Annotated in this window: 53 protein-coding genes and 1 riboswitch (1 of these 54 only partly in view); of the genes, 30 read left to right on the top strand and 23 right to left on the bottom strand. The window is 71.3% G+C overall.

What is annotated here, in order from left to right:
• The 4 genes from ACRWK8_RS06815 to ACRWK8_RS06800 form a co-directional block, all read right to left on the bottom strand.
• Positions 1-77, bottom strand: partial view of a C40 family peptidase gene (locus tag ACRWK8_RS06815; protein ID WP_431869014.1) — the 5' end (the start) only. 967 nt of this gene lie to the left of the window's left edge; 77 of the gene's 1,044 nt are visible here — the first part of the coding sequence; the start codon lies at positions 75-77; its stop codon lies off the left edge, out of view.
• A 349-nt stretch (positions 78-426) separates the two neighbouring features.
• Positions 427-1,422, bottom strand: a complete 996-nt coding sequence (locus tag ACRWK8_RS06810) for a C40 family peptidase (protein ID WP_378742579.1) — start codon at positions 1,420-1,422, stop codon at positions 427-429.
• Between the two features lie 361 nt (positions 1,423-1,783).
• Positions 1,784-3,196 carry an NYN domain-containing protein gene (locus ACRWK8_RS06805; RefSeq protein WP_378742577.1) on the bottom strand — a complete coding sequence of 471 codons (1,413 nt, stop codon included), beginning with the start codon at positions 3,194-3,196 and terminating at the stop codon, positions 1,784-1,786.
• Complete coding sequence (locus ACRWK8_RS06800; protein ID WP_378742575.1) at positions 3,193-3,474, bottom strand: hypothetical protein; 282 nt, start codon at positions 3,472-3,474, stop codon at positions 3,193-3,195. Before ACRWK8_RS06800 ends, ACRWK8_RS06805 begins: the two co-directional genes overlap by 4 nt.
• A 129-nt stretch (positions 3,475-3,603) precedes the next feature.
• On the opposite strand from ACRWK8_RS06800, the gene ACRWK8_RS06795 reads away from it, so the two are divergent.
• From ACRWK8_RS06795 to ACRWK8_RS06785, 3 genes are all read left to right on the top strand, one after another.
• Entirely contained in the window at positions 3,604-5,382 is a 1,779-nt protein-coding gene (locus tag ACRWK8_RS06795; RefSeq protein ID WP_431869011.1) for a DEDD exonuclease domain-containing protein, read from the top strand.
• Positions 5,360-6,124 carry a rhomboid family intramembrane serine protease gene (locus tag ACRWK8_RS06790; RefSeq protein WP_378742571.1) on the top strand — a complete coding sequence of 255 codons (765 nt, stop codon included), beginning with the start codon at positions 5,360-5,362 and terminating at the stop codon, positions 6,122-6,124. Before ACRWK8_RS06795 ends, ACRWK8_RS06790 begins: the two co-directional genes overlap by 23 nt.
• A gap of 120 nt (positions 6,125-6,244) precedes the next feature.
• A complete protein-coding gene (locus tag ACRWK8_RS06785) occupies positions 6,245-6,520 on the top strand; it encodes an Lrp/AsnC family transcriptional regulator (RefSeq protein ID WP_431869008.1) in 276 nt (91 codons plus the stop codon).
• Between the two features lie 51 nt (positions 6,521-6,571).
• On the opposite strand, the gene trpD is transcribed toward ACRWK8_RS06785, so the two are convergent.
• Genes trpD through ACRWK8_RS06770 form a run of 3 tightly spaced genes read right to left on the bottom strand, consistent with a single transcriptional unit; the run spans position 6,572 to position 8,309 of the window.
• Positions 6,572-7,660: an anthranilate phosphoribosyltransferase gene (trpD, locus tag ACRWK8_RS06780; protein ID WP_431869006.1), complete on the bottom strand. Its 1,089-nt coding sequence runs from the start codon at positions 7,658-7,660 to the stop codon at positions 6,572-6,574.
• A gap of 60 nt (positions 7,661-7,720) precedes the next feature.
• The gene (locus ACRWK8_RS06775; RefSeq protein ID WP_378742565.1) at positions 7,721-7,852 is read right to left on the bottom strand and encodes a hypothetical protein; all 132 of its coding nucleotides are present in this window, start codon (positions 7,850-7,852) and stop codon (positions 7,721-7,723) included.
• A 19-nt stretch (positions 7,853-7,871) separates the two neighbouring features.
• On the bottom strand, positions 7,872-8,309 hold the full coding sequence (locus tag ACRWK8_RS06770) for a hypothetical protein (protein ID WP_378742563.1): 438 nt from the start codon (positions 8,307-8,309) through the stop codon (positions 7,872-7,874).
• 484 nt (positions 8,310-8,793) lie between these two features.
• On the opposite strand from ACRWK8_RS06770, the gene ctaE reads away from it, so the two are divergent.
• The 4 genes from ctaE to qcrB are packed head-to-tail and all read left to right on the top strand — an operon-like array spanning position 8,794 to position 13,137.
• Positions 8,794-9,420 carry an aa3-type cytochrome oxidase subunit III gene (gene ctaE, locus ACRWK8_RS06765; RefSeq protein WP_431869003.1) on the top strand — a complete coding sequence of 209 codons (627 nt, stop codon included), beginning with the start codon at positions 8,794-8,796 and terminating at the stop codon, positions 9,418-9,420.
• 17 nt (positions 9,421-9,437) lie between these two features.
• Positions 9,438-10,358, top strand: coding sequence for a cytochrome bc1 complex diheme cytochrome c subunit (gene qcrC / locus ACRWK8_RS06760; protein WP_431869001.1), 921 nt, complete (start codon positions 9,438-9,440; stop codon positions 10,356-10,358).
• The gene (gene qcrA / locus ACRWK8_RS06755) at positions 10,351-11,481 is read left to right on the top strand and encodes a cytochrome bc1 complex Rieske iron-sulfur subunit (protein WP_378742558.1); all 1,131 of its coding nucleotides are present in this window, start codon (positions 10,351-10,353) and stop codon (positions 11,479-11,481) included. Before qcrC ends, qcrA begins: the two co-directional genes overlap by 8 nt.
• 3 nt (positions 11,482-11,484) lie before the next feature.
• Positions 11,485-13,137 carry a cytochrome bc1 complex cytochrome b subunit gene (gene qcrB / locus ACRWK8_RS06750; protein ID WP_378742556.1) on the top strand — a complete coding sequence of 551 codons (1,653 nt, stop codon included), beginning with the start codon at positions 11,485-11,487 and terminating at the stop codon, positions 13,135-13,137.
• A gap of 248 nt (positions 13,138-13,385) precedes the next feature.
• On the opposite strand, the gene ACRWK8_RS06745 is transcribed toward qcrB, so the two are convergent.
• A complete protein-coding gene (locus ACRWK8_RS06745; RefSeq protein ID WP_378742554.1) occupies positions 13,386-15,194 on the bottom strand; it encodes an AMP-dependent synthetase/ligase in 1,809 nt (602 codons plus the stop codon).
• 572 nt (positions 15,195-15,766) lie between these two features.
• Between ACRWK8_RS06745 and ACRWK8_RS06740 the strand changes: the two genes are divergently transcribed.
• Both ACRWK8_RS06740 and ACRWK8_RS06735 read left to right on the top strand, forming a co-directional pair.
• Positions 15,767-16,249 carry a hypothetical protein gene (locus ACRWK8_RS06740; protein ID WP_378742552.1) on the top strand — a complete coding sequence of 161 codons (483 nt, stop codon included), beginning with the start codon at positions 15,767-15,769 and terminating at the stop codon, positions 16,247-16,249.
• 181 nt (positions 16,250-16,430) lie between these two features.
• Positions 16,431-17,378: an ROK family glucokinase gene (locus ACRWK8_RS06735; protein ID WP_378742550.1), complete on the top strand. Its 948-nt coding sequence runs from the start codon at positions 16,431-16,433 to the stop codon at positions 17,376-17,378.
• A gap of 64 nt (positions 17,379-17,442) precedes the next feature.
• Here the strand turns inward: ACRWK8_RS06735 and ACRWK8_RS06730 are convergent, their stop codons facing one another.
• Positions 17,443-18,306, bottom strand: a complete 864-nt coding sequence (locus ACRWK8_RS06730; protein ID WP_378742548.1) for a lysophospholipid acyltransferase family protein — start codon at positions 18,304-18,306, stop codon at positions 17,443-17,445.
• Between the two features lie 415 nt (positions 18,307-18,721).
• On the opposite strand from ACRWK8_RS06730, the gene ACRWK8_RS06725 reads away from it, so the two are divergent.
• From ACRWK8_RS06725 to macS, 3 genes are all read left to right on the top strand, one after another.
• Positions 18,722-19,519, top strand: a complete 798-nt coding sequence (locus ACRWK8_RS06725) for an alpha/beta hydrolase (protein WP_431868997.1) — start codon at positions 18,722-18,724, stop codon at positions 19,517-19,519.
• Positions 19,516-20,433, top strand: a complete 918-nt coding sequence (locus ACRWK8_RS06720; protein WP_378742544.1) for a hypothetical protein — start codon at positions 19,516-19,518, stop codon at positions 20,431-20,433. The genes ACRWK8_RS06725 and ACRWK8_RS06720 overlap by 4 nt, the downstream gene beginning before the upstream one ends.
• Before the next feature lie 69 nt (positions 20,434-20,502).
• Positions 20,503-21,585, top strand: a complete 1,083-nt coding sequence (gene macS / locus ACRWK8_RS06715) for a MacS family sensor histidine kinase (protein WP_431868995.1) — start codon at positions 20,503-20,505, stop codon at positions 21,583-21,585.
• Between the two features lie 36 nt (positions 21,586-21,621).
• Here macS and ACRWK8_RS06710 read toward each other — a convergent pair whose 3' ends face one another.
• Positions 21,622-22,260: a molybdopterin-dependent oxidoreductase gene (locus ACRWK8_RS06710; RefSeq protein WP_378742540.1), complete on the bottom strand. Its 639-nt coding sequence runs from the start codon at positions 22,258-22,260 to the stop codon at positions 21,622-21,624.
• 364 nt (positions 22,261-22,624) lie between these two features.
• Here ACRWK8_RS06710 and aroF point away from each other — a divergent pair, with 364 nt between their 5' ends.
• Positions 22,625-23,671: a 3-deoxy-7-phosphoheptulonate synthase gene (aroF, locus tag ACRWK8_RS06705; protein WP_431868993.1), complete on the top strand. Its 1,047-nt coding sequence runs from the start codon at positions 22,625-22,627 to the stop codon at positions 23,669-23,671.
• A 104-nt stretch (positions 23,672-23,775) separates the two neighbouring features.
• Here the strand turns inward: aroF and thiI are convergent, their stop codons facing one another.
• From thiI to thiO, 7 genes are all read right to left on the bottom strand, one after another.
• The gene (thiI, locus tag ACRWK8_RS06700) at positions 23,776-25,068 is read right to left on the bottom strand and encodes a tRNA uracil 4-sulfurtransferase ThiI (RefSeq protein ID WP_378742536.1); all 1,293 of its coding nucleotides are present in this window, start codon (positions 25,066-25,068) and stop codon (positions 23,776-23,778) included.
• 176 nt (positions 25,069-25,244) lie between these two features.
• The gene (locus tag ACRWK8_RS06695) at positions 25,245-26,270 is read right to left on the bottom strand and encodes a 6-phosphofructokinase (RefSeq protein ID WP_378742534.1); all 1,026 of its coding nucleotides are present in this window, start codon (positions 26,268-26,270) and stop codon (positions 25,245-25,247) included.
• A 143-nt stretch (positions 26,271-26,413) separates the two neighbouring features.
• Positions 26,414-27,079 (bottom strand): response regulator, encoded by a 666-nt coding sequence (locus tag ACRWK8_RS06690; protein WP_378742532.1) that lies wholly within the window; start codon positions 27,077-27,079, stop codon positions 26,414-26,416.
• A 114-nt stretch (positions 27,080-27,193) separates the two neighbouring features.
• On the bottom strand, positions 27,194-29,164 hold the full coding sequence (gene pknB / locus ACRWK8_RS06685; protein WP_378742530.1) for a Stk1 family PASTA domain-containing Ser/Thr kinase: 1,971 nt from the start codon (positions 29,162-29,164) through the stop codon (positions 27,194-27,196).
• A gap of 375 nt (positions 29,165-29,539) precedes the next feature.
• The gene (locus ACRWK8_RS06680) at positions 29,540-30,340 is read right to left on the bottom strand and encodes a thiazole synthase (protein WP_431868989.1); all 801 of its coding nucleotides are present in this window, start codon (positions 30,338-30,340) and stop codon (positions 29,540-29,542) included.
• Between the two features lie 3 nt (positions 30,341-30,343).
• Positions 30,344-30,556 (bottom strand): sulfur carrier protein ThiS, encoded by a 213-nt coding sequence (thiS, locus tag ACRWK8_RS06675; protein ID WP_378742526.1) that lies wholly within the window; start codon positions 30,554-30,556, stop codon positions 30,344-30,346.
• Positions 30,557-30,558: 2 nt separating this feature from the next.
• Positions 30,559-31,752 (bottom strand): glycine oxidase ThiO, encoded by a 1,194-nt coding sequence (gene thiO / locus ACRWK8_RS06670; RefSeq protein ID WP_431868987.1) that lies wholly within the window; start codon positions 31,750-31,752, stop codon positions 30,559-30,561.
• Positions 31,751-31,861, bottom strand: a riboswitch (TPP riboswitch). Its footprint overlaps the gene before it by 2 nt.
• Before the next feature lie 118 nt (positions 31,862-31,979).
• Between thiO and ACRWK8_RS06665 the strand changes: the two genes are divergently transcribed.
• The 3 genes from ACRWK8_RS06665 (at position 31,980) to ACRWK8_RS06655 (ending at position 33,878) form a co-directional block, all read left to right on the top strand.
• Positions 31,980-32,339, top strand: coding sequence for an Rv2175c family DNA-binding protein (locus tag ACRWK8_RS06665; RefSeq protein WP_378742522.1), 360 nt, complete (start codon positions 31,980-31,982; stop codon positions 32,337-32,339).
• A gap of 67 nt (positions 32,340-32,406) precedes the next feature.
• On the top strand, positions 32,407-33,078 hold the full coding sequence (thiE, locus tag ACRWK8_RS06660; protein WP_378742520.1) for a thiamine phosphate synthase: 672 nt from the start codon (positions 32,407-32,409) through the stop codon (positions 33,076-33,078).
• A 53-nt stretch (positions 33,079-33,131) separates the two neighbouring features.
• Positions 33,132-33,878, top strand: coding sequence for a phosphotransferase family protein (locus tag ACRWK8_RS06655; RefSeq protein ID WP_431868984.1), 747 nt, complete (start codon positions 33,132-33,134; stop codon positions 33,876-33,878).
• A gap of 43 nt (positions 33,879-33,921) precedes the next feature.
• Here ACRWK8_RS06655 and ACRWK8_RS06650 read toward each other — a convergent pair whose 3' ends face one another.
• The 4 genes from ACRWK8_RS06650 to ACRWK8_RS06635 form a co-directional block, all read right to left on the bottom strand.
• Positions 33,922-34,893, bottom strand: coding sequence for a zinc-binding dehydrogenase (locus ACRWK8_RS06650; RefSeq protein ID WP_431868982.1), 972 nt, complete (start codon positions 34,891-34,893; stop codon positions 33,922-33,924).
• Between the two features lie 143 nt (positions 34,894-35,036).
• Entirely contained in the window at positions 35,037-35,930 is an 894-nt protein-coding gene (locus tag ACRWK8_RS06645; protein ID WP_431868980.1) for an SDR family oxidoreductase, read from the bottom strand.
• A gap of 68 nt (positions 35,931-35,998) precedes the next feature.
• Entirely contained in the window at positions 35,999-37,285 is a 1,287-nt protein-coding gene (locus tag ACRWK8_RS06640; protein ID WP_431868978.1) for a DUF418 domain-containing protein, read from the bottom strand.
• 171 nt (positions 37,286-37,456) lie between these two features.
• Positions 37,457-38,542, bottom strand: a complete 1,086-nt coding sequence (locus ACRWK8_RS06635) for a polyprenyl synthetase family protein (protein ID WP_431868976.1) — start codon at positions 38,540-38,542, stop codon at positions 37,457-37,459.
• A gap of 256 nt (positions 38,543-38,798) precedes the next feature.
• Between ACRWK8_RS06635 and metF the strand changes: the two genes are divergently transcribed.
• Positions 38,799-39,728, top strand: a complete 930-nt coding sequence (gene metF, locus ACRWK8_RS06630) for a methylenetetrahydrofolate reductase [NAD(P)H] (protein WP_378742834.1) — start codon at positions 38,799-38,801, stop codon at positions 39,726-39,728.
• Here metF and ACRWK8_RS06625 read toward each other — a convergent pair.
• Together ACRWK8_RS06625 and bldD are read right to left on the bottom strand one after the other, a co-directional pair.
• Positions 39,646-40,254, bottom strand: coding sequence for a GNAT family N-acetyltransferase (locus ACRWK8_RS06625; protein ID WP_378742510.1), 609 nt, complete (start codon positions 40,252-40,254; stop codon positions 39,646-39,648). The genes metF and ACRWK8_RS06625 overlap by 83 nt on opposite strands.
• Before the next feature lie 309 nt (positions 40,255-40,563).
• Positions 40,564-41,058, bottom strand: coding sequence for a transcriptional regulator BldD (bldD, locus tag ACRWK8_RS06620; RefSeq protein ID WP_013154123.1), 495 nt, complete (start codon positions 41,056-41,058; stop codon positions 40,564-40,566).
• A 501-nt stretch (positions 41,059-41,559) separates the two neighbouring features.
• Between bldD and pyrR the strand changes: the two genes are divergently transcribed.
• The 13 genes from pyrR (at position 41,560) to metK (ending at position 57,189) form a co-directional block, all read left to right on the top strand.
• A complete protein-coding gene (gene pyrR / locus ACRWK8_RS06615) occupies positions 41,560-42,303 on the top strand; it encodes a bifunctional pyr operon transcriptional regulator/uracil phosphoribosyltransferase PyrR (protein ID WP_431868972.1) in 744 nt (247 codons plus the stop codon).
• On the top strand, positions 42,303-43,211 hold the full coding sequence (locus ACRWK8_RS06610) for an aspartate carbamoyltransferase catalytic subunit (RefSeq protein WP_378742506.1): 909 nt from the start codon (positions 42,303-42,305) through the stop codon (positions 43,209-43,211). Before pyrR ends, ACRWK8_RS06610 begins: the two co-directional genes overlap by 1 nt.
• Before the next feature lie 169 nt (positions 43,212-43,380).
• A complete protein-coding gene (locus ACRWK8_RS06605; RefSeq protein ID WP_378742504.1) occupies positions 43,381-44,682 on the top strand; it encodes a dihydroorotase in 1,302 nt (433 codons plus the stop codon).
• Between the two features lie 56 nt (positions 44,683-44,738).
• A complete protein-coding gene (gene carA / locus ACRWK8_RS06600) occupies positions 44,739-45,881 on the top strand; it encodes a glutamine-hydrolyzing carbamoyl-phosphate synthase small subunit (protein WP_378742502.1) in 1,143 nt (380 codons plus the stop codon).
• A gap of 14 nt (positions 45,882-45,895) precedes the next feature.
• On the top strand, positions 45,896-49,204 hold the full coding sequence (carB, locus tag ACRWK8_RS06595; protein ID WP_431868969.1) for a carbamoyl-phosphate synthase large subunit: 3,309 nt from the start codon (positions 45,896-45,898) through the stop codon (positions 49,202-49,204).
• Between the two features lie 219 nt (positions 49,205-49,423).
• Positions 49,424-50,323 (top strand): dihydroorotate dehydrogenase electron transfer subunit, encoded by a 900-nt coding sequence (locus ACRWK8_RS06590; protein WP_378742498.1) that lies wholly within the window; start codon positions 49,424-49,426, stop codon positions 50,321-50,323.
• Between the two features lie 62 nt (positions 50,324-50,385).
• On the top strand, positions 50,386-51,327 hold the full coding sequence (locus ACRWK8_RS06585; RefSeq protein ID WP_378742496.1) for a dihydroorotate dehydrogenase: 942 nt from the start codon (positions 50,386-50,388) through the stop codon (positions 51,325-51,327).
• A 331-nt stretch (positions 51,328-51,658) separates the two neighbouring features.
• Positions 51,659-52,366 carry an orotidine-5'-phosphate decarboxylase gene (pyrF, locus tag ACRWK8_RS06580; RefSeq protein ID WP_378742494.1) on the top strand — a complete coding sequence of 236 codons (708 nt, stop codon included), beginning with the start codon at positions 51,659-51,661 and terminating at the stop codon, positions 52,364-52,366.
• A gap of 395 nt (positions 52,367-52,761) precedes the next feature.
• Entirely contained in the window at positions 52,762-53,085 is a 324-nt protein-coding gene (gene mihF, locus ACRWK8_RS06575) for an integration host factor, actinobacterial type (protein ID WP_017546565.1), read from the top strand.
• Positions 53,086-53,414: 329 nt separating this feature from the next.
• Complete coding sequence (gmk, locus tag ACRWK8_RS06570; protein WP_378742492.1) at positions 53,415-54,005, top strand: guanylate kinase; 591 nt, start codon at positions 53,415-53,417, stop codon at positions 54,003-54,005.
• Positions 54,006-54,140: 135 nt separating this feature from the next.
• Positions 54,141-54,407, top strand: coding sequence for a DNA-directed RNA polymerase subunit omega (gene rpoZ / locus ACRWK8_RS06565; RefSeq protein ID WP_017576780.1), 267 nt, complete (start codon positions 54,141-54,143; stop codon positions 54,405-54,407).
• 100 nt (positions 54,408-54,507) lie between these two features.
• Entirely contained in the window at positions 54,508-55,728 is a 1,221-nt protein-coding gene (gene coaBC, locus ACRWK8_RS06560) for a bifunctional phosphopantothenoylcysteine decarboxylase/phosphopantothenate--cysteine ligase CoaBC (protein ID WP_488186447.1), read from the top strand.
• A 267-nt stretch (positions 55,729-55,995) separates the two neighbouring features.
• A complete protein-coding gene (gene metK, locus ACRWK8_RS06555) occupies positions 55,996-57,189 on the top strand; it encodes a methionine adenosyltransferase (RefSeq protein ID WP_378742489.1) in 1,194 nt (397 codons plus the stop codon).
• Positions 57,190-57,249: the final 60 nt, after the last annotated feature.

Below are 57,249 nucleotides of genomic sequence, written 5' to 3'. Positions count from 1 at the left end.
GGGAGGAGGAAGGCGCCGACGGCCAGGGAGGCGATGACCGCGGTACGGCGTTGGCGTTCGCCACGGGATGCAGACACTGAAACACCTTTCTCCCCTTGTCCCAGGCGATACGGGGAACAAGGGACTGCACCGGGTGGGGAACCTCGGGCCAGAGAGGGTGGCCGAAACGGTGTGGGGGTGTGCCCGACCCGGGCGCGGCTGTCACCACCGGGGGGTGGTGAATGAGGAGCAACCGCGCTCGGCGTCGAACACTAGTGCATGGCTCGGGGGCTCTCAACTGTTTCGTGACATTCCGCTGGAAGACGAGGAGTGTCCGAAATCAGGGTTCCTGACCCTAAAGGGGGATCAGGGGGGCGAGCGCGACGCGCCGCACGCGTGAGGCCGCCGTCCCGGCGGGGACGGCGGCCTCACGGGGTCACGCGTGGATCAGGGCCGGACGGCGAACTGGAACTGACCGCCCCAGTAGGCGGCCAGACCGACGACCTCCAGGTTGCGGCCGCTGCTCGGGGCGTGGACCATCTGCCCGTTCCCGGCGTACAGGCCGTTGTGGCCCAGGTCGCCGAAGAAGAACAGGATGTCGCCCGGCTGCACGGCGCTCATGTCGTAGATACGGGTGCCCACGTCGGCCTGCCCGTAGGTGGTGCGGGGCAGGTCGACACCGGCCGCGCGCCAGGACGCCTGGACCAGGCCGGAGCAGTCGTACCCGTTGGGGCCGGTGCCGCCCCACACGTAGGGGAGACCCACCTTGGAGTAGGCGAAGTCCAGGGCCGTCGAGGCGTTCCCGCTGCCCCCGTGGCTCTGACCGCCGCTGTCGTCACCGCCCTCGGCCGAGGCGTCGGAGTCGGGGAACTGGGCCAGGATCTCCTGCTGCTCCTCGATCTTCTCCTCGACCTCGTCCTTGGCCTCCTCGGCCTCGTCCTTGGCCTTCTCGGCCTCCTCGAGGGCCTTCTCGGCCTCGTCCTTGAGCGCGAACAGGCGCTCGGCGGACTCCCCGAAGTCGTCCAGCTGGGTCTGCTGGGTGTCCGAGAGGTAGTTGAGGTCCGCGTTCTGCTCCAGCAGGGCCTCGGGGCCGTCGGAGGTCAGGACGTTGGCGGTGGAGTTGAGGTCGCCGCCCTGGTAGGTGGCGCTGGCGAACTGCTGGACCTTCTCCCGTAGCCCGTCGTAGCGCTCCTGCTCGTCACCGACCTGGCCGTCGAGCTCGTCGTAGGCGGCCTTGGCCGCGTCGTAGTCCTCTTCGGCCTGGTTGAAGTTCTCGACCGCTGTGGAGGCTTCCTGGTTCAGCTCCTCGATGCGGTCCTCGACCTCCTCCTGGGTCGGCTCCGCGTGAGCGACTCCGGGGGCGAGGAAGGTACCGGCGGCGACCACGCCGAGACCGGTCGTAGCGATTCGGCGAGCCGTACGCCGACCACCGGGGTTCTTCATGGCGGTCCACGCTCCTTGAGGTTGGGAAGTCCGCATGGGGTGCTGGGTGACGGAAGATCAGGGGTCCCGTGTGTGGGCACGGGCCTCACGGGAGTGTGCGGGTCCCGGCCGGTGTGGGGAGGCGCAAGGGTGGCCTACTGCCCGACGGGGCACTCACGTTCCTGCAAGAACCTAGCGGAAGGGCCTGCGCGCCTCAACCACGGCACCGTGACGATCACGCCGGGGGAGCGGGTCGCCCGGGCCCGGAGGTTGTGGACAGGCCAGGTCGGAGGGGGAGGATCGCGGGCCCGGCGCGCCCACGCGTGGTGAGGCTCTCAGCCGGAACGGGGGCGGCGGAGGCGGCGCACCGGGCCCGGGCCGCTCAGGAGTGGGCCTCCAGGTGGCGCAGGAAGACCACGGAGGGCACGGCACGTGCGCCCGCCCGCCTGACCGCGGTGACGATCTCCTTGTCGGAGGTGACCACCGCGATCGGCCGACCGGGTGGTTCGGCCCGCACCAGCCGTACGATCAGCGCGTCGGCGGTCTCCCCGGGCGCGCTGAAGAGCACGCGCACCCGGCGGCTGGTCGTCACCGGCGGCGCCTCCACGTCGGCTCCGTCGAAGACGCAGGTGATCTCCGCCTTGGTCCTGCTCGCCAGCCCCTCCAGGGAGGTGAGCAGACGCGTGCGCTGGTCGGCCAGCGGCAGGGTCCCGTACCCGGTCTTGGTGACGTTGTAGCCGTCCAGCAGGAGGTGCACCCGAGGGACCGTCAGCAGGTGCTCGAGCAGACCGGGGGCGTCGTCGGGCAGTCCGCCCAGCGACACCCGGCGGTGCTCCTCCTGGGCCTCCGCCACCAGGTCGGCCGGGCTGTCCAGGGACGTGGGCAGCGCCAGTTCACGGCGCAGACCGTGGGAGGCGTCCACCAGCACGTCCAACAGCACCCTCAGACGGGCCTCGTCGGCGTTGCGGCCGGTGCGCACCGCGCGGCGGGCGTTCTCCACCTGGGCCTCGGCGTCCGCGAGCCGCGACCGCAGCCTGCGGTTCTCCACCTCCAGAGCGCTGACCTGGCTCTCGTTCTCGTGGCGCCGGTCGGCGGTCTCCGTCACCGCCCGCTCGGCCTCGGCCACCGCCTTCCGGGCACGCTGGCGCTCGTTGTGCACCTTGCGGCGCAGCTCCGCGATCTCGGTGCGCTGCGCACCGATCTGCCCGCGCAGCCGCTCCAGCTCCGCCTGGTGCCCCTGCTGGGTCTCCTCCAGACGTCGACGGACGTCGTCGAGGGCCTCGGCGGCCTCGTCCACCTCCCGAGCGCTGGTCTGGCGCTCCAGCTCCTCGTGGACGCCCTCGACGATCTCCGGCCACCCCTTCGGGCGCAGCAGGTAGGCGCTGGCCGCCACCGCCACCGGGTCGGCGGCGGGCGGAACCACCCCGGCGCGCATCCCCTCGGCCAGCTCGGGCCAGACCTGCTCGACCCGCGCGGCGACCAGGCCCCGGAACGCGTGGTCGTTCTCCAGCTGGGCGGCGATCTGCGGCCCGGCGAGCCGCGCCCGGCGGCGGGGCTCGAACCTCGCGACCCGGCGCAGCACCGGGGGGAGGTCGGAGGCCCGCATGCCGCCGAGCACGTCGGACCCGTACTCGACGACCCGGGCGCGCACCGGTTCGGGCAGGGGACGGCGCAGCCGTTCCCCGCCCTCCTCCGAAGGCACCGAGGCCTCCCCTTCCTCGCGGCCCGGGGCGTCGGGGGCGCGGTCACGGCCCTGGTCACCGGTGCCGCCGCCCGTGTCCGGGCGGGCGCTCATGCCCGACCCGTCGGGCTCTCCGCCGATGCGTCGGAGACCGACGAGTCGGCGTCGGGGCGGGGGACGATCTCCACGCTGTCGGTGGCGCCGCACCAGCGGCACTTCACCCGCTCGACCGTCTCGGAGAGCACCGTGCGCTCCTCGACCGCGCCGACGCCGGACAGCTCCTGATGCACGAAGTCCTGGGAGCGGACGGTCCGGGTCACGTCGAACCGCGTGAGGTTCCCGCACGCGGTGCATCGCCAACGCTCACTGTCACCCGGCATCGCGATCCCCACGGTTCCTCCTTGCGTCGTGCTTCACGGGACGGCGGCCTCTGCCGTCCCACGGCCCACATCTTTCCATGTCGGGCGGGTCTGACCGTAGCCCGGAGGAGTTTGGTCGTGGGCCCCGACTACCCTGACCGCGTGGTTCGACAGTCAGCGGCGCCCGAGGGCGTCCAAACCAGCATCGGCGACCTGGGCACGCCGCTGGCCGGGGTGTCCTTCGTCGTGGTCGACCTGGAGACCACCGGGACCAGCGCCTCCCGGTCCCGGATCACCGAGATCGGCGCGGTCCGCGTCCGCGACGGGCGGGTGACGGACGAGTTCACCACGCTGGTGGACCCGGGCGTGCTCATCCCCGCCAACATCACCCTGTTGACCGGCATCACCCAGTCGATGGTGGCCACCGCTCCGCCCCTCACCCGGGTGCTGCCGGACCTGCTGGCCTTCCTGGCCGCCGAACCCGACACGGTGCTGGTCGCGCACAACGCCGCCTTCGACACCGGCTTCCTCAAGGCCGCCTGCGAGCGCGAGGGCGTCGAGTGGCCCGGCTACCCGGTCGTGGACACCCTGCGCCTGGCCCGGGCCGTCCTGGTCCGGCCGGAGGTCCACAACCACCGCCTGGGCACCCTGGCCGCCTACTTCGGCGCCCCCACCACGCCCAACCACCGGGCCCTGGACGACGCCCGCGCGACCGTCGACGTGCTCAACGGCCTCCTGGCCCGGCTCGCGCCCCTGGGAGTGACCAGCCTGGAGGAGCTGCGCGCGGTCAACAAGCCACCGAGCCGTGCCCAGCGGGCCCGTCGCCACCTCGCCGAGGACCTGCCCGAACGCCCCGGCGTCTACGTCTTCACCGACGCCCGGGGCGCGAGCCTCTACGTCGGCAAGAGCAACAACCTGCGCCGCCGGGTCGCCACCTACTTCACCGCCGCCGAGTCCCGCAGGCGTATCCGGGAGATGGCCGGGCTCGTCGAGGGCGTGACCCCCATCGTGTGCACCACGGAACTGGAGGCGTCCGTCCGCGAGCTGCGCATCATCGCGGAGCGCAAACCGCCCTTCAACCGCAGGTCCCGCAACCCCGAGCGCGCCTCCTGGGTCACGCTCACCCCCGGCGCCCTGCCGCGTCTGTCCGTGGTGCGGGTGATCAAGGACGACGGTGCTCCCTACCTCGGCCCCTACCCCTCGCCCCGCGCGGCGGAGGAGGCCCGGGAGGCGATCCTGCACGCGCTCCCGCTGCGCCAGTGCACCCACACGTTCACCGTCGAGGAGGTACGCGGCGGCGGGCGGAGCGCCGGGAGCGCGCCGCTCAGGGTGGTCCCCAACGGTGTGAAGCCGTGCGTCCTCGCCCAGCTGGGACGCTGCGGCGCCCCCTGCGACGGGACGGAGTCGCTGACCGACTACACCGTGCACGCCGACGCGGCCCGCACCGCGATGACCGGAGACCCGGCGGTGGTCGTGGACGCGATCACCGGCCGCATCGGTGAACTCTCCGCCGAACTCCGCTACGAGGAGGCGGCGGCCCTGCGCGACCGCCTCTCCGCCTTCCTGCGCGGAGCCCGCCGCGCCCAGCGCCTCGCCGCGATCGCCGCCGTCCCGCACCTGGTCGCCACGGGGCCGGGCCCCACCGGGTGGGAGACCGTGGTGGTCCGGCACGGCCGACTGGCCGCCAGCGCCGTCCTGAGCCCCGGAACCGACCCCGCCGCCTTCCTGAGCTCCCTCACCGCCACCGCGGAGCGCGTCCCGGCCGGGTTCGGTCCCGTCCCCAACGCCACCGCGGGGGAGACCGAGCTGGTCCTGGACTGGCTCGAACGCCCCGGGACCCGCCTGGTCGAGATGGAAGGTGAGTGGACATGCCCGTTGCGGAGCGCCGAAGCGCACACCGGGATGACACACTGGGCGCATGGCCGCGCTTCCGCTCAATGACGACTACCCCGTCCGACGCGCACCCGTCGTCGCCTTCGGGCTGATCGCGGTCAACGTCCTCGTCTACCTCGTCTCGCCCCAGTCGGCCACGGCCGTCTGGTACCCGGCGGACGCGGTCGGACGCTACTGCGCGATCGACGACTACTTCATGCGCTGGGGCGCCATCCCCGACGAGCTGCTGGGCCGGGTCGACCTGGCCGGACCGCTGAGCCCCACGTGCGAGGGGATCGCGGGCAAGTCCGTCTGGTTCTCCGTGTTCAGCTCGATGTTCCTGCACGCGGGCGCGATGCACCTGCTCGGGAACATGGTGTACCTGTTCGTGTTCGGGCCGGTCGTCGAGGACCGCATCGGCAAGCTCCGCTTCCTCGCCCTCTACCTGGGCACCGGGATCGTGGCCGCCCTCGGCTTCGCCCTGGTCGACTCCGACGGCACCGTCCCCATGGTCGGCGCCTCCGGGGCGATCTCGGGCGTCCTCGGCGCCTACCTGGTGGTGCAGTTCCGCAGCCGGGTCACGACACTGGTGTTCGGCGTCATCCCGATGCGTCTGCCCGGGTGGGCCGTGGTGGGAAGCTACTTCGCACTTCAGTATCTTCTCTACGTCACATCCTCGACCGCCCCCGGCGCCGGCTCCAACGTGGCCTACGCGGCACACGTCTACGGATTCATCGCGGGGGTGATCGCGGGACTGGTGGTCCACCGGTTGCGCTGGCGCTCGGGGACACGACTCTCCGACGCCTACTAGGGAGTGTCCTCGTGGACGCCGTGGCCGGTGGCGGCGGAGCCGTCACCGGAGCGGTCCAGGGAACACGACCCCGGCGCCCGGCCCGGACCGCGTCCCGCACCGAACCGCCCAGGAGGCACAGTGATCACCGCGATCGTCATGATCAAGGCCGACGTCCACCGCATCCCCGAGGTCGCCGAGGCGATCGCCGCGATCGACGGGGTCAGCGAGGTCTACTCCGTCACCGGCGGGGTGGACCTCATCGCCATGGTCCGGGTGCGCCGCCACGAGGACCTCGCCGACGTGATCCCCGGCCACGTCAACAAGGTCCCCGGCGTGCTCTCCTCCGACACCCACATCTCGTTCCAGACCTACTCCAAGCACGACCTGGAGTCGGCCTTCGCCATCGGCTGGTAGCCGGGGGCAGCGGGCCGGTCGCCCTCCCGGGGACCGGCCCAGGCAGGGCCCCTACAGGGTCTTGGCCAGCCCCTGGCTGGTCTCCACCCAGGAGGCCAGGCGGCGCTCGGCCGCACCGCTGTCCACCGCCTCAGCGGCCCGGGCGTACCCCGCGCGCACCGCGTCGGTGAGGGCCCCGCCCACCCCGTCCACGGCTGCCAGCGCGGCACCGGCGTTCAGCAGCACGGCGTCGCGCACCGGACCCGGCCGTCCCGCGACCAGGTCCCGCACCGCCTGCGCGTTGAACTCCACGTCCCCGCCGCGCAGGGCGTCCGGAGCGGACCGCGCCACACCCAGGTCGGCCGGGTCCAGGCGCTCACGCCGCGCGTGACCGCCCTCCACCACCCAGACCGTGGACGTGGTGGCCGTGGTCAGCTCGTCCAGGCCGTCGTCGCCCCGGAACACCAGAGCGGAGGAGCCCCGGCGGGCGAACACGCCGGCGATGACCTCGCACATGCGCTCGTCGAACACACCGATCGCCGAGGCGGTCGGCTGCGCGGGGTTGGTCAGCGGGCCCAGGAAGTTGAACACGGTCGGCACCGCCAGCTCGCGGCGCGGCTTGGCCGCGTACCGCAGCGAGGGGTGGAACAACGGGGCGAAGCAGAAGGTCACGCCCGCCTCCTGAGCCACCCTCACGGTCAGCTCCGGTGGCAGGTCCAGGACCACGCCGAGCCGTTCCAGCACGTCGGCGGTACCGCACGAGGAGGAGGCCGCCCGGTTGCCGTGCTTGACCACGCGCGCGCCCGCGGCGGAGGCGACGATCGCCGCCATCGTGGACACGTTCACCGTGTGGGCCCGGTCGCCGCCGGTCCCGACGATGTCCAGGGTCGGGCCCTCGACACTGATCCGGACCGCGTTGTCGAGCATGCCCTGGGCCAGGCCGGTCACCTCGGACACGCTCTCGCCCTTGGCGCGCAGGGCCACGGCGAAGCCCGCGATCTGCGCGTCGGTGGCCGAGCCCGCCATGATCTCGTTCATCGCCCACGCGGTGTCGGCTGCGCTGAGGGTGACCCCGCCCAGCAGGGCGGTGATCAGGTGGGACCAGGTCCGCTCCTCGACGGCGGAGGCGGACTGGGGTTCGGGTGTGACGGGGACGTTCATGTACGTGGACTCCTGGGAGGACGGGCGGGGGAGCCGGGGCGGGCGCGCGGGCCCGCCCCCTCAACGGCTCCGGGTGACGGGGAGGGGCGTGGTGTGGCCACGCCATCGCCCGATGTCGGCGCCGTGGTTGAGGGCTCCGCCCACCACGATGCGACGGCGCAGGTCCCTGTCGCCGTTCGTCCTGTCGGTCATCTCGTCACACCCCACGGGTTCAGCCGCTGAGCGCCGCGACGCGCTGGCGCATGAGCTCGGCCAGCGACTCGGCCAGCGCGACCGGGTCGATCGGGTGGCTCACCACCTGGTCGGCCTGCGACCAGGTCGCCAGCCAGCCGTCGTCGCGCCGCCCCACCAGCAGGAGCACCGGCGGGCAGCGGTAGATCTCGTCCTTCACCTGGCGGCACAGGCCCATCCCGCCGGTGGGCGCCGCCTCGCCGTCGAAGACGGCCACGTCGACGCGCTCGGCCGGGTCCGTGGACTCCAGCTTGCGCAGGACGCCGGGCGCGGTCGCGCACTCGACGAACTCGACCTTGGGGACGTCGGCGGCGGGGCGGCGGCCGATGGCCGTCCGCACCTGCTCGCGGGTGTCCGCCTTGTCGCTGTAGACCAGCACGCGCATCCTGGCACCCGTGTCCGTACCGCTGACCACCATCGCGCAACCGTCCCATCGCGTCTGACCGCGGCCGCCGCCGTGGGGGGTGCGACCGTGGCGTTCGTTGGCTCTCTGCCTATGACTGTATTGCCTCGGGGCCGCCGGACCCCTGGGGGGAGTCGGCGGACCGGTGAAGGGGTTGAGACCTTCGACACCACAGGATGCCAGGGACACGAGGGCCCGCGCTAACCCGCCCCGGGCGCGGCGTTGTCCAACGGTGATCGTTTCGATACCTTGGCGTTGGCTGGGGGCGGTTCAAGCGCCTTTGAGCCGGGTACGGATCGCCTCAACAGCGCCGGATCGCGCTCTTGAGCCCTGGCGAGCGCGGCTGGGGCCGACCCTGGGTGGGCGGGCGGCCACAGTAACGCCGGAGTCACGGTGGGAGCGCCGTCCCGGGCGCCGAGACCGGTCGATACCGGGACCGATCCGCCTCCTTACGGGGGGTCGAGTACGGACCTTCGCGAGAAGCCGTAATAATGCTCCCGTGGCGACAGCAACCGCGAACCCAAAATCAGCAACCGCATCAGCTCATGGTGTGGCAAAGCGTCCTGACCTGGTGAGTGTTGGCACCATCGTTTGGCTTGCCAACGAACTCATGTTCTTCGCCGCGCTGTTCGCGATGTACTTCACCATCCGATCGGTGACCAACGGGAACCCCGAGCTCGGCGAGTGGGCGGACGTCCACCTCAACGTGCCCTGGGCCTCGACGATCACCATCGTCCTGGTGGCCTCCAGCTTCACCGCGCAGTTCGGCGTCTGGGCCGCGGAGCGCGGCGACGTCAAGAAGCTGCGCATGTGGTTCTTCATCACGTTCTTCATGGGCCTGTTCTTCATCCTTGGACAGGCGTATGAGTACTACGAGCTCATCTTCCACGAGGGCCTGACTCTCCAGTCGAGCGCCTACGGGTCGATGTTCTACCTGACCACGGGCTTCCACGGACTCCACGTCATCGGTGGTTTGATCGCGTTCCTCATCATGCTGGGACGCACGTACGCCGCGAAGCGCTTCACTCACCAGCAGGCGACCAGTGCGATCGTCGTGTCCTACTACTGGCACTTCGTCGACGTCGTCTGGGTCGCTTTGTTCGTAACCATCTACTTCATCCAGTAACCCGAAACGGGGAAACCGTGAAATGGATTACCGCGCGGCGACGGCATCCCCTGGCGGGGTATGTCGTCGTCATCCTCGCGCTAGCCCTGTTCGGGGTGGGGTACGCCGCACTGGCCCCCACCTCGGACCAGGCGCAGGCGCAGACCCTTGCCGCTGAGGCGCCGTCCGCCGACGACGTGGACATCGCCCAGGGCAAGACCATCTTCGACCAGACCTGTGCCTCGTGCCACGGCCTGGACGGTTCGGGTTCCGCTCTGAACGGACCCGACCTCCGCGAGGTCGGCCCCGCGGCCCTGGACTTCCAGGTCAGCACCGGTCGTATGCCGTCGATGGACCCGGACAGCCAGATGCCGCGCAAGCCGATGGCCATGTCCGAGCAGGACCTGGCGGACCTGATCGCGTACTACAACGCGCAGATCAGGACCAACGGTGCCGGAGCCGAGGTGCCCACCGAGGTTCCCGACGCCGGTCCGCAGCGTGCCGACTTCGACGACGAGGCGGCCTACGAAGAGGCCGTCTCCGCGTACGAGGACGAGTACGACGCCTACATCGAGGGCGCCAGCAACACCGACATGGGCATGAAGCTCTACCTGACCAACTGTGCGCACTGCCACAGCTGGTCCGGTGGCGGCGGCGCTCTCACCGACGGCCGTTGGGCCCCCGAGATCCATGACTCCTCTCCGCGCGAGATCTACGAGGCCATGGTGAGCGGGCCCGGCGCCATGCCGATGTTCAGCGACGGCGCGATCACCCCCGAGGAGAAGCAGGAGCTCATCTCCTACGTCAAGACGCTCCAGGCGGAACCCAACGCCGGCGGCATCTTCGACCTGGACCGAGTCGGCCAGGTGGCTGAGGGCTTCATCGGGTGGACCGTCGGTCTCTCCCTGATCATCGCCTGCGCGATCTGGATCACCGCGAAGCAGCGTGCCCATGACTGAGAACAACAACGACAACAACACGGGGGACGACGCCAAGGAGCGCGTCGTCGGCACCCCGACGGACACCACCGACGTGGTGACCGAGACCTCCGCGAAGGCTGAGAGCGAGCACAACGGGCCGTACCTGGCCTCGGAGACTCACCAGCACTCGGAGGAGAAGCAGCGCCGTGGCGAGAAGCTCGCCTCGGTGTGGTTCATCATCGCCTTCCTCGGCGGTGTGGGGTTCATCGTCTCGTACTTCCTGTTCCCGCCCACGGCGGCGGGACCCGCGATCGCCGACCCGCAGATCGGCCAGTACTCGAACGTGCTGCTTGGTGGAACGCTCACCATCGCCATGTTCGGTATCGGCGCCGGTATGACGGTCTGGGCGCGCAACGTGATGCCGCACTACGAGGTGGCGTCGCCGTACGAGGAGCTTCCGTCCAGCTCGGAGGAGAAGGGGTCGTTCAGCGACTTCTTCATGAAGAGCGCGGACGAGAGCGGCTTCACCAAACGGCCGCTCATGCGTCGTACGCTCATCGCGGCCATGCTGCCGCTGGGCATCGCGCCGATCGTCCTGCTGCGCGACACCGGCCCTCTGCCGGGCGAGCAGATGAAGGTCACCCCGTGGGTCGACGGCATGCACATGTACGTCGAGGGCACCCACCGCAAGATCAGGGCCGAGGACCTGGAGAACGACCCGTACGGGATGATCTCCGCCCTCCCCGCCCTGGACGACGAGCGGTACCCGCACGGGATCAGCCTCACCGACCAGGCCAAGTCCGTCATCCTGCTCATCAAGATGCCGGAGGACGACTGGAAGGGCGGGATGAACGACGCCGTCCGCGAGGGCAGCGACGAGACCCGCCTCAACTGGACCCACGACGGCATCGTGGCGTACTCGAAGATCTGCACGCACGTGGGTTGCCCCGCCGCGCTCTACGAGCGCACCACGCACCGCATCCTGTGCCCGTGCCACCAGTCGACGTTCGACGCCTCGGACGGCGCCAAGGTGGTCTTCGGTCCCGCGCACCGTCCCCTGCCCCAGCTGCCGATCGGCGTCGACGATGAGGGCTACCTCATCGCCAAGGGCGACTTCAACGAGCCGACCGGGCCGACGTTCTGGGAATACAGGAAGGACTAGTCGATGAGTAAGACCACGCAAGCCCCCAAGGCGCTGCGCGGCGTCGGAAACTTCATCGACGACCGCTTCCACCTGGCCAAGACCGGTGAGAAGAACCTTCGCAAGGTCTTCCCGAACCACTGGTCCTTCATGCTGGGCGAGATCGCGCTGTACTCGTTCATCATCCTGCTCGTCAGCGGTGTGTTCCTCACGCTGTGGTTCAAGCCGAGCATGATCGAGGTCGTCTACGACGGCTCCTACGAGCGCCTCCAGGGCGTTCCGATGAGTGAGGCGTTCGCCTCGACCCTCTACATCGACTTCGACGTCCGTGGCGGGTTCCTCGTTCGACAGATCCACCACTGGGCCGCGCTGATCTTCGTGGCCTCGCTGGTGGTGCACGCGCTCCGGGTGTTCTTCACCGGTGCGTTCCGCAAGCCGCGTGAGATCAACTGGCTCATCGGTGTCGCCATCTTCACCCTGGCCATGGTCGAGGGCCTCTTCGGCTACTCGCTGCCGGACGACCTGCCCTCGGGCATGGGTGTCCGCATCCTCCAGGGCGTGATGCTGGCGCTGCCGCTGGTGGGCTCCTACGTGTCGATGTTCCTCTTCGGCGGGGAGTTCCCCGGCGAGGACATCATCACGCGCCTGTACATGTTGCACGTGCTGCTGATCCCCGCGCTGCTGCTGGGGCTCATCGTCGCGCACTTCATGATCCTCTGGCACCAGAAGCACACGCAGTACCCAGGACAGGGGCGAACGGACAAGACCGTGGTGGGAACACCCATGTTCCCCGCGTTCGCGGTCAAGGCGGGCGGGTTCTTCTTCTTCACGTTCGCCGTGATCGCCGGTCTGAGCGCGTTCGTCCAGATCAACCCGATCCACCTGTTCGGCCCGTTCACTCCGACGTCCATCACCTCCGGTCTCCAGCCGGACTGGTACATGGGCTTCATGGAGGGTTCGCTGCGTATCTTCCCGAACACCCTGGACTTCACGATCCCGATCGGCGCCGGGTACCCGGTCATGACGGCGGTCCTGGTCCCGGGTCTGGTGGTGCCGGGCCTGATCTTCGGTGCCATGGGCGCCTGGCCGTTCGTGGAGCAGTGGATCACCGGCGACAAGCGGGCCCACAACGTCGCGGACCGTCCTCGCAACGCCCCGGTCCGCACCGGTCTGGGTGTCGCGGGCATCGTCTTCTACGGTGTGCTCTGGCTCGCCGGGTCGAACGACATCCTGTCGGAGACCTTCTCGATCGACCTGTACCTGACCACGTACATCTTCCGTGTGCTGGTCATCGCCGGTCCGATCGTGGGCTACATCGTGACCAAGCGGATCTGCCTCGGTCTCCAGCGCCGTGACCGGGAGACCCTGGAACACGGTTACGAGAGCGGCATCATCCAGCAGCTGCCCAGCGGTGAGTTCATCGAGGTTCACAAGGAGAACTCCGACGAGACCACCCACGTGCTGGAGAGCAAGCCGGTCATCACCTCGACCGCTCTGGAAGAGGACGCGACCGACGACAACGGCGTGGAGAACCCGGCGGCCCGCAAGCCGACCGGCAAGCTGCGCCGTGCGCTCGCCCACTGGTACACGAAGGACAACGTGTCCTTCGAGGGCGTGGAGGCCCACACCGGCCACCACCTGCACCACTCCTCTCACGGGGACGACAAGGGCCACTAGGGTCCACCTGTCGTGACGACGGACCCGGCCGCATCGCGCGGCCGGGTCCGTCGTGTTTCCACCGGAGGCCTCCCCGGGGCCCTCAGGCCGTCGCTGGGGCCTCCGGGGCCGTCGCCCGGGTCAGTGGTCGTCCCCGGTCCGTCGGAGGTGCCAGGAGGCAGCCAGGGGCGGGCGCGGGGTCCGGGAACCACGGAGGGGGCCGACCGCCCGTGGCGGTCGGCCCCCTCCGGTCAACGGGAGCGTCGGGCTCAGCCCGCGTAGATGTCGTCGATCTCCTTGCTCCACTGCTTGCTGACGACGTGCCGCTTGACCTTCAGGGAGGCGGTCATCTGGCCGCCCTCCTCGGTGAAGTCACTGGGCAGGATCTTGAACTTCTTGATGCCCTCGGCCTTGGAGACGGCCTTGTTGGCGTCGTCCACGGCGCCCTGGATGGCTGCGTTGAGGTCGGCGTCGGCGGTGAGGTCGGAGATCTCGCCGGTCTTGCCGTTGGCGGACTTCCACAGCTCGAAGGACTCCGGGTCGATGGTGACCAGGGCCGCGATGAACTTGCGGTTGTCACCCACGACCATGCACTGGCTGACCAGGGCGTGGGAGCGGATGCGGTCCTCCAGGACGGCCGGGGCGACGTTCTTGCCGCCCGCGGTCACGATGATCTCCTTCTTGCGGCCGGTGATGCTGAGGAAGCCGTCGGCGTCGAGGGAGCCGAGGTCACCGGTGCGGTAGAAGCCGTCCTCGAAGGCCTCCTTGGTGGCCTTCTCGTTCTGCCAGTAACCGACCATGATGTGGTCGCCCTTGAGCAGGATCTCGCCGTCGTCCGCGATGCGCACGGTCGTGCCGGGCATGGGCTGGCCGACGGTGCCGATCTTGTTGAAGCCGGGGCTGTTGACCGAGGTCGGCGCGGTGGTCTCGGTGAGGCCGTAGCCCTCGATGATCGTCAGGCCGACGCCGCGGAAGAAGTGCCCGAGACGGTCGCCCAGGGCGGAGCCGCCGGAGACCGCGTAGTGGGCCTCGCCGCCGAGGCGGTCCGTGATCTTCCCGTAGACCAGCTTCTTGAACAGGCCGTGCTTGAGCTTGAGGGTGAACGGGACGTTCCCGGTGGCCAGCGCCTTGCTGTACTCGATGGCGGTGTCGGCGGCGGCGTTGAAGATCTTGCCCTTGCCCTCGCCCTCGGCCTTCTGCTGGGCCTTGGTGAAGACCTTCTCGAACACGCGGGGGACCGCGAGGAGGAAGGTGGGCCTGAAGACCGAGAACTGGTCGATCAGGTCCGGGCCGGTGCTGGGGTAGTGGCCCAGGACGGCCTTGCCCTCGATGACCATGACCTGCACGAAGCGCGCGAAGACGTGCGCGAGGGGCAGGAAGAGGAGGGTGGAGGGGGTGCCCTCGTGGCCGAGGATGATCGGCTTGGCCGGGCCCTCCAGCGCGGAGTGGGCGATGAAGAGGAAGTTGCGGTGGGTGAGTTCGCAACCCTTGGGGCGGCCGGTGGTGCCGGAGGTGTAGATGAGGGTGGCGAGGTCGTCGGCGCCCACCGCGGTGCGGCGGGTCTCGAGGTCCTCGTCGGAGACGTCGGTGCCTGTGGCGGTGAGGGCCGTGAGGTCGTCGCCGTCGAAGCGCCACAGGTGGGCGAGCTCGGGGGTGTTGGCCCGGATGCCCTCGACGCGCTTGGCGTGGTCCTCGGTCTCGACGAACGCGGCCTTGGCGCCGGAGTCGGAGAGGATCCACTCGATCTGCTCGGCGGAGGAGGTCTCGTAGATCGGTACGGTGACGGCGCCGATCGACCAGATGGCGTAGTCGACCGCGGTCCACTCGTAGCGGGTGCGCGACATGAGCGCGACACGGTCGCCCTGCCCGATGCCCGCGTTGATCAGGGCCTTGGCGTATCCGACGATGTCGCCGTGCAGGCGCTCGACGGTCACGTCGCGCCACTGGCCGGACCCGGCCTCCTCCTGACGGCGGGCGGCGACGGCGTTCGGCTCGCTGGCCGCGCGCGCAAAGAGCGTGTCGGTCAGCCGCGCGTCGTCGGAGATCTCAGCCTTCGCGGGAGAGCTGTATTCGCGCACGTGATGCTCCTGGACGTGTACGGGTTCTGGGTGGTGGGGACGTGACGACCGTAACAACACCATCCTACTCGTGAGTAGAACAGGTTGCCGTTCGGTATCCAACGGTGATCCGAGCTTGACGCGCCTCGCGGGGCGAACCCGCTGTTCGTCGGGCGTCCGCCGGTGGCCGGGCGTGGTCGGGTCGGGGCCTTCCCCTGTGGTGTTGTCGGCGTGACCGCGCCTGTGGGAGGGCGGTCGCCTCTCGTCGGGCCGTCCGGGAGTGCGCAGGTCAAGCGGGTGATCCCGGTGGGTGCTCGCGCGGAGCCGAGACTACCGCGCGGCGGGTTCCTCGCGCACATCCGGTGAGGTTCGCGTCGAATCCCCTCGAAACGGACGACCGTTCGCCCTCCTCGGTGCCCGCGGGTCCGCGTGTGTCCTCCCGGTCTCCACAACGTGACGCGGCCCCGGGGTCATCCCCGGGCGTGACCCCCGGGCGCCCCTGGCTCTTCCCTGAACCTCCCCCGGGGCGCCTGTCGACCCCGGGGCGGGGCGGTTACCGTGATGCCAGACGCACCTACAGGAGGCTCACGGACATGACCGAGAACAACACCGGGCGCTCGGAGCGGACGGGCGGCGGAAGCGCCGACGGCCCCGACCTCATCGACGACGCCCTGCGCCTCGTGGACGGCCTCCAGCGCAAGCTCCTGGTCGCCGGGGTCAAACGCGGGGTCAGCGCGGTCACCCACCCCCCGGCCAAGGCCGACGTGTGGGAGGAGGCGATCCGCGTGGAGACGCGGGAGCAGCGCCCCCCGCTGGAGGAGTTCGTGGAGATCGTGCGCAAGAGCGCCCCGGAGGTCGCGGGGCACCTCGGGCGGGCCGGGCTGTCCTTCGCGGACGCCGTCGGGCGCACCTGGGGAGTGATGGAGCGCTCCTTCGAGCAGGGGCGGGAGGAGGCCGCGCGGGCACGCGAGGAGCGGGAGAGGCGTGAGCGCGACGACCGTGAGCGGGACGCGCGCGCCCACCGTGAGTCGCCGGAGGGTGCGGACGAGGCTTCCAGGCCTGGTGAGAGCGGGTAGGGCGCGGCGGACTCGCGGGTCACAGTGGGGGATCGGGGCGAACCGGACAGTGGTCGCTCTCGGGGTGTGCGGCGACGCCTGAGCCTGGTTTAATCGAATGGTTTACACCATTTGAAAACCATCTGCCATGAACCTTGAGACTTATGTCAGAGTTCGGGCGTAAGTAGAAGGAGCTGCCCCCATGCTGACCATTGGCGTAGACATCGGCGGGACCAAGGTCGCCGCCGGTGTCGTCGACCACGACGGGCAGATCCTGGACAAGGTCAAGTACCCCACTCCGTCCCACGACCCCGACGGTCTGGCCGAGGTCGTCGGACGGGCGGTGCGGGAGCTCCGCGAGCGTCGGCCCGAACGCGAGGTCGGCGCGGTGGGCGTGGGGGTGGCCGGATTCGTCGACGAGGACCGCGCCACCGTCCAGGTCGCCGTCAACCTGGGTCTGCTCGACGAACCCCTCAAGGAGCGTGTGCGGCGCCACGTCGACCTGCCCGTGGTCGTCGAGAACGACGCCAACGCCGCCGCCTGGGCCGAGGCCCGCTTCGGCGCGGGGCGGGGCAGCGACCACATCGTCTGCGTGACCCTGGGCACCGGGATCGGCGGCGGACTGGTCCTCGGCGGCGCCCTGCACCGGGGCCGCCACGGAGTCGCCGCCGAGGTCGGCCACTACCGCATGGTCCCGCACGGCCGCCGCTGCGCCTGCGGCAACCACGGCTGCTGGGAGCAGTACGCCAGCGGTCGGGCCCTGGTGGCCGAGGGGCAGGACCTGGCCCGTACCGACCCCGAGAGGGGCGAGCGCATGCTCAAGCTCGCCGACGGCCTCGTGGAGCGGATCGAGGGCGAGGTCATCACCCGCGCCGCCATGGAGGGCGACCCGGCCGCCCTGGAGTGCTTCCGGATCGTGGGGGACTGGGCCGGGCTCGGCCTGGCCGACCTGGCCGCGATCCTGGACCCCGAGTGCTTCGTCCTCGGCGGCGGGGTCTCCGACGCGGGCGACATCCTGCTCGACCCGGTCCGCGCCTCCTTCGCGCGACACGTCTCCGGTCGCCCCGGCCGCCGCCTTGCCGAGGTGCGCGTCGCCGAGCTCGGCGGCGAGGCGGGCATCGTCGGCGCGGGCGACCTCGCCCGGCACTGAGGACCGACGAGAAGGGGGCGGCCACCGGGAACACCCGGTGTCCGCCCCCTTCGGCCGTCCGACGCTACCCCGCGTCGCTCGGCGGCGTCTCGGCCTGCTCGGCGTCGGCGCGGTCGGAGGCCTTCCGTGCGCGCTTCTCCTCGCGCCTGGCCTCCCTGCGGGCCTGGCGGTCGGACCTTCGCTCGGCGCGGCGGGTCCGGCGCTCGTCCTTGGCGCTGGCCTGCTGCTCGCGTCTGGCCTCCTTCTCCTCCGCCTCGATCTCGGCCTTGACCGCCTGGGCGTAGCGGTCCACGTACTCCTGGCCGGAGAGCTCCATGAGGGCGTACATGATCTCGTCGGTGATCGCCCGCAGGACCCGCTGGTCCTTCTCCATCCCGTAGTACCGGGAGAAGTCGAGCGGCTTGCCGAAGACGACCTTGGGGCGCACACCCAGCTTGGGGACGGTGCGCCCGGGGGGCATGATCTTCTCCAGGTTGATCATCGCCATCGGCACGACGGGGGCCCTGGCCTCCAGAGCGAGCCGCGCCACCCCGGTGCGGCCCCGGTAGAGCTTGCCGTCAGGGGAACGGGTGCCCTCGGGATAGATGCCCAGCAGGTCGCCGCGCTTGAGGACGCGCAGCCCGGTGCGCAGGGCCGCCTCGCTCGCCTTGCCGCCGGAGCGGTCGATGGGGATCTGGCCCACACCGGTGAAGAAGGCCCGGCTGAGGAACCCCTTCACGCCGGTGCCGGTGAAGTACTCGGCCTTGGCGAGGAAGGTGATCTTGCGCGGCAGCGGCAGCGGACCGAAGAAGTGGTCGGAGAACGACAGGTGGTTGCTGACCATGACGGCCGGACCACGCCGGGGCACGTTCTCCACGCCCTCCGCGCGGGGTTGCCACAACACGGCCAGGATCGGCCCCAGGATCGCCTTGACCACCCAGTAGAACATCGCTTCAGATCACCCCTGCATACGCGGGGAGCACTGGGCAGGGCCTGCCACGTCTCACTGTCCCGCTCGGCTGACATTGTCCGGAACGCCTCCGCCGCGAACACGGGGAGACTGACGGAGGTCATCTTCCCACCACGTGCGGGTCTCCACCAAAAGCATCCGGAACGGACCCGTGCCGTTCGTCGCGGGTCGGGAGGGGACGCGCCGCGGGGGCACTGTCGAGGATACTCACGACCGGTGTGGGCGTCGCGGCAGGTCCGCCCTCGGCACCCGGGAACACGCCGGGCGCTCCCGGAGTTCGGGCAGGAGAACGCTACCGTTCACTCGATGACAAACGCTCGCCCGAGCGACTAGCCTCACGGCTGGGGCCGCCGTCCCAGCCGGTTCCCCGCCGAACGATCCCGGGAGCAGACCTGTGAGACCGACCAGCGCCATCCCCCTGATCCCGGGGGCGGACCCCTTCAGTCACACGGGTTCGGGCGTCGGAGTCCTGCTCTGCCACGGGTTCACCGGGTCGCCGTACTCGATGCGCCCCTGGGCGGAGTACCTGGCCGAGGCGGGGCTGACCGTCGAACTCCCGCGCCTGCCCGGGCACGGGACCACCTGGCAGGACATGGCCACCACCACCAGCGACGACTGGTACGCGGCGGTGGAGTCGGCCCTGCTCGACCTCGCCGACCGGTGTGACGAGGTGTACGTCATGGGCCTGTCCATGGGCGGGGCCCTCACCCTGCGCCTGGCCCAGGAACACCCCGACATCGTTCGCGGTGTGGTCGTGGTCAACCCCTCCCTGACCGTGGAGGACCGCAGGCTCCCGGTGATCGCGCCGATCCGCCACCTGGCGGCGCGCCTGATGCCCTCCACCCCGGGCCTGTCCAGCGACGTCGCCATCGAGACCGCCTCCGAGGGCGGGTACGACCGGGTGCCCACCGCCGCCGCCGCGACACTCCCGAAGCTGTGGCGCGCGGTTCAGGGCGGCATGTCCGGTTTGCGGGCGCCGGTTCTGGCCTACCGGAGCCCCCAGGACCACGTCGTCGGACCGGACAGTCTGCGTATCCTCGCCAGGAGAGCGGTGAACACGCGACTGACGATCCACCTGCTCCACGACAGCTACCACGTCGCGACCCTCGACCACGACGCCGCCACCATCTTCGAAGGAAGCCTCGCGTTCGTACGCGAGCGCGGGAGAAGCGGGGAAGGATCCGACCGATGACGCAACGTCGGGGCAACGGCCTGCTCGCCGACGCCTACGTTCCGCTGATCCTGCTCGCGCCCTCCCACGCGGACCTCATGCTGGAGGCGCTGCGGCGCAGCGGGATCGCCGCCTACGCGGTCCCCCTGGCCGAGGACGTCCTGGAACCCTCCGGTGGCCAGACGGAGGACCCGCCCACCGACCACCTCTACGTCGACGCCGAGGAGCGGGGCGCCGCCGAGCGCGTGCTCGGCTCCGAACTGCCCGACCTGAGCGACCGGGACGCCGGGCCGGACCTGCTGGCCCCCCGTGTCGAGACCAGACCTGAGGCCGAGGGCGAGGAGAGCCAGGAACCCACCGCCGCGCACGAGGGCAACGACACGCCCGTCGGCGGCGACCTGCTCGACGGACCCCCGGCCGACATCGAGCCCGAGGCGCCGAGGAGGCGCCCCAAGGACGAGGACGACGTCTGGAACGACCTGGTCGCGCGTTTCTACGACGACACCGAGGGCACCAGTGAACAGCGCGGCCGGGTCGCCTGGCCCGACGTCGAGAACCTCAGCGCCCCGGACGAGCACCAGACCCGGCTCGGGGACATCCTCGCCAACCTGCCCCGGGACCCGGGCGAGGACGACGACGAGGAGTCCCGCGGGGAGGACCGACGCCGCGCCGAGGCGGAGATGGAGGGCCACTACGAGCCCCCGCCGCCACCACCCCTGCTCCAGGGCGACCGGGTGGGCATCGCGGCCTGGATCGGCCTCCTGGGCGGTCCGGTGCTGCTCTTCGGGGCCGCCTTCCTGGGGTTCACGCTGCCCAACGGGATCATGTTCCTGGCCGTCGCGGCCTTCCTGACCAGCTTCGTCGTGCTCATCCTGCGGATGACCGACTCGCGGCCCCCCGGTGACAACGGTCCCGACAACGGGGCGGTGGTCTGACCCCTGGGCTTCGACGTCCCCCTCTGGCGCACCATCGCCCTGTTCCGCGCCGTCGCTCTGGTCTACGCCGTGGTGCCGCTCGCCCAGCACCACGCGTACCTGTCCAGACCCTGGGTCGCCTGGGCGGTGCTGGTCGTCATGGCCGCCTGGACCGTGGTGACGACCTACGCCTACGCGCGTCCGGCCTGGCGCACCTCGCGCCTGCTGGTGGCCGACCTCGCCGTGGCCTTCGGCTGCATGTTCGCCACGGGGCTGGCGGCCGCCCCCCACTACCTCACCCAGGCGCCGCCGCTGAGTTCCTACTGGTTCGCGGGGGCCGCCCTGTCGGCCAGCGTCATCTGGGGGCGACGCGGAGCCGCCACGGTCGCCCTCGCCTACGGCGGAGCGGACATCACCCTGCGCCTTCTGATGGACGCCAACGTGACCGCCGCCACCGTGCGGGGTGTGGCGCTGCTCCTGCTGGCCTGCCTGGCCGTGGGCTACATGGCACGGGTCGCGGAGCAGGCCGAGGAGCGCTTCGCCCGGGCGGTGACCATGGAGGCGCGCATCCGGGAACGCGAACAGCTCGCCCGTTCCATCCACGACTCCGTCCTCCAGGTCCTGGCGCTCGTGCGCCGCCGTGGCGACGAGATCGGAGGCCAGGCCGCCGAGCTGGGCCGGATGGCCGGTGAGCAGGAGGTGCGGCTGCGGTCCCTGCTCACCGACGGCCTGGACGCGGCGGCGTCCGTGCCCTCGGGGCCCGGGACCGAGGCCGCCCCGGGCGCCCCCGCCGACCTGCGGGAGGCCCTGCGCCGTCTGGAGTCCGTGCGCGTCTCGGTCTCGGCGCCCGCCACCCCGGTGCTCCTGCCCGGGGACACCGCCGCCGAACTCGCCGCCGCCGCGTCCGCCGCCCTCGACAACGTGGAGCGGCACTGCCCGCCCGGGACCAGGGCCTGGGTCCTGCTGGAGGACGAGGGCCACGCGGTCACCGTGACCGTGCGCGACGACGGCCCCGGCATCCCGCCCGGGCGCCTGGAACGGGCCCGTGACGAGGGCCGCCTCGGCGTCGCGCAGTCGGTCGTCGGCCGGATCCGCGACCTCGGTGGCACCACGGAGCTGTACTCGGAGCCAGGGGAGGGCACCGAGATCGAGATGTCCGTCCCCCGGGACTGACCCCTCCGGCGGACCGGGTCCGCCGGCGGACCGGGGTCAGCGGAGCGGGGGCCCTGCCCCGGGGTCCTCCTGGTGGGAGAAGCGCTCCTCGTTCCACGGGTCGGCCCGGTTGTGGTAGCCGCGCTCCTCCCAGAACCCCCGGCGATCACCCACCATGTACTCCACGGACCGCAGCCACTTCACGCTCTTCCAGCCGTACAGGTGGGGCACCACCAGGCGCACGGGGAAGCCGTGCTCCGGGGCGAGGGGCACGCCGTCGCGGTGCGTGGCGAGCAGTACCCCGTCGTCGAGGAAGTCGTCCACCCGCAGGTTGGCGCTGTATCCGTACTCCCCCCAGGCCATCACGTGCGTGACCTCGGGGGAGGGCGGGGCGAGGTGGACGAGGTCGGCGGCCGGAACCCCGCCCCAGGGGACGTCGGGAACGCTGAACCGCATCACGCAGTGGAAGTCGCGGACGACGTCCCTGCGGGGCAGGGCGCCGAACTCCTCCCAGGTCCACCGGTAGGTGCCCAGCGACTCGGTCGCGCCGAAGACGCGGAAGTCCCACCGCTGCGGTCGGAAGGTCGGCACCCGGCCGTAGTGGAGGGGCCTGTGCTCGTACCGGACCGCCTGGCCCGGAGGCAGCCGTGGTCGCTGGTCCCCGCCCGTGTCCCCGGCCTCGTCGCCCTCGGACAACCCGTTCCCCCGTCCCTTCGCTCCGGCCCCGCGGCCCCCGGTACGTCCCCCCGTGCCGGGGCGGACGACGGCGTCCTGTCATCCTGCCAGGCGCCCGCGAGAGCCACGTCACTCCCCCCGGTTGTGTGGGGGAGTGCTCACCTTGCGCTATAGTCGCTGCCATGCAGCAGAACTTTTGGCGCTTTTATGGCTACCGGCCCATCTCCCCGGTCGCCTGTGAAGCGCTGCGCTGACACAGACGATCTTCCAGGAGCCCCGGGCCGGTAACGGCCCGGGGCTCCTTTGTTTTCGCCCGGGGTCGAAGCCCCCGGCCCCGGCGTGACAGCCGCGCGGCTCAGCCACCCAAACACACAGGGACAACCACATGGTCATCGTTATGGCGCCGGGCGCCACCGCCGACAACATCGACGCCCTCGTCGAGCTGGTCACCTCCGCCGGAGGCGAGGCGTACGTGACACGCGGCGTCAGCCGCACCATCATCGGCCTGGTCGGCGACGTCGAGCGCTTCCAGGACCTCGGCCTGGCCGCCAAGCCCGGTGTGAGCGACGTACTGCGCATCTCGGCGCCGTACAAGCTCGTCAGCCGCGAGAACCACGACAGCCGCACCGTGGTCAGCGTGCGCGGTGTCCCGATCGGCGGCGACAACATGACCGTCATCGCCGGGCCCTGCGCGGTCGAGACCCCCGAGCAGACCCTGGAGGCCGCCCTCATGGCCAGGGCCGCCGGGGCGGCGCTCCTGCGCGGCGGAGCCTACAAGCCCCGCACCTCCCCGTACGCCTTCCAGGGGCTGGGTGAGGAGGGCCTGAAGATCCTCGCCGACGTGCGCGAGAAGACCGGTCTGCCGATCGTCACCGAGGTCGTGGACGCCGCCGACGTCGAGCTGGTCGCCTCGTACGCGGACATGCTCCAGGTGGGCACCCGCAACATGCAGAACTTCGCCCTGCTCCAGGCGGTCGGGGACGCCGGGAAGCCGGTCCTGCTCAAGCGCGGCATGAGCGCCACCATCGAGGAGTGGTTGATGGCCGCCGAGTACGTCGCCCAGCGCGGCAACCTCGACATCGTCCTGTGCGAGCGCGGTATCCGCACCTTCGAGAAAGCCACCCGCAACACCCTGGACATCAGCGCCGTCCCGGTCGCGCAGAGCCTCACGCACCTGCCGGTGATCGTGGACCCGTCGCACTCCGGCGGCAAGCGCGACCTGGTCCTGCCGCTCTCCCGCGCGGCCATCGCGATCGGCGCCGACGGTGTCATCGTGGACGTGCACCCGAGCCCGGAGACCGCGCTCTGCGACGGCCCCCAGGCGCTGCTGGAGGAGGACCTGGCGGAGCTGCGGGACCTGGCGGGCACCCTGGCCACCCTGAGCGGCCGCACCCTCACCCCCGTGCCCGCGCGCGAACTCGCCGGCAGCTGAACCGCGCCCCCTGAGCCACGGGTCCAGGGGTGACACGACCGTGCCCCGGACGCTCACGAGCGTCCGGGGCACGTACCGTCGCCGGGCCCGAGGGCCCGTCGGTCCTACACGGCCGGGGTCACGGCCTTGGCGGCGGAGGGCGCGACCTGCGCGGGCGCGGCCTCGCCCAGGAAGCTGGGGCGGTGCAGCTGAGCGGTGGTCACCAGGTGCTCGGCCAGCTCCTCGGCGTCCAGGCGCTTCTCGATCTGCCGCAGGTCACCGATCTTCGCGGCGGTCTCGACCTGACGCGGCGTCAGCATCGTGCAGCAGTCCTCGTCCGGCAGCTCCGAGATGGCCAGCGTCCCGATCCTCCGGGCCTGGTCCATGATCTCGGTCTTGTCCATGCCGATGAGGGGCCGCAGGATCGGCAGGTCCACCGCGTCGTCCAGGGCGGTGAGGTTGGTCATCGTCTGGCTGGAGACCTGGCCCAGGGCGTCCCCCGTGATCAGGCACTCCGCCTTGAGGTCGTCGGCCAGGGCCTCGGCGGTCTTGAGCATCAGGCGCCGCTGGGCCACGATCTGGAGCCGCTCGATACCGGAGCTCTTCAGCTGCTGCTGGGCCTTGCCGAAGGGGACCACGAACAGGCGCGAGCCCACCTGGTAGCGGTCCAGCTGGCGGACCAGGCTGTAGGCCTTGTAGATGGACTCGGGTCCGGTGAAGGGCATCCCGGAGAAGTGCAGGAAGTCCACCTTGAGCCCGCGCCGGATCATCCGGTGGGCGGCGACGGGGGAGTCGATGCCGCCGGACATCAGCACCAGGCCCCGCCCGCTCATCCCGGCGGGCAGACCGCCCTGGCCGGGGACGCCGTCGGTGAAGACGAACGCCTCGTCCTTGTCGACCTCGACGTGGAGGGTGTTGTCGGGACGCTTGAGGTTCACCTTGTAGCCGTGCGCCTCGATGATCTTGGAACCGAGGTACCCGGCCAGCTCACCGGAGTTCATCTCGAACCGCTTGTCACGGCGCCGGGCGCGCACCGCGAAGGTGCCCTCGCGGCCCGCCAGGGAGCGCACGCCGATGTCGGTGATGGCGTCCAGGTCCTTGGCCACGCGACGGACCAGGTGCACCCAGACCACGCCCATGACGTTGGCCATGCGGTCCGCGATCTCCGCGATCTCCAGGTCGGAGGCCCCGGGCTTGCGCACGATGATCACGCCCGCGCCGCGCTGGGAGAGGCGGATGTCGCCCAGGTCGCGCACGGAGGACCTGATGTTGTTGTGCAGGCGGCGCTCGAACAGCTTGCGGTTGGAGCCCTTGAGAACGATCTCGCCGAGCTTCATGAGCACGCAGAGCTCGCCGAGCCCGGCGTCGGCTCCGACCTCGGTTACGGGGAGCGGCGCGGACTCCAGCGACGCGGACATGGTGCTACCTCCGGAGGGTGATGCCTGGGCTTGGGGACGGAACGATGCCTTCCAGTATCGAACAATCCCCGGACCGCTCGGTCCATTCCCGGAGTACACGGTCCTCGGATGAGACTCCGGACACGGCCGGGCCCCTCCCCGAAGCGGGGGAGGGGCCCGGTACGCGGTGCGGGCGCCTAGCCGAAGAAGACCTCGGCCTCCTCGTAGCGCTCCGCGGGCACGGTCTTGAGGGTGTCGGTGGCCTCGGCCAGGTCCACCCGCACGATGTCGGTGCCCTGGAGGCCGACCATCTTGCCGAAGGACTTGTCGTGCACGGCCTCGATGGCGTTCACGCCCAGGCGGGTGGCGAGCACGCGGTCGAAGGCGGTGGGGGTGCCGCCGCGCTGGACGTGGCCCAGTACGACCGAACGGGCCTCCTTGCCGGTGCGCCGCTCGATCTCCTCGGCCAGGTTCTGACCGATGCCGCCCAGGCGCACGTGGCCGAAGGAGTCCGTCTCACCGGTGGCCAGCTCCAGCTGCCCCGCCTTGGGGTGGGCGCCCTCCGCGACCACGATGATGGGCGCGTACTGGGTCTCGAAGCGGCTCTCGACGTGCTTGACGACCACGTCCATGTCGAAGGGGCGCTCGGGGATGAGGATGACGTTGGCGCCCGCGGCCATGCCCGAGTGCAGGGCGATCCACCCGGCGTGGCGGCCCATGACCTCCACCACCAGGGCGCGGTGGTGCGACTCCGCCGTGGTGTGCAGGCGGTCGATCGCCTCCATGGCGATGTTGACCGCCGTGTCGAACCCGAACGTGTAGTCCGTGGCGTTGAGGTCGTTGTCGATGGTCTTGGGCACGCCGACCACGTTCACGCCGCGGTCGTGCAGCTGGCGGGCGACACCCAGGGTGTCCTCGCCGCCGATAGCGACCAGAGCGTCCACGCCCAGTCCGGCCATGTTGTCCTTGACCCGCTCGACGCCGCCCTCGATCTTCATGAGGTTGGTGCGGGAGGAGCCGAGGATCGTGCCGCCACGGGGGAGGATTCCGCGTACGGCGGCGATGTCCAGGGGCATGGTGTCGCCCTCCAGGGGGCCGCGCCAGCCGTCCCGGAAGCCGACGAACTCGTACCCGTAGTCCTTGATGCCCTTGCGGACCACGGCGCGGATGACCGCGTTCAGACCAGGGCAGTCTCCACCACCGGTCAGCACCCCGACTCGCATACGAATTCTCCTCGACGTTGGTGGGTGTTCCGGGCGCTGGCGCCCTATGGTCTAGACCATAGTGGGCGGGGGTGGCCCAGGCCAACCCCGCTCCTTGCACGGCATCCGAAACCCCGCGTTCCGGCCGTCGCCGCGTCACGGGGTCATTCGTCCAGGCCCTGGTCGATGGCGTAGCGCACCAGCTCCACCCGGTTGTGCAGGTGCAGTTTGGTCAGGGTGTTCTGGACGTGGTTCTGGACCGTGCGGTGGGAGATCGTGAGGCGGCGGGCGATCTGCTTGTAGGCCAGCCCCTTGGCCACCAGCCGCAGCACCTCGGTCTCACGCGGGGTCAGCTCGGGAGCCCGCTCCCGGCCGTCGGCCGCGCGGTCCTCCTCGGCGGACAGCCGCCGGTACTCACCGAGCACCAGTCCGGCCAGACCGGGGGTGTAGACGGCCTCACCGGTGTGCACCCGGCGGACGGCGTCCAGGAGCTCCTCGCGCCCGGCCGACTTCACCAGGTAGCCGGTGGCCCCGGCCTTGACCGCCGCCAGCACGTCGTCGCTCTCGCCGCTGGCCGAGAGCACCAGTACCCGTGGGGGCTCGGGCAGCGCCACCAGGGCGGCGGTCAGCTCCACGCCGTTGGTGTCGGGCAGGTGCAGGTCCACCACGGCCAGGGTGGGCCGGATCGCGGGAGCGATCCGCAGCGCCTTGGCGCCGTCGCCCGCCGTCCCCACCACGCGGAGTCCGGCCTCGGCCAGGTCCCGTGCCACCGCGTCACGCCACATGGGGTGGTCGTCCACGACCATCACCCGGATCTCGTCACCGCTCATGCCGCAGACACTACTCGGGCGTGTCCGGCGGGTACACGCCCTGACCGCCGCCCCCTTCCGGAAAGGGCAGGGGGCGGCGGTCATCCGGGGGGCGCGCGGCGGCGCGGAGTCCGGTCAGTCGTCCTCGTCCTCGTCGAGGTCGCCCAGGTCGATCCCGCCGGGGGTGGCGGTGAGCTTGATCTTGGTGCCCTCGGGCGCGGTCCCGGTGTGCGACTGGTGCGCCACCACACGGCCGCCGAAGATCCGCTCGACCTCGACGTCGAACCCGGCGTCCTCCAGTTCCTTGCGGGCGTCGCGGACGGAGTCGCCCACCACGTCCGGGACGTCGACCTCGGGCGGTCCGCTGGACACCGTCAGCGTGACGGACGCCCCGGGACCGACGTTGGTGCCGGTGTCGGGAGTCTGGCTGATCACCAGGCCCTTGTCGATGTTCTCGCTCTCCTCCTCGACGATCTCGGCCGACAGGCCCAGCTCGTCGAGGGTCTTCTCGGCGTCCTCACGCTTCTCCCCGGCCAGGCTCGGCACGGGGATCCCGCTGCTGACGGTGATGGTCACCGTCCCCTCGCGGTCGGCGTCCGCACCCGCCTCGGGGCTGGTGGCCAGCACCTCGCCGGGGTCGTTGTCCGGGGAGTCCTGCTCCTCCTGGACGATGCTCTCGTCGTCGAAGCCGAGGTCCTCCAGCGCCTTGAGCGCGTTGGCGACGTCGTCGCCCACGAGGTCGGGCATGGACACGTTCTGCGGGCCCTTGGACAGGAACACCGTCACCGTGTCACCGGGGGAGAGCCGCGAGTCCACCTCGGGGTCGGTCTCACCGACCTCGCCGGCGGCGGCGTCGTCGCTGTACACCCGGTCGTCGGAGAGCTCCACGACCAGTCCGGCGCCCCGGATCTGCTCGCTGGCGGCCTCGGGGGACAGCCCGATCACGTCGGGGACGGCCTCGTAGCGGCCGAGCAGGAACCACCAGCCCGCCACACCCACGACCAGCGCCGTCACGAGCGCGCCGACCACCAGGAGGCGGTTGCGCGAGAACCACGACCCGCCCCGTCCGGGGTAGTCATCGTCGTCGTAGTCGCCCCCGCCCAGGTCGGCGCCGTTCATGTCGACGACCATCGTGGCGTTCTCGGTGCCCGGACCGGCGCCGCCCGCGATCAGCTGGGGCGCGGTCATGGTGGCCGCCGCGTTGGCCTGCGGGGCCACGGGGGCCAACGGCGCGGCCGAGCCCGGCGTCGGGTCCGGCAGGGTCCGCAGGACCTCCAGGACCTTGGCCAGGTACTGGCCCGCGTTGCTCGGACGGTACCGGGGGTCGCGCTCGGTGGCCTTGGTGACCAGGCCGTCCACCTCGGGCGGCAGGTTCGGCAGGAAGTGGGAGGGGCGCGGAACGTCCTCGGTCACGTGCTGGTAGGCGATCGCGATCGGGGTCTCGCCGGTGTGCGGCTGGCCGCCGGTGAGCAGTTCGTAGAGCATGATCCCGGCCGCGTACACGTCGCTGCGCGCGTCGGCGGTGCCCTTCTCGATCTGCTCGGGCGCCAGGTAGGCGGCCGTGCCCATGAGCGTGCCGGTGCGGGTCAGGCCCTGGTTGGACTGTTCCACCGCGCGGGCCAGACCGAAGTCGGCCACCTTGACCCGGCCGTCCTTGCTGATCAGGACGTTCTCGGGCTTGACGTCGCGGTGCACCATCCCGGCCTGGTGGGCGGCCCCCAGCGCGGCCAGCACCGAGGCCATGAAGTTCAGGGCCTGCTTCGGAGCCAGTCGTCCGTGTGCCTTGAGGATGTCGCGCAGGGTCTGGCCCGGGACGTACTCCATGGCGAGGAAGACGTGTCCCTGGTCCTCACCCTGGTCGAAGACCTGCACGACGTTGGGGTGGGAGAGCTTGGCGACCGAGTGCGCCTCGTTGATGAAGCGCTGGACGAAGGTCGGGTCCTGGGCCAGGGAGGGGTGCATGACCTTGAGGGCCAGGCGTCGGTCCAGCCTCAGGTCGTGGGCGACGTAGACCGTCGCCATGCCGCCACCGGCGATCCTTGACTCGACGAAGTAGCGACGGTCCAGCGTCGCGCCTACAAGCGGGTCGGAAGTCGTCATGTCCACGGCGGAGTTGTGTCCTTGCTGCGGGGAGCGCGGGCGTTCGCGGCCGGTGGCGCGTACCCGACACCTGGTGTCGATCCGACACGATAGCGGAAGCCGGTGTCAGGTCTGCCCCGCGGTTCACGGTCGCGACGGCCCCCGTGTCCACCGTCGTGGAGCCCGACCGGAGGGTCGGTTCGGGGCGTTCGCGCCTGGGCGGTCTGAGGGTGCGGTGCCGTCGCGCGGCACGCGCACCCTCCCACGGTAGGGGACGGGACCAAACCCGTCGGTAACGGTCCGTTCGCGTGTCGTCACCGGGGGTTCGCGCGGTGTGCCGGAACGGGTGATCGTCCCAGGTCCGGAGCCCCGGACCACCGCACCGGAGTCCTCCCGGCGGACTCAGACCACGTCGGGGCTGGAGGCCCTGGCGTGGCGGCGGACCGGGATGCGTCCGGCCAGCCGCGCACCGCGACCGGCGCGCACGGCGTCGCGCATCGCCGCCGCCATCCGCACCGGCTCCCGGGCGCGTGTCACGGCCGTGGCCAACAACACCGCGTCGCACCCGAGCTCCATCGCCAGGGCGGCGTCGCTCGCCGTCCCGATGCCCGCGTCCACGATCACCGGGACCTCGGCCTGTTCGACGATCAGCTCCAGGTTGTGCGGATTGCGGATGCCCAGGCCCGAACCGATCGGCGCGGCCAGCGGCATCACGGCGGCGCAGCCCAACTGCTCCAGGCGACGGGCCAGCACCGGGTCGTCGTTGGTGTAGGGCAGGACAGTGAAGCCGTCGTCGACCAGCGCCTCCGCGGCGTCCAGTAGTTCCACCGGGTCGGGCAGGAGGGTGTGCTCGTCGGCGACCACCTCCAGCTTCACCCAGTCGGTGCCCAGGGCCTCACGGCCGAGCCTCGCGGTGCGCACGGCGTCCACGGCGGTGAAGCACCCGGCGGTGTTGGGCAGCGGGCGGATGCGGTTGCGCTCCAGGACGTCCCACACCGACCCCTGGGTGCCCGGGGTGATCCGGCGCATGGCCACGGTGGTGAGTTCGGTTCCCGACGCCAGGAGGGCGTCCTCCAGGACCTCCAGCGAGGGCGCCCCGCCGGTGCCGGTGATGAGTCGGGACCCGAAGGAGACCCCCGCGATGACCAGCGGGTCCTCCGACACGTGTGCCGCGACGGTCACGGACTCGGACGTCTGTGTCATGGTTCAGCCTCCCTGTACGGCGGTGAGCACGTCCACGCGGTCGCCCGCGGAGAGCTCGGTGTCCGTCCAGGCGGTGCGTCGCACCACCTCGTCGTTGACCGCGACGGCGATCCCGCCGGGGACGGCGCCGTCCCCGGCGTCGGTGAGGTCGCGCACGACCCCGTCCACGGTGGTCGCCTCGCTGTCCCGGGCCTGTCCGTTGATGATCAGTTCCACTGCTACTCCCACGTCCGTCTGCTGGCTGAGAACCGGCGCGCGTACGGGGGCAGCGCGCCGGTGGTGAGTGCCTCGGCCATGACCTCCCCGGTCACCGGGGCCAGCAGGACCCCGTGCCGAAAGTGTCCGGCGGCCAGGTGCAGTCCCGGGACCCGTGTGGGCCCCAGGAGGGGTTCGTTGTCGGGGGAACCCGGCCGCAGCCCCACGCAGGTCTCGACGACCTCCAGCTCGCTCACCCCCGGGACGAGCTCGCGCGCGTCCCGCAGGACCTGCCAGAGCCCGCCGACCGTCAGGGAGGTGTCGTGGCCCAGCTCCTCCTGGGTGGCGCCGACGATCACCTCGCCGTCGGCCCGGGGTACCAGGTAGACGGGGAACCCGCGCACCAGGCCGCGCACGGTGCGCGTGACCAGCGGCGGTTCCCCGGCGGGCACCCGGGCGCGCAGCAGCTGCCCCTTGACCGGGCGCAGCGGCGGAACCACCGGTTCGGGCACCCGTACCCGGTCGCCCCAGCATCCGGCGGCGAGCACCACCTGCGCGGCGGGCAGTGCGGTCCCGTCGGCCAGGCGTACGCCCAGGCGCGCGCCGTCAGCCCCGGGGGAGGTGATCTCCTCCGCGTACCCGGGGACCTCGCGAACGCCCGCCCGCTCCCCGGCCCGCGCCAGGGCCAGGAGCAGCGCGCGCGGGTTCACGGAGTGGTCCTCGGGGGCCAGCACGCCACCGCGCACGCCCGGAGCGAGCGTGGGTTCGAGGCGTCGGCACTCGCGGCTGGTGAGCCGCTGGGTGGGGACGCCCAGGCGCTGTTGGAGCGCGTGGAGGTCGGTGAGGACCGCGAGGTCGTCGCGGTCGAAGGCGACCAGCAGCGTCCCGGTGCGGCGGTGGCCGACGTCGATCCCGCTGGCCTCCTGGAGTTCGGCGACGAAGTCGTCGTAGAGGCGCGCCGAGCGCACCCCGAGCTCCATGAGCTCCTCCTCGCCGAAGACCGCCTCGGTCGCGGGGGTGAGCATGCCCGCCGCGACGGTCGAGGAGGCGCGGGCGTCGGAGGGCGCCGTGACGGGGTCGGGCTCGACCAGGGTCACGGACAGGCCGCGCTGGGCGGCCCGCCAAGCGGTGACCCGGCCGATGACGCCGCCGCCGACCACGACCACCGCATTGGTGGGATGAATCGTCTTCTGTGGGGGAACCTCGTTGCTGCGCACGGCGCCGTGTTCCACTCCCTTCGCCGGAATGACCCGGATCAGGTTCGTGCGGTCGGAGGCGGTGAGCCTCCCTCTCAGCCGGGTCCACCCGGCTCCCGCGGGACATGTCCTCGCCCTCATCCTAGGACAACCCGTCCAGGGCGGTCGTGGCGGGGATCTCCCAGGCGGGGCGTCCGGGGGCGGGGCGATGGTCTCCGGAGCCCGGCCGGGTGTGGCAGATTGGGTGGGTGACACAAAGCGATCGTGAACTCGACGAACTCGTCGGCGAATGGCTGACCCTGCGTGAGGCGGCCGCGCCGCTGGGCGTGAGCCCCAACCGCATCAAGACGCTCATCCGCGAGAACCGCCTCATGGGCGTGGTGCGCGGTGGCGAACTCTGCATCCCCGCCGCCTTCCTGGACGGCCCGGACCTGGTCAAGGGTCTGCCGGGCACCATCGTGCTGCTGACCGACGCCGGTTTCTCCACCGAGGAGGCCCTGCGTTGGCTGTTCACCCCGGACGACACCCTGCCGGGCACGCCGATCCAGGCCATGCGGGAGAACCGGGGCACCGAGGTCCGTCGGCGGGCCCAGGGCATGGCCTTCTGAGCCGTCCACGGCCCGGGGACGCACCACCCCGGTGACGTCCCCCGGGCCGTTGGTTAGGGTGGGGCGCGTGAGGACGAGCCACGGAACCAGCCTGCGCGAGCGCCTGGACGCATCCCTTCTGTACCTGTGCACCGACGCCCGGACCGAGAGCGGTGATCTCGCGGAGTTCGCGGACGCCGCCCTGGCCGGAGGCGTGGACATCATCCAGCTCCGGGACAAGGGCTTGGAGGCCCGCCAGGAACTGGCCGCCCTGGAGGTCCTGAGGGAGGCGTGCGAGCGCCACGGGGCCCTGCTCGCCGTCAACGACCGCGCCGACATCGCCCGCGCGGTACGCGCCGACGTCCTGCACCTGGGCCAGCGCGACCTGCCGGTTCCCCTGGCCCGCGACATCATCGGCGCCGACCCGCTGGTCGGCCGCTCCAACAACGACCCCGAGGCCGCCGCCCGTTCGGCGGAGGAGCCCGGGAGCGACTACTTCTGCGTGGGCCCGACCTGGGCGACCCCGACCAAGCCGGGCCGCCCGGCGGCCGGACTCGAACTGGTGGAGCGCGCGGCCGCGCTCGGCACCGACCGGCCCTGGTTCGCGATCGGCGGCATCGACCTGGAGAACGTGGACCGGGTGCTGGACGCCGGGGCCACCCGCGTGGTCGTGGTGCGCGCCGTCACCGAGGCCGAGGATCCGCGAGCGGCGGCCAGCGCGCTCCGGGCCCGCCTGACCGCACGGCGCGGCGACGCCTGACCGTCGCGAAAACCCGGTGACCTCGACGGCCGTCCCGGGGATACTGGTCCACCATGGATGAGGTCGAGGTCGTCGTCGCCCACTCCGAGCGCGCGACACTGCGCGTCGGTGACGTGTTCCTGAAGGTGGACGCCGACCAGGCGCGTGTCGACGTCGAGGTCGAGGCGATGTCCCTCGCGCCGGTCCCGACCCCGGAGGTCCTCTGGCGCAGGCCGCCCGTGCTCGCGATCGCCGCGCTCCCGGGGACGGCCCTGGGCCGTCTGGGCGAGCCGTCGACCGCCTCGTCGGCGGCCTGGACCGCGGTGGGCGCCGCCGTCCGGAGACTGCACGAGGCTCCGCCACCTCCCTGGCCCGGTCGACGCCGCCGGGACCCCGGCGAGTGGGCGGCGGAGCTCGACCGGGAGTGCGAACTCCTCGTGACCAACGGTGTCCTGCCCGCCGACCTGGTCGCCCGTAACCGCCGGGTGGCCGAGGCCGCGATCCGCCCCTACACCCCGGTTTTCACGCACGGGGACCTCCAGAGGGAGCACGTCTTCGTCGAGGGCGACGAGGTCACCGGCGTCATCGACTGGTCCGAGGCGGGCGCTGGCGACCCCCTCTTCGACCTCGCCACCCTGACGCTCGGGAACCAGGGGCACCTGGCGGAGGTCGCCGCCGGTTACGGCGCCGACGTCGACCTCGACGTGGTCCGCGCGTGGTGGTCGTCGCGCGCCCTCCTGGGGGTGCGTTGGCTGGTCGAGCACGGCTTCGACCCGTTCGCGCCGGGGTGTGAGGTCGACGTGCTGAGGGCCCGGATGTGAGGCCGCGCAGACCCGACCACGTCGAGCGCGGTCCCCGGAGTTCCTAGGGGACCAGGAGCACCTTGCCCAGCACACGGCGGCCCTCCAGGGCGGCGTGCGCCTCGGCGGCCCGCTCCAACGGCAGGGTCAGACCCACGTGGGGGCGCAGGTGTCCGGCCCGTGCCTCCTCCAGGGCCAGACGGGTCAGGTCGCTCCGGTCCGTGCCCGACCGAGCCCGCATCGCGTCCAGGCCCAGGGTGGTGATCCCGCGCCGGGCGGCCTCCCGCGCGTCGATCTCCGCGAAGGAGCCTCCGGCCGTCCCGTAGCTGAGGAACCGGCCTCCGTCGGCCACCGCCCTGAAGGACGCCGACCCCAGCGCACCGCCGGCCCCGTCGATCACCACGTCGGCCCCCGTGTCACCGGTGACTTCGAGCACCCGGTCGCACCAGTCCGGCTCCGCGTAGTCCACGACCTCCTCCGCGCCCAGGGACCGTGCCAGCGCCAGCTTCTCCGGGCCCCGGGCCGCGCCGATCACCCGTGCTCCCGCGAGCCGGGCGAGCTGCACGACCAGGCTGCCCGCGCCGCCGGTGGCGGCCAGGACCAGGACCCAGGTGTCCGGGGTGAAGCGCGCGGCCCGCTCCAGCATCATCGCGGTCGCGCCGTCGACCATGAGCGCCAGGGCGTCGAGGGGGCGCAGCTCCCCGGGAACCCGTACCAGGCCCTCCGCCGGAACCGCGACGCGGTCGGCGTATCCGCCGTCGTCGGTGCGGGTGAGGACGCGGACGCCGATCCAGGCGGGGTCCGTGCTGGGCCCGACCTCCGCGACCCGGCCCACCACGCTGCCCCCGGGCACGTAGGGCGGGGTCTGGGGGAAGTGGTCGCGGGCCGCGCCGCCGCGGATCAAGGTGTCGAGGTAGATCACGTTCGCCGCCCCGACCTCGACCAGCACCTCGCCGGGGCCGGGTTCGGGGTCGGGGAGCTCCCGGGCCACCAGGACCTCGGGGCCGCCGAACTCGTCGACTCGAACCGCGCGCATGTCCACCACTCTCCTCGTGCGGGGTTCCTCCCTCGCAGGACCAAGCATTGTTCCTCAACCAATATTGAGGTCAAGGGCCGTCTCGGGACCGTCAGGAAAGGGGAAACCGCCGCGCACGGGGCACGGCGGTGGGGGAGGGGCGGTCAGACCGCGACGTGGGAGAGGGCGCTCGGGTGACGGCGCAGGAAGCCCTCGATCGACTGAGCCGGATGGCCGGTCAGGTCGGGCACGACCGGCGAGACCACGTCCATCTCCCCGGCGGCGATCGCCGCGTACGAGGAGGCCCAGCCCTCGATCTCCCACTCCGCGGCCCCGCTCGGGCGGCGCGATTCCAGGGCCTCCTGCCAGGTCTCGGGCACGTACCGGACGCTCCGGCCGGTCAACCGGCCCAGCTTCTCCACGGTCGCGCCCACCGACAGCGCCTCGGGTCCGGTCACGTCGTAGGTCGCCTCCTTCGAGGCCGCCACCACCGCCGGGTCGGTCAGCACCGCCGTGGCCACGTCCGCCACGTCGTCGCGCGAGACCCACGCGATCCTGCCCTCACCGGCGGGGCCGCGCACCACGCCCTGCTCGTCCACCCAGCGCGGCAGCAGGTTCAGGTACAGGCTCGGTCTCAGGAACGTGTGCGAGACACCGGTGGACCGGATGTGCGCCTCCGTGTAGAAGTGCGTGCGGGCGAACGTGAACGTGGACGCCGGACCCGCGCCGAGGAACGACAGGTACACGATCCTCGACACCCCGGCGCTGACCGCGCCGTCCACGGCGCTCAGGTGCGCCTCCACCCGGTCCTCGGACTCGGTGGCCGAGACCAGGAAGAGCGTGTCCACGCCGCGGCAGGCCTTCTCGAAGGCGGCCGTGTCCTCGTAGACCGCCATCGCCGCGCTGCTCTCCGGGTACTCCGGCGCCCGGTTGATGTCGCGCACGATGAGGCGCTGCGCCAACCCGAGCCGCGCGATCCGGGCGGCCACCCGCCCGCCCAGCGCACCGGTGGCCCCGGTCACCCCTATGGTGTGGTTTGTCATGTGATCGTCGCCCATGGAAACCCATCCTGGGGTACGACCGGCCACCGGCCGCTGATCGGCGCGCCCGTTTTTGCGCCCCCCGGTCAGGGGCTGGTGCGCTCTTGGTGCTCGTCGGCCGCGGGCGGTCCGGCGGGCGCCGTGACCGCCGTGGACGGACGCCGGTACGACAGCCTGCGCAGCAGGACCTCGGCCGGTCCCCGCCGCCCCGCGCGTTCCAGCGCGTAGGCGCCCGCCACCGTGACCAGCCACACCGCCACCGCGTACAGGAACATCGTCCACGAGGACATGTACGCGGCCAGCCCCAGGCCCCACGCGGCCAGGATCGGCGCGCAGAGCACGGACTGCGCCAGGTAGGCGCTCATGGAACGCTTGCCGGTGGCGGTCAGGGCGGTCACCACGACCCCTCCGGTCCGGCCGCGCTCCTGGAGCCGGTGTGCGACCAGCGCGATCAGGGCGACGTACCCGAGACCGCCGAAGAGGCCGGTCAGCATGTGCGGGAAGGTGAGCATCAGCCCCTGGTCCCCGGTGAGGTCGAGGACACCGACCTGCGCCAGGGCCTCGGGGAGGCCTCCGACCCAGCCGACGCCGATCCCCACCACGGCCACCCGGCGCAGTGTCCGCAGGTGCGAGCCGGGCTCCTCCAGGAAACGGCGGCGCGCGGCCCAGAAGCCGAGCAGGATCGCGGTGGGCACGACCAGGCCGAGCAGCCCCTGTCCGATGCTGACCAGCGGCCAGTTCAGCAGCCGGTCCGTGGCGGCCGAGAGAACGGACGGGTCACCGATGTTGCCCGCCATCTCGTTCATGTCGAGGCCGCCCGCGCCACCGTCGGACTCACTCACGAAGGGCAGGGCCAGGAGGCTGAGCGCGCTGCCCACCGCCATCAGGAAGGTCAGCACCGCGCTCCACACGACCAGGGTCACGTCCCTGCGGCGGAAGAACAGCCAGCCCAGGACCAGTCCGGCCACACCGTAGGCACCGAGGATGTCGCCCATCCACAGGAGCAGGGCGTGGACGAAACCGAAGACGACCAGCCACAGGTTGCGGCGGCGCAGCAGGGCGTTCACGCTCCTCACGTCGGCCCCGGCCGCCTCCTGCCGCCGGGCCAGCTGCATCATGCCGTAGCCGAAGAGGAACGCGAACATCGGGTAGCTGCGCATGTCCACGGCCATGACCGTGAAGAACTGGGCGACCGAGTCCAGGGCGCCCTCGGGGGCGGGGTGCACGGTCAGGCCGTCGCTCGGGGACGCCCAGAGGTACCAGACCGAGTTGGCCAGCGCGATGAACAACAGCATGAAACCGCGTGCGAGGTCGGGCGCGAGGGCCCGGTCCGTGGTGCCGGTCGGCCCGAGCACGGGGGTCTGTCTGGACAAGGGAGGACTCCGGTATCGAGATGTATCGTGTTCTCCGATTCAACCCGGAACCAGACAGAGCGCGCAACGGGATTCAGGTAGGAGAAAACCCCCGAAGTCGCCAGGGGAGACCCCTAGGGGCTTCGGGGGTGAGCGTCGGAACGGGTCGGCCGGACCCGGGCCGGTGCGGGCTCAGTGCGAGCGTCGCGTCGCGGCCACCACCAGGTCACCGAGCGGGCCACGGGCCTCCGCGTCCACCTCGGGGCTCTCCAGGGCGGTCAGCGCCCGGTCGGCGTACTCGGAGACCATCGACTCGCAGGTGGCCAGCGCCCCCGAGGACTCGATCAGGGCGCACATCCACTCCACGGCGTCCACACCGAGGTCGGGCGTGCCCAGCAGGTTCCCGAAGCGCTCGGCGTCGGCCGCGCCGGACCGGGCCAGGGTCTCGGCCACGACCAGGGTCCGCTTGCCCTCGCGCAGGTCGTCACCGGCGGGCTTGCCCGTGGTGGAGGGGTCACCGAAGACCCCGAGCACGTCGTCGCGGAGCTGGAAGGCGATGCCCAGGGGAATGCCGTAGTCCGTGTAGACCCCGGCCAGCTCCTCGTGGCGCCCGGCCAGCGCGGCGCCCAGGTGCAGCGGACGCTCCACCGTGTACTTGGCCGACTTGTAGCGCATCACGCGCAGGGCGGCCTCACGGGTGGCGGTGCCCCGGACCTGCTCCAGGGTGTCCAGGTACTGTCCGGCCATCACCTCCGTGCGCATCGCGTCGAAGGGGCGCCTCCCGGCCTGGAGCGTGTCCGGGGAGAAGCCGCTGGCCTGGTACATCTCGTCGGACCAGGCCAGACAGAGGTCACCGATGAGGATCGCGGCCCCCTCGCCGAAGCCGTCGCTGTCACCGTTCCAGCCGTGGTCGGCGTGGAGTGCGGCCATGCGCCTGTGCGTGGCGGGCCGTCCGCGCCGCGTGTCGCTGTTGTCGATCACGTCGTCGTGGACCAGTGCGCACGCCTGGAGGAACTCCAGGGAGGCGGCGGCGCGCACCATGCGGTCGTCTCGGTCGGCGCCGCCCGCGCCCCGCCATCCCCAGTAGGCGAAGGTGGGCCGCAGGCGCTTGCCCGCGGAGACCATGACCTCCAGGGAGTCCATGGCCGGTGCCAGTTCCTCCCCGATCTCCAGGAGCCGTTCGCGGTGCGAGGCGCAGAAGGAGGAGAGTTCGCGGTCCACGTCGGAGCGGATGACGGACACGGCTGAGGAGGCTGAGGAAGATGTGGAGACGGCCATACCCTGCACATTAGCGGCTGGTCCGCGTGCGGTTGCCCCGGATCGGGGGATGGGGATCAGGTTCCGGGGGAGAGGCCGAATGAGACCCCTTGTTCCCAAAATGAGAGACAGTGTGTACTCGTGTGCCAATTGTTGTCTCACATTCTGGGAAATGGAGGAGAGTTTCACTTTCGGTCTCAGAAAGTGGGACGGGGTGTCCGGTCTCGAGGGGGTCTCGCCTAAGGTTGGAGTCATGTTGGCTGCACCGACCCGCCCCGTGGCGCCCCGAACCCCGGCTTCCAGGCCGCGTCATATCCGCGACCTCCTCGACTCGGGCGAGCCGATGTTCTCCTTCGAGTTCTTCCCGCCCCGCAACGCCAGGGCCCAGGAGCGGCTCTGGCGCGCGATCCGTGAGATCGAGGCCCTCGGCCCGTCCTTCGTCTCGGTCACCTACGGTGCCGGAGGCGGCACCCGCGACCTCACGGTGGAGACCACCGAGCGCATCGCCACCGACACCACGCTGATGCCGGTCGCCCACATGACCCTGGTGGACCACTCCGTCGCGGAGCTGCGCCACCTCATCGGCCGTCTGGCCGACGCGGGCGTGTCCAACATGCTCGCGGTGCGTGGCGACCCGCCCGGTGACCCCGACGGCGACTGGGTCCAGCACCCCGCCGGGCTCACCTACGCCGAGGAACTGGTCCGGCTCCTCAAGGAGAGCGGCGACTTCTGCGTCGGCGTGGCGGCCTTCCCCTACAAGCACCCGCGCTCGGCCGACGTGGAGACCGACACCGACCACTTCGTGCGCAAGTGCGAGGCCGGGGCCGACTACGCGATCACCCAGATGTTCTTCGACGCCGAGGACTACCTGCGCCTGCGCGACCGGGTGGCCGCGCGCGGCTGCGAGGTGCCGATCATCCCCGAGGTCTTCCCGGTGGTGAAGCTCGCCTCCATCCCGCGTTCGGAGAAGCTCTCCGGTGCCCCGTTCCCGGCCGCGCTGGCCGAGCGCTTCCGGCGGTTCGGTGACGACGAGGAGGCGGTGCGCGCCTTCGGGATCGAACACGCCCAGCGCATGTGCGAACGTCTGCTCTCCGAGGGCGCGCCGGGCATCCACTTCATCACGTTCAACCAGTCCACGGCCACCAGGGAGATCTACCGCGAGGTCGCCGGGAACCGGGTCCGAGGAGCGGAAGCCGCGCGGCCATGATCGAGAAGGGCTGGTCGGGGGAGCCGGGGAACGAGAAGGACTCCAGCACCTCGACGAACCCGCACGAACGGTAGAGGTGGCGCGCCGCGGTGGGTCCCGTGCGCGTGGACAGCACCGCGGTCCGCTCCGGCCTGCCCGCGCACAGGGCGTGCAGGAGGGAGCGGCCCACGCCCCGGTTCTGCGCGTCCGGGAGCACGTGGACCTCCGCGATCTCCAACGGGTCGGCCAGGTACCGGCGCACGTGTCGTGACCGTCCGTGCAGGCGCAGCGCCTCGATGACGACGTCGTGCCACCACTGGCCCTCGTGGCCGTGGAAGGCGTAGGCGAAGCCGAGGGGCCGATCGCCCTCCAGGGCCACCACCGATCCGAACCCGGGGTAACCGGCGTGGGAGGTCATCACGGCGGCCCGTCCGGGGAGCTGGTCCGGCGGGGGCCGCATGGCCGCCTCGTAGACCTCCAGCAGGGCGGGTACGGCGTGCGTGAACGCGGGGGGAGCGAGTGCGCGTAACTCGGTGTGGGCTGACACGCCCCCACACTAGGCCGTGCGCGTCGGTCACCGCTGGTCCTCGCCGTGCCGCCGTGCGCGCCGCTCCTTGACGAGTCCCCCGGAGGGAGTGTTAACTGTCCTCTGTCGAACACGAGTTCGACTGGCTCCGCCGGCTGGTCCGGTGGGGCACGGCGCGGCCGGGTCGGGGAGGGGAAGCCCCTGCCCGGCCGCGCCCGCACTCCCACGTGTGTCCGGCCCTCCCGGGTCCGGACACACGGAAGGCCGGGTGTTCCCCTGGGGGAACGCCCGGCCTTCTCCCGTTCCGGGAGGTCCCGGAACCGGAGACTCCTAGAAGGCGTCGACGGCGCGACGGGCCTCGGGGTCGAGGACGCCCCAGTTGATGAGCTCCTCGGTCAGGTCGCCAGGCGACTTGTCGTAGATGACCGCGAGTGAGCGCAGGTCCTCCTGGCGGATGGACAGCACCCGCCCGTTGTAGTCGCCCCGCTGGCTCTGGATGGTGGCGACGTAGCGGGAGAGCGGACCGGCCTTCTCCTGCGGGAGCTGCTGCATGCGCTCCAGGTCGATCACCAGCTTGGGTGTGGGACCCAGCGGGGTGGGGGCGGCGCCGCCGGGCAGCAGCTCCGACATCGGCACCCCGTAGAAGTCGGCCAGTTCGGCCAGCTTCTGCACGGTGACCGCACGGTCACCGCGCTCGTAGGAGCCCACCACGACGGCCTTCCAGCGTCCGTGGGACTTCTCCTCCACCCCGTGCAGGGACAGGCCCTGCTGGGTGCGGATGGCACGCAGTCGCGCGCCGAGGGACTTGGCGTATTCGGATGGCATCTTCTTGTCGCTCCCGGCCGTGACGGTGGCTGGCGTGAGTGGGGAGACGTCCGCTCGTACTCGGCGGGCCGCCTGGGCGGTCCAGCGGATGGTCACGGGGTGCAACCCCACCCGGTAGTGGTTACAGACAGTGACGGTAGAGGGGTGCTGGTGTCCAGGTCAAGCCGTTGGTGTGAAACGCGACTAATCAGTGGCCAAACCGTGCGTAGGTGAGACGCCTCTCATTTTGGGAGGAGTGGGGGTGAGTGGTGCGTCTTCCGGGGGCGGAAAGCCCGCTCCTACAGGGAATTTCGCGTTTCGCCCGAATGGTGTGCAAATCCGGAGTGTCATGATACGGATACTCTTAGCTGGGCAATCTTCGAGAGTCTTTGTGATCAGCATCACATCGCTGGTCTCGGAGCGTGGAACGTGCCCGGGGGTCCCGCCGTCCGCGCTGGTAGCGTGGCCCCGATCGACATCCTTTAACGACCTGTTCTGTGAGGCAGGGAAGGGGTCACTACTTTGCGTGCGCGAAAACCAACCAGCGGTGAGGGTACTGGTGTCCCCTCGCCCTCACCCGAGGTACCGGAGACACCCGACGTACCCGAAGGCACCAGAGCCGTCCTCGACGGCAACGAGATCAACCGGGCACTGACCCGCATCGCCCACGAGGTGCTCGAACGCACCAAGGGCGGCGAACACGTCACCCTCCTGGGCATCCCCTCACGCGGCGTACCGCTCGCGGAGCGCCTGGCCCGGCGGATCGAGCGGGTCGAGGACCTCAGCGTCCCCCACGGCTCGCTGGACATCACGATGTACCGCGACGACCTGCACCTGGCACCCGCCCGCGCCCTGGGCCGGACCGCGATCCCCGCCGGGGGCCTGGACGACCGCGTGGTCGTCCTCGTCGACGACGTCCTCTTCTCCGGCCGCACCGTCCGGGCCGCCCTCGACGCCCTCGGAGACCTCGGTCGCCCCCGCGCGGTCCAGCTCGCCGTCCTCGTCGACCGGGGCCACCGCGAACTCCCCATCCGTGCCGACTACGTGGGCAAGAACCTGCCCACCTCCCTGCGCGAGAGCGTCACGGTCCAGCTGACCGAGACCGACGGCCAGGACGGCGTGCTCCTCGGCCCCGCCCGCCCGTCGCCCCTCAAGGGAGGCCTGCGGCCCGGTTCCTCCCAGCCGTCGCACTCCACCCCGCGGCCCGGTTCCACCGCGCGCTCCGGAGCCCAGACCCCGGCCGACACCAAGGAAGGGGACGCCTGATGCGCCACCTGCTCTCCACCGGCGACCTCAGCCGCGACGAGGCCACGCTCATCCTGGACACGGCGGCCGAGCTGGCCCAGGTCGGGGACCGCTCCGTCAAGAAACTCCCCACCCTGCGCGGGCGCACCGTGGTCAACCTCTTCTACGAGGACTCCACCCGCACCCGCACCTCCTTCGAACTGGCCGCCAAGCGCCTGTCCGCCGACGTCATCAACTTCTCGGCCAAGGGTTCCAGCGTCTCCAAGGGCGAGAGCCTCAAGGACACCGCGCTCACCCTCCAGGCCATGGGCGCCGACGCCGTCGTCATCCGGCACGGAGCCTCCGGTGCCGCCCACCGCCTGGCCCACTGGGTGGACGGATCCGTCCTCAACGCGGGCGACGGCACCCACGAACACCCCACCCAGGCACTGCTGGACGCCTACACCATGCGCGACCGCCTGGGCCGGCTCGACGGCCTGCGCGTGGCCGTGGTCGGGGACATCCTGCACAGCCGGGTCGCCCGCTCCAACGTGCTGCTGCTCACCACCCTGGGCGCGCACGTCACCCTGGTCGCGCCGCCCACCCTGCTGCCGGTCTCGGTGCACACCTGGCCGTGCGAGGTCTCCTACGACCTGGACGACGTCCTGCCCAAGTCCGACGTGGTCATGATGCTGAGGGTCCAGGCGGAGCGCATGCGCGACTCCTTCTTCCCCTCCGTACGCGAGTACAGCCGCAACTACGGGCTCGACGGAGAGCGCCTGGGCCGGATGCCCTCCGACGCGATCGTCATGCACCCCGGGCCGATGGTCCGGGGCATGGAGATCTCCGCCGAGGTCGCGGACTCCCCGCGCTGCACCGTCACCGAGCAGGTCGCCAACGGTGTCAGCCTGCGCATGGCCGTGCTCTACCTGCTGCTCGGCGGCTCCTAGGAGCTCCGCGCCCGCTCCCGGCCTCCGCGCCCGGGCCGACCGTCCGGAAGGACGGACCCCCACCGGCGCCCGAGCGCCCGAGGACGCCGCCGAGGCGGGCCCGGGGTGGGGCGCGACGCCGCCCGGGCCACCCACGAACTTCACGAAACACGAGAAAGCCGACACCTTCATGCCCGAAAACACCGGACCGCACCTGATCAGGGGAGCCCGCCCGCTCGGCGGAGACCCCGTCGACCTGCTGTTCGTCGACGGCCGGATCGCCGCGATCGGCCCCGACCTGGAGGCCCCCGAGGACGCCCGGGTCGTGGACGCCACCGGCCTGGTCGCCCTGCCCGGACTCGTGGACCTCCACACCCACCTGCGCGAACCCGGCCGGGAGGACGCCGAGACCGTCGCCTCGGGCTCCCGCTCGGCGGCCATGGGCGGCTACACCTCCGTGCACGCCATGGCCAACACCGACCCCGTGGCCGACACCGCCGGTGTGGTCGAGCAGGTCTGGCGCCTGGGCCGCGAGGCCGGGTACTGCGACGTGCGCCCCGTCGGCGCCGTCACCGTCGGACTCGCCGGTCAGCAGCTCTCCGAGATCGGCGCCATGGCCGACTCCGCCGCCCAGGTCCGGGTCTTCTCCGACGACGGCATCTGCGTCTCGGACGCCCTGCTCATGCGCCGCGCCCTGGAGTACGTCAAGGCCTTCGACGGCGTCATCGCCCAGCACGCCCAGGAACCGCGTCTGACCGAGGGCGCCCAGATGAACGAGGGCTGCGTCTCCGACCGCCTCGGCCTGCCCGGCTGGCCCGCGGTCGCGGAGGAGGCGATCATCGCCCGCGACTGCCTGCTCGCCCAGCACGTCGGCTCGCGCCTGCACGTGTGCCACGTCTCCACCAAGGGCTCGGTGGACATCATCCGCTGGGCCAAGGAGCGCGGCTGCGACGTCACCGCCGAGGTCACCCCCCACCACCTGCTCCTCACCGACGACCTGGTGGAGGGCTACGACCCGATCTACAAGGTGAACCCGCCCCTGCGCACCGCCGAGGACGTCCAGGCCCTGCGCGAGGGACTGGCCGACGGAACGATCGACATCGTCGCCACCGACCACGCCCCCCATCCGGCGGAGGCCAAGGAGACCGAGTGGTCCAACGCCGCCATGGGAATGGTCGGTCTGGAGACCGCGTTGGCGGTCGTGCAGCGCACCATGGTCGACACCGGCCTGCTCACCTGGACCGAGGTCGCGGACCGCATGTCCACCGCGCCCGCCCGCATCGGCCGGGTCGGCGGGCACGGCCGTGAGCTCGCCGTGGGCGAGCCCGCCAACGTCGTCCTCTACGACCCCGCCTCGCCGGTCGACGTCGACGGCGCGGCGATGGTGACCAAGAGCGACAACACCCCCTTCCGGGGCATGACCCTGCCCGGACGGGTCCGCGCCACGTTCCTGCGCGGGGTGCCCACCGTCCTGGAGGGGAAGATCAATTGAGCACACAGAACGCAGTGAACGCCCAGGTCATGCCTGGTGCGACAGAGGGGGGAAACGTGTCCGAGGAGACCGGCGGTCCGGCGATCCTGGTGCTTGAGGACGGTCGTGTGTTCCACGGCCGCTCCTTCGGCGCCACCGGCGAGACCTTCGGGGAGGCCGTCTTCAACACCGGTATGACCGGCTACCAGGAGACCCTCACCGACCCCTCGTACCACCGCCAGATCGTGGTGATGACCGCCCCGCACATCGGCAACACCGGGGTCAACGACGACGACCCCGAGTCCGGCCGGATCTGGGTGGCGGGCTACGTCGTCCGCGAGCCCGCGCGCATCCCCTCCAACTGGCGGGCCGAGCGCACCCTCGACGAGGAACTGCGCCGCCAGGGCGTGGTCGGCATCGCGCTGACCGGCACCCGCGCGCTCACCCGCCACCTGCGCGACCGGGGCGCGATGCGCGCGGCGGTCAGCAGCGTGGAGACCGACCCGAAGGCGCTGCACGCCCGCATCCTGGAGCAGCCCCGCATGGCCGGTTCCGACCTGGCCGTCGAGGTCAGCACCGACGCCGCCTACGAGATCCTGCCTCCCCAGGGCGTCGAGACCCGCTTCCACGTGGCCGCCGTCGACCTCGGCATCAAGGCCATGACCCCCCAGCGGCTGGCCGAGCGCGGGTGCAGGGTCACCGTCCTGCCCGCCACGGCCACCGCCGAGGACATCCTCGCGCTGGACCCGGACGGCGTCTTCTTCAGCAACGGCCCCGGCGACCCCGCCACCGCCGACCGCTCCGTCGACGCCATGCGCGGGGTGCTGGACGCGGGGAAGCCGCTCTTCGGCATCTGCTTCGGCAACCAGATCCTGGGCCGCTCCCTTGGCCTGGGCACCTACAAGCTGCCCTTCGGCCACCGAGGCGTCAACCAGCCGGTCATCGACACCCGCACCAAGAAGGTGGCGATCACCAGCCAGAACCACGGCTTCGCCGTGGACGCCCCGCTCGACGCGCCCTTCGACACCCCCTACGGCCGGGCCGAGGTCAGCCACATCGGCCTCAACGACCAGGTCGTCGAGGGCCTGCGGCTGCTGGACCGACCCGTGTTCAGCGTCCAGTTCCACCCGGAGGCCGCCGCCGGCCCCCACGACGCCGCTGAGCTCTTCGACGAGTTCGTCGACCTGATGTCCGCCCAGCCCGCACCGGCTGCCAAGTAGTAGAGGAACAGAGCATGCCGCGCCGTAGTGACCTTTCATCCGTCCTCGTGATCGGCTCCGGCCCGATCGTGATCGGGCAGGCGGCCGAGTTCGACTACTCGGGCACCCAGGCCTGCCGTGTCCTGCGGGCCGAGGGCCTGCGGGTCATCCTGGTCAACTCCAACCCGGCCACGATCATGACCGACCCGGAGATCGCCGACGCCACGTACGTCGAGCCGATCACCCCCGAGATGATCGAGAAGATCATCGCCAAGGAGCGCCCCGACGCGCTCCTGCCCACCCTGGGCGGACAGACCGCGCTCAACGCCGCCGTCGACCTGCACGAGGCCGGGATCCTGGCCAAGTACGACGTCGAGCTCATCGGCGCCAACATCGACGCCATCCAGTCCGGCGAGGACCGCGAGATCTTCAAGGGCATCGTCGAGCGCATCGGCGGCGAGTCCGCCCGCTCGCGCATCTGCCACACCCTCCAGGAGTGCCTGGACGCGGCCGAGGAACTCGACTACCCGGTCGTCGTGCGCCCGTCCTTCACCATGGGCGGCGCCGGTTCCGGCTTCGCCCACGACGCGACCGAGCTCCACCGCATCGCGGGCCAGGGCCTGGCGCTCTCCCCGACCACCGAGGTGCTCCTGGAGGAGTCCATCCTCGGCTGGAAGGAGTACGAGCTGGAGCTGATGCGCGACACCAACGACAACGTCGTGGTCGTCTGCTCCATCGAGAACCTCGACCCCATGGGCGTGCACACCGGTGACTCCATCACCGTGGCCCCCGCCATGACCCTCACCGACCGCGAGTACCAGAAGCTGCGCGACATCGGTATCGCGGTCATCCGCGAGGTCGGCGTGGACACCGGCGGCTGCAACATCCAGTTCGCCGTCCACCCCACCACCGGCCGGGTCATCGTCATCGAGATGAACCCCCGCGTGTCCCGCTCCTCGGCGCTGGCCTCCAAGGCCACCGGCTTCCCGATCGCCAAGATCGCCGCCAAGCTCGCCGTCGGCTACACGCTGGACGAGATCCCCAACGACATCACCAAGGAGACCCCGGCCAGTTTCGAGCCCACGCTCGACTACGTGGTCGTCAAGGTCCCCCGCTTCGCCTTCGAGAAGTTCCCCGGCGCCGACCCCACCCTCACCACCACCATGAAGTCGGTGGGCGAGGCGATGGCCATCGGCCGGTCCTTCCCCGAGGCGCTCCAGAAGGCCATGCGCTCCCTGGAGAAGGCCGGGGTCGGTCTGACCTGGGCCGGGAACCCCGGCGACAAGGACGAGCTCCTGCGCCGCTCCGTCCAGCCCACCGAGCACCGCCTGCGCCAGGTCCAGCAGGCCCTGCGCGCCGGAGCCACGGTCGAGGAGCTGCACGAGGCCACGAAGATCGACCCGTGGTTCCTGGACCAGATGCTGCGCCTGGAGGAGATGGCCCGCGTCCTGGCCACCGCGCCCAAGCTCGACGCCGCCCTGCTCCGCGAGGCGAAGGGCCTCGGCTTCTCCGACGTCCAGATCGGTGAGATCACCGGACGGACCGAGGACGTCGTCCGCGAGCTCCGCCACGCCCTGGGCATCCACCCCGTCTACCTGACCGTGGACACCTGCGCGGCCGAGTTCAGGGCCGCCACGCCGTACCTGTACTCCAGCTACGACGAGGAGACCGAGGTCCCCACCGGAGACCGGCCCAAGATCATCATCCTGGGCTCGGGACCCAACCGGATCGGTCAGGGCGTGGAGTTCGACTACTCCTGCGTCCACGCCTCCTTCGCGCTCTCCGACGCCGGGTTCGAGACCGTCATGGTCAACTGCAACCCGGAGACCGTCTCCACGGACTACGACACCAGTGACCGGCTCTACTTCGAGCCGCTCACCCTGGAGGACGTCCTGGAGGTCGTGCGCGCCGAGCAGGCCGCGGGGCCGGTCGTGGGCGTCATCGTCCAGCTGGGCGGCCAGACCCCGCTCGGCCTGGCCCGCCGCCTCAAGGACGCGGGCGTGCCCATCATCGGCACCAGCCCCGAGGCCATCGACCTGGCCGAGGACCGGGGCGAGTTCGGCCAGGTCCTGGCCGACGCCGGACTGCCCGCGCCCAAGTACGGCATGGCCTACTCCTTCGAGCAGGCCAAGGCCGCCGCCGACGAGATCGGCTACCCCGTCATGGTCCGCCCGTCCTACGTGCTGGGCGGCCGGGGCATGGAGATCGTCTACAGCGAGCGGATGCTCGCCGACTACATCGAGCGCAACGCCGAGGTCAGCCCCGAACACCCGGTCCTGATCGACCGCTTCCTCGACGACGCCATCGAGATCGACGTCGACGCCCTCTACGACGGCAAGGACCTGTACCTGGGCGGCGTCATGGAGCACATCGAGGAGGCCGGCATCCACTCCGGCGACTCGGCGTGCACCCTGCCCTCCATCACCCTGGGCAGCGAGGACATCGAGCGCATCCGCTACTCCACCGAGGCCATCGCGCGCGGTACCGGGGTCCGGGGCCTGCTCAACGTCCAGTACGCGCTCGCCTCCGGCGTCCTCAACGTCCTGGAGGCCAACCCGCGCGCCTCCCGCACGGTCCCGTTCGTCTCCAAGGCCACCGCGGTTCCGCTGGCCAAGGCCGCCGCCCGCGTCATGGCGGGGAGCAGCATCGCCGAGCTGCGCGCCGAGGGCATGCTGCCCGCCAAGGGCGACGGCGGCGACCTGCCCGCCGACGCCCCGGTGTCGGTGAAGGAGGCCGTGCTGCCCTTCAACCGGTTCATCAACAAGGAGGGCGAGGGCGTCGACACCATCCTCGGCCCCGAGATGCGCTCCACCGGCGAGGTCATGGGCCTGGACACCGGGTTCGGCCCCGCCTACGCCAAGTCCCAGCTGGCGGTCAACGGCACCGTGCCCACCCAGGGCAAGGTGTTCGTGTCGGTCGCCAACCGCGACAAGCGCTCGATGATCTTCCCGGTCAAGCGCCTGGCCGACCTCGGCTTCGAGATCCTGGCCACCGAGGGCACCGCCGTGGTCCTGCGCCGCAACGGCGTCCTCGCGACCGTGGTGCGCAAGCACAGCACGGGCACCGGCCCCAACGGCGAGCCCACCATCGTGCAGCTCATCCACGACGGTGAGGTCGACCTGATCGTCAACACCCCGTTCGGCAGCGCGGGCCAGTCCGGCCCGCGTCTGGACGGGTACGAGATCCGGACCGCCGCCATCGCCCGCGCGGTCCCCAGCGTCACCACCGTGCAGGGCCTGGCCGCCGCCGTCCAGGCGATCGAGGCCCGTGTGCGCGGCGACGTCGGGGTGCGGTCCCTCCAGGAGCACGCCCAGTCGCTCACGGAGAGCCGCCGGAGCTCCTAGGCTGTAGCAGTCCGGGTACCGCCAGGGTTCTGCAAGACGAGTCGAGCCGTCGGCGAGGAACGAGCCAGGCGTGGACGAGGATGAGGAATCCCTGGCTGTCCGGGTACCCGGACACGGGCTGAAGCGGAGCGGAGGCCCACAGCAGGCGCAGTCCGGGTGCCGCGGATCGTCGCGGCACCCGGACAGTGAAGCCCAGTTCCAGAGAGGCCACCACCAGACATGAGCGACCACGGACCGGTGCAGACCAGGTGCCCCGTGCTGAACGTGCGCAGGGTGGACGCCTACTACGCCATCACCGTCGTCGCGCCGGGTATCGCGGAACGGTTCCGTTCCGGCCAGTTCGTGTCGGTGGCGGTCGGCGGGGACCACTCCAGCACGCTGTTGCGCCGCCCCTTCGCGATCCACGACGTCAAGCCCGACTACGGTGGGACCGTCGAGTTCCTGTTCGCGGTGCGCGGCACGGGGACCGCCTGGCTGGCGGAGAGAAGATCACGCGACCTGCTCGACGTGGTGGGTCCGCTCGGGCGGCCCTTCCCACTGCCGCGCGATCCGGTCAACTGCGTCCTCGTGGGCGGCGGGTCCGGGAGCGCGCCGCTGTTCCCGCTCGCGCAGTCGCTGCGCAGGCGCGGCTGCCGCGTGGACTTCGTGCTGGGCGCGGCCTCCGCCGACCGCGTGTTCAGCGCCATCACCGCCCGTCGCGTCGCCGAGACCGCGACCTTCACCACCGACGACGGCTCCTTCGGCACCCGGGGGAGGGTCACCGACGTCCTGGGCCGCGTGATCGAGGACTCCCGATCGGACGCGGTGTACGCCTGCGGCCCCATGCCGATGCTCCGGTCCGTCACCCAGGTGGCGGGGGAGCACGGGCTCCCTGTGCAGGTCGCGGTCGAGGAGACCATGGCGTGCGGGATCGGGGTCTGCATGACCTGCGTGATCCCGGTGGTCGGGGAGGACGGCATCACGCGCATGGTGCGTTCCTGCGTGGACGGGCCGGTGTTCCGAGGCGAGCAGGTGCGCTTCGACGACGTCGGGTCCATCCCCTTCGACGCCCTGGGCGCCCCGGGGTGGAAGGGGTCCAGCGCGGCCCGCGCGGCGGAGTCGGCCCGCGACATCGCCTGACACATCAGAGCCACGAGAGGCCCGGTGCCGAGCGGCGCCGGGCCACGAGCGAGCGAAGGCCAGTGAACGCAGACCTCAGGACCAGGCTCGGCTCCCTCCGACTCCCGAACCCGGTGGTCACCGCCGCCGGTTGCGCGGGCTCGGGGCGTGAGCTGTCGCAGTTCTTCGACATCGGGGAGATCGGCGCGGTCACCACGAAGTCGTTGATGTCGGAACCGCGCGCGGGCAGACCCGCGCCGCGCATGGCGGAGACCCCCAGCGGGATGCTCAGCACCACGGGCCTGCAGGGCCCGGGGGTGGACGTGTTCCTCCAGCGGGACCTGCCCTGGCTGCTGGCGCGAGGAGGTCGGGCGATCGTCTCCATCGCGGGGTCCGGCGTGGGCGAGTTCGGTGAGCTGGCACGGCGGGTCTCCGAGGCGGAGGGGGTGGGCGCCATCGAGGTCAACCTCTCCTGCCCGAACCCCGCCGACCCCGTGGGGCGGCACTTCGCGGACGACGCCGCCCAGGCGGCGGTGATCGTGCAGACGGTGCGCTCGCACGCGCGCTCGGACGTTCCGGTCCTGGCCAAGCTCTCCGCCGACGTCCCCGACGTGGTGGAGCTGGCCGGAGCCTGTGTGGCGGCCCGCGTCGACGGTCTGACCATGATCAACACCCTGCGGGGGATGAGCGTGGACACGCGGACGCTGCGCCCGGCGGTGGCCGGGGGGATGGGTGGGCTGTCCGGCCCGGCGATCCGCCCGCTGGCGGTGGGGTGCGTCTACCGGGTGCACGAGGCCTTCCCGGAGGTGCCGATCGTCGGCGTCGGCGGGGTGCGCACCGGCACCGACGTCCTGGAGTTCATGGCGGCGGGCGCCAGCGCGGTGGGGGTGGGGACGGTCAACTTCTCCGACCCGTCGGCGTGCACGCGGATCCTGCGGGAGTTCACGGAGGCGCTGGAGGCGCGCGGGGTCTCCAGGGCCTCGGACGTGGTGGGGGCCGCCCATCGCGCCGGAACGGGTGTGTGACCACCCGTTCACGCGCCAACAGTGCCCTGACCGGCCTGAACGGCCCTGAGATGGCTCTGTGTGGCCGAACGCGTGCTCCGGGGATACGTGGGTGGGTTCGCGGAGAACGTGCGCCTACGTCCGCTTGAGTGGCCGTTACGGGGAAGTGACGCGGGTAGGGCGCATGAAGCGGCCGATCCGGGGAACCGCACACCTTGGTGGTGTGCACATGACAGCGAACGTGCATCGGCCGATGCGTGTGTAAGCACGGGCGTAAGTACGGACGTAAGGCACGAACGGAAGTATTCCGGCACCGGTGCAGCACCGGTGGCACACGATTGGAGATACCGACATGACCGCGCACTCCGCGCCCATCGCCGTCGCGATCGACGCGAACGAGATCGAGACGGCGGCCACCTGGGCCTCCGCGGTCGCGCCGCACGTGAGCACGGTGAAGGTGGGGCTGGAGCTGTACCTGCGCTACGGCCCCGACGTGATCAGCGCCGTGCGCGGCGCCAACCGTGTCGGGGTCTTCCTCGACCTGAAGCTGCACGACATCCCGGCCACGGTCGCCGGGGCCGCGCGCTCGGTCGCTGGGCTGCGTCCCTCGATCCTGACCGTGCACGCCTCCGGGGGAGCGGACATGGTCCGCGCCGCGGTCGAGGCGGCGCCGGACACCAGGATCGCCGCGGTCACCGTGCTCACGTCCATGAACGAGGCGGACCTGGAGCAGGTGGGGCTGCTCGGTCCGTCGCGGGACGCGGTGCGGCGCCTGGCCGTGCTCGCGGTGGGCGCGGGCGCGCGGGCGCTGGTCTGCTCGCCCCAGGAGGTGGCGCTGGTCCGTGCGGAGGTGGGGCCGGACGTCACCCTGATCACCCCGGGGGTCCGCCCGGCCGGGGCGGACGTCGGTGACCAGTCGCGGGTCGCCACCCCGGAGGCGGCGATCGAGGCCGGGGCGGACCTCCTGGTCATCGGACGACCCATCACCCGCGCCCCGGACCCGGGCGCGGCGGCGGCCTCGATCGCGGCGGCCGTGCGGAGGGCCGGGGGTCGTGTCTGAAATCAGGGAGGGGCCGGGGCGGGGCGGCCGTGGGCTGCCCGGACACGGCGCAGGTGAGAGCAGGACAGTCCCATTTGTCGCATCTGTCCCATCACTCACAGTTGTGGATCACGGACGGTCACCAATTAGGCGTGTCCAAAACTAGGAATCCATGGCGAAGAGTGACCCGAGTCACCGCAGGGTGACCTGCGCAGGTGGTGCGCTTTCCCAGCTCGGCAATCGGGACCAAAGTCCTGATTTTCGTGTCCGACCGCAATTGGATCGTCACTCAGGGTAGTTCCTTCGATGAAATAGCCCTTGAAAGGGCACTTTACGTTGCCTAACAGGGGTCAGACCTACTAACTTGCGCAGGCGTCCGCCCTCTACAAACGAGTAGAAAACCGAGGTGACCCGGCGTGGCCCTTCCTCCCCTCACACCCGAGCAGCGCAGCGCGGCTCTTGAGAAGGCCGCCAAGGCCAGAAAAGAGCGTGCGGAGGTCAAGAACAAGCTCAAGAACGGCGGCATCTCGCTGTCCGAGGTCCTCTCCAACGGCCTCAAGGACGACGTCATCGGCAAGATGAAGGTTTCGGCTCTGCTGGAATCCCTCCCCGGTGTCGGCAAGGTGCGTGCCAAGCAGATCATGGAGCGGCTCAACATCGCTGAGTCGCGCCGTGTCCGAGGCCTCGGCACCAACCAGCGTGCCGCCCTCGAGAGCGAGTTCGGCGACCTCACCAAGTAACACCGGTCCGGTGGCGACACCGGCCAACACCGCCCCCGACGCGTCCCCCACAGTCGCGCGGAGCCGCCGCACCAGTGGCCACGGCACGCGGTGAGCAACAACCCGACGCCACGGTGTGGCGGGCGGGTGGGCCCCAGGTCACACCCCGTCCGCCCCACCGTGGCTCGGTGATATAAAGGGAGCTTCCCGCGACCGTACGCTGCGCGCCAGCGCGCCAGCACGAGCCGCCCGCGCGGTGCGCGCCGGACCACCGGGTCCGGCCCCGGCAGCGCTCACGAGGCCCACGGCCCACCGCGTGGCGGAGAGCCGAATGGAAGCCTGATACTCACATGCCTGCGCAGACCGCAGACCAGACCCGACCGGCCGAGAAACGACTGACCGTCCTGTCCGGCCCCTCCGGCGTGGGAAAGAGCACGGTCGTCGCCCACCTGCGCCAGGTCAACCCCGACGTGTGGCTCTCGGTGTCGGTGACCACCCGCGCCCCCCGACCCGGCGAGCGCGACGGGGTCCAGTACCACTTCGTCACCGACGAGGAGTTCGACCGCCTCGTCGCCGAGGACCAGCTCCTGGAGTGGGCCCAGTTCGCGGGCAACCGCTACGGCACCCCGCGCGGACCCGTCGAGGAGCGCCTCAGCGAGGGGATCCCCGTGCTGCTGGAGATCGAACTCCAGGGAGCGCGCCAGGTCCGCGAGTCCATGGACGACGCCCTGCACGTCTTCCTCGCCCCGCCCTCGTGGGAGGAGCTGGTCCGCAGGCTGACCGGCCGCGGAACCGAGTCCGACGACGTGATCCGGCGCCGCCTGGAGGTCGCCAAGGTCGAGCTCGCCGCCGAGAAGGAGTTCGACACCACGCTCGTCAACACGTCCGTGCAGGAAGTGTGCGACGAGCTGCTAGCGTTGATGACAGCGCCCAAGGTGTGATAACGGGTGCGTATCGGGCCGCGCCGCACTCCGGCAGCGGCCGCGTCCGCCCCGTTTCCGGGCCCCAAGAACCTTTCTGTCCAACCCGTGTCACGGCTTCCGACGGAGCCGCAGACCGTCCCTGGAGGTAACGAAGTGGCTGGTACCGAGCCCGTCGCCGAAGGCATCACCAACCCGCCGATCGACGACCTGCTGGAGTGCGTCGACAGCAAGTACAGCCTGGTCACCATGGCCTCCAAGCGGGCCCGCCAGATCAACGCCTACTACGCCCAGCTGGGCGAGGGCCTGCTGGAGTACGTCGGCCCGCTGGTCGAGACCCAGGTCCAGGAGAAGTCCCTCTCCATCGCCCTGCGCGAGGTCAGGTCCGGCCTGCTCACCGCCGAGCCGTACGAGGGCACCTGAGCCGCGCCCCACACGGGCACGCCCCCTCGGGGGCACCGACCGCGCCCGTCGCACCCCCGCCCGGGGCGTGCGGCGGGCGCGGCCTGGTAGAACTCCATGTGTGAGTGACACAGATTCCGTTCCCCAGGTGGTCCTCGGCGTCGGCGGGGGCATCGCCGCCTACAAGGTGTGCGAGCTGCTGCGCCGGCTGACCGAGTCCGGCCACCGAGTCCGGGTCGTGCCCACCGCCGACGCCCTGCGCTTCGTCGGTGAGCCCACCTGGGCCGCCCTGTCCGGCCAGCCCGTCGCCACCGGCGTGTGGGACGAGGTCCACGAGGTCCCGCACGTGCGCATCGGCCAGTCGGCCGACCTGGTCCTCGTCGCCCCGGCCACCGCCAACCTCCTCGCCAAGGCCGCCGCCGGACTCGCGGACGACCTGCTGACCAACACCCTCCTCACGGCGCGGTGCCCGGTGGTGTTCGCCCCCGCGATGCACACCGAGATGTGGGAGCATCCCGCCACCCAGGCCAACGTGGCCACCCTGCGCTCGCGCGGCGCCGTCGTCCTGGACCCGGCCGTGGGCCGCCTCACCGGCGCCGACACCGGCCGTGGACGCCTGCCCGACCCCGCCGAACTCTTCGAGGCCGCCCGTCTGGTCCTGCGTCGGGGCGCCACCCGCTCCGACCTCGCGGGCCGACGCGTGGTCGTCTCCGCGGGCGGCACCCGCGAGGCCATCGACCCCGTCCGCTTCCTGGGCAACCACTCCTCGGGCCGTCAGGGGTACGCCCTCGCGCGCACCGCCGCCGCCCGGGGCGCTGACGTGACCCTGGTGGCGGCCAACGTCTCCCTGCCCGACCCCGCCGGGGTGCGCCTGGTGCGGGTGGAGTCGGCGGTGGAGCTGGCCGAGGCCATGGAGACGGAGCGCGCCGGGGCCGACGCCGTGGTGATGAGCGCCGCCGTGGCCGACTTCCGCCCGGTGACCAGCGCCGCCTCCAAGATCAAGAAGTCCGGGGACGCCCCGGCACCGATCGAACTGGTGGAGAACCCCGACATCCTCGCCGGCCTGGTGGCCTCGCGGGCGCGGGAGCACGTGGAGCAGACCATCGTCGGGTTCGCCGCCGAGACCGACGACGTCATCGCCAACGGCCGCGCCAAGCTGGCCCGCAAGGGGTGCGACCTGCTCGTGGTCAACCAGGTCGGCGGCGGCCGCGCCTTCGGCACCGAGGACAACCAGGCGACGGTGCTCGGTTCCGACGGGAGCGCCGTGGACATTCCCACAGGGCCCAAGGAGGACCTCGCGGACCGCGTCTGGGACCTGGTGGTCGAACGGCTGCCGGGATGAGGGTCACCGTCGCGGAGGGAACTCCCGACGTACAGCGCGATCCGGGGGTCCGTCGCCGTTCCGTCGGCAAAACTTCCGCTCGGCGCGCTGGATTCCTACCGCTGAGTACGACAGACTCATTCGGGTGCCGACGAACGGCTGAGGAGGCCCGCCGCCGCGCACCCGCCCCCACCAGTCCCGTTACAGTGGACCGATAACCAACCGCGTCGGTCGGTATTGCCGTCCCGACACATGTCAGCCAGCAGCCGCTGCAAGGAGTCACGCAACGTGTCCCGCCGCCTTTTCACCTCCGAGTCGGTCACCGAAGGCCATCCCGACAAGATGGCCGACCAGATCAGTGACGCGATCCTCGACGCGATGCTCGCCACCGACCCCGGCAGCCGGGTCGCGGTCGAGACGCTGATCACCACGGGTCAGGTCCACATCGCGGGTGAGGTCACCACCCAGACCTATGTCGACATCCCCGCGATCGTGCGCGAGAAGATCCTCCAGATCGGCTACGACTCGTCCGCCAAGGGTTTCGACGGTGACTCCTGTGGGGTCAACGTCTCCATCGACGCGCAGTCCCCGGACATCGCCCAGGGCGTCGACACCGCCTACGAGGCGCGCGTCGAGCACGAGGACGACGTCCTCAACCGGCAGGGCGCCGGCGACCAGGGCCTCATGTTCGGCTACGCCAACCGTGAGACCCCCGAGCTCATGCCGCTGCCGATCAAGCTGGCCCACTCGCTCTCCGAGCGCCTGTCCGAGGTCCGCCGCAACGGCACCGTCCCCTACCTGCGCCCCGACGGCAAGACCCAGGTCACCGTCGAGTACGAGGGCCAGACCCCGGTCCGCCTGGACACCGTCGTGGTCTCCAGCCAGCACTCGGCGGACATCAACCTGGAGGAGATGCTGACCCCGGACATCCGGGAGCACGTCATCGAGCCCGTGGTCGCCGCCTACGGCCTGGACGCGGACGACTACCGCCTCCTGGTCAACCCGACCGGTCGCTTCGAGATCGGTGGCCCGATGGGCGACGCCGGTCTCACCGGCCGCAAGATCATCGTCGACACCTACGGCGGCTACGCCCGCCACGGCGGCGGCGCCTTCTCGGGCAAGGACCCGTCGAAGGTGGACCGTTCCGCCGCCTACGCCACCCGCTGGGTCGCGAAGAACATCGTCGCCGCTGAGCTGGCCGAGCGCGCCGAGGTCCAGGTGGCCTACGCGATCGGCAAGGCCCACCCGGTGGGTGTGTTCATCGAGACCTTCGGCACCGAGCGGGTGGCGCCGGAGCTGATCGAGAAGGCCGTCAAGGAGGTCTTCGACCTGCGTCCGGCCGCCATCGTGCGCGACCTGGACCTGCTGCGTCCGATCTACTCCAAGACCGCCGCCTACGGTCACTTCGGCCGTGAGCTGCCGGAGTTCACCTGGGAGCGCACGGACCGCGCCGCCGCGCTGCGTTCGTTCGTCGGCGTCTAGGAGACGCACCGGTACCGGGGGGGGGGGGGGGGGGGGAACCCCCCCCCTCTTGTTTTCTTG

The sequence above is a fragment of the Nocardiopsis eucommiae genome (assembly GCF_965344335.1).
GTDB lineage: Bacteria > Actinomycetota > Actinomycetes > Streptosporangiales > Streptosporangiaceae > Nocardiopsis > Nocardiopsis eucommiae.
The sequence above is the reverse complement of the archived record's forward strand: the minus strand, read 5'-3'. Positions and strand labels throughout refer to the sequence as shown.

Bases quoted from the DNA above. Each gene is read 5' to 3' on its own strand.
- ACRWK8_RS06720 (WP_378742544.1), top strand. From the start codon at position 19,516: ATGACGCAACGTCGGGGCAACGGCCTGCTCGCCGACGCCTACGTTCCG.
- ACRWK8_RS06810 (WP_378742579.1), bottom strand. From the start codon at position 1,422: ATGAAGAACCCCGGTGGTCGGCGTACGGCTCGCCGAATCGCTACGACC.
- ACRWK8_RS06790 (WP_378742571.1), top strand. From the start codon at position 5,360: ATGGCCGCGCTTCCGCTCAATGACGACTACCCCGTCCGACGCGCACCC.
- ACRWK8_RS06740 (WP_378742552.1), top strand. From the start codon at position 15,767: ATGACCGAGAACAACACCGGGCGCTCGGAGCGGACGGGCGGCGGAAGC.
- ACRWK8_RS06805 (WP_378742577.1), bottom strand. From the start codon at position 3,196: ATGAGCGCCCGCCCGGACACGGGCGGCGGCACCGGTGACCAGGGCCGT.
- ACRWK8_RS06770 (WP_378742563.1), bottom strand. From the start codon at position 8,309: ATGGTGGTCAGCGGTACGGACACGGGTGCCAGGATGCGCGTGCTGGTC.
- ACRWK8_RS06690 (WP_378742532.1), bottom strand. From the start codon at position 27,079: ATGAGCGGTGACGAGATCCGGGTGATGGTCGTGGACGACCACCCCATG.
- pyrF (WP_378742494.1), top strand. From the start codon at position 51,659: ATGACCGCGCACTCCGCGCCCATCGCCGTCGCGATCGACGCGAACGAG.
- ACRWK8_RS06590 (WP_378742498.1), top strand. From the start codon at position 49,424: ATGAGCGACCACGGACCGGTGCAGACCAGGTGCCCCGTGCTGAACGTG.
- qcrB (WP_378742556.1), top strand. From the start codon at position 11,485: ATGAGTAAGACCACGCAAGCCCCCAAGGCGCTGCGCGGCGTCGGAAAC.
- ACRWK8_RS06650 (WP_431868982.1), bottom strand. From the start codon at position 34,893: ATGCGCGCGGTTCGAGTCGACGAGTTCGGCGGCCCCGAGGTCCTGGTG.
- ACRWK8_RS06605 (WP_378742504.1), top strand. From the start codon at position 43,381: ATGCCCGAAAACACCGGACCGCACCTGATCAGGGGAGCCCGCCCGCTC.
- ACRWK8_RS06680 (WP_431868989.1), bottom strand. From the start codon at position 30,340: ATGACACAGACGTCCGAGTCCGTGACCGTCGCGGCACACGTGTCGGAG.
- ACRWK8_RS06695 (WP_378742534.1), bottom strand. From the start codon at position 26,270: ATGCGAGTCGGGGTGCTGACCGGTGGTGGAGACTGCCCTGGTCTGAAC.
- gmk (WP_378742492.1), top strand. From the start codon at position 53,415: ATGCCTGCGCAGACCGCAGACCAGACCCGACCGGCCGAGAAACGACTG.
- ACRWK8_RS06655 (WP_431868984.1), top strand. From the start codon at position 33,132: ATGGATGAGGTCGAGGTCGTCGTCGCCCACTCCGAGCGCGCGACACTG.
- ACRWK8_RS06775 (WP_378742565.1), bottom strand. From the start codon at position 7,852: ATGACCGACAGGACGAACGGCGACAGGGACCTGCGCCGTCGCATCGTG.
- ACRWK8_RS06610 (WP_378742506.1), top strand. From the start codon at position 42,303: ATGCGCCACCTGCTCTCCACCGGCGACCTCAGCCGCGACGAGGCCACG.
- carB (WP_431868969.1), top strand. From the start codon at position 45,896: ATGCCGCGCCGTAGTGACCTTTCATCCGTCCTCGTGATCGGCTCCGGC.
- aroF (WP_431868993.1), top strand. From the start codon at position 22,625: ATGGTCATCGTTATGGCGCCGGGCGCCACCGCCGACAACATCGACGCC.
- ACRWK8_RS06635 (WP_431868976.1), bottom strand. From the start codon at position 38,542: ATGGCCGTCTCCACATCTTCCTCAGCCTCCTCAGCCGTGTCCGTCATC.
- thiI (WP_378742536.1), bottom strand. From the start codon at position 25,068: ATGTCCGCGTCGCTGGAGTCCGCGCCGCTCCCCGTAACCGAGGTCGGA.
- trpD (WP_431869006.1), bottom strand. From the start codon at position 7,660: ATGAACGTCCCCGTCACACCCGAACCCCAGTCCGCCTCCGCCGTCGAG.
- ACRWK8_RS06730 (WP_378742548.1), bottom strand. From the start codon at position 18,306: ATGTTCTACTGGGTGGTCAAGGCGATCCTGGGGCCGATCCTGGCCGTG.
- qcrA (WP_378742558.1), top strand. From the start codon at position 10,351: ATGACTGAGAACAACAACGACAACAACACGGGGGACGACGCCAAGGAG.
- bldD (WP_013154123.1), bottom strand. From the start codon at position 41,058: ATGCCATCCGAATACGCCAAGTCCCTCGGCGCGCGACTGCGTGCCATC.
- ACRWK8_RS06735 (WP_378742550.1), top strand. From the start codon at position 16,431: ATGCTGACCATTGGCGTAGACATCGGCGGGACCAAGGTCGCCGCCGGT.
- ACRWK8_RS06645 (WP_431868980.1), bottom strand. From the start codon at position 35,930: ATGGGCGACGATCACATGACAAACCACACCATAGGGGTGACCGGGGCC.